Below are 57,450 nucleotides of genomic sequence, written 5' to 3'. Positions count from 1 at the left end.
GCTCAACTCCGACGCCCCGGTCTACGGCGGCAGCGGGGTCGGGAACCTCGGCCGAGTCCACGCCGAGCCGGTGGGGATGCACGGTCGCGAGCACTCCGTGCGGCTGTCGGTCCCGCCGCTCGGAGCAGTGGTGCTGATCCCCGAGCGGCTGCGCGCCGGCTGAGCCCGAGCGCCGGCGGAGCCCAGCCCGCCGGCAGGCGCCTCAGAACAGGAGGTTCGCGAGGCGCTTGCGGGCGGGTGCGACGCGCGGATCCTCGGCGCCGGCGATCTCGAACAGCTCGAGCAGGCGGGTGCGGACCGCATCCTTCGTGTCCTGGTCGGCGCCGCGCAGCAGGTCCAGCAGACGCCCGAAGGCGTCGTCGACATGACCGCCGAGCATGTCCACATCGGCGGCGAGCATCTGGGCGGAGAGATCCCCGGGCTTCTCCGCGGCCTCCCGGCGCACCTCGTCGAGATCGACGCCCTGGGTGCGCCGCATGAGGGTGACGGTGGCGAGTCCGGTCCGCGCCTCGGCGTCGGCGGGGTTCTCGCGCAGATGCTTCTCGAAGGCGGCGACGGCGCCGTCGAGGTCGCCCCGGTCGATCGCCTCGTAGGCCTCCGCGATGAGCGGCGGCAGCGGCTCGGCGGCAGGCTCCTCGGCGCCCTCGGACCCCTCGCCCGCGGGCACCTCGAGGCCCTGCTGGCGCGCGAGGTCGAGGACCTGCTTGAGCAGCGCGTCGATCTCGCCGTCGGGGAGCACCCCGGCGACGATCGGCTGGACCTGGCCGAGCAGGAGCAGCAGCAGGCTCGGCAGCTGCTGGACCTGGAGGGCCTGGGCGACGCGCGGCTGCGTGTCCGCGTCGACCACCGCGAGGCGGACCGCCCCGGCGTGAGCGTCGACACCGCGGCGCAGGGAGGCGAGGAAGCCGGCGCCCTCGGGCACGCGCGAGCTCGTGACCAGGAGCAGGGTCGGGATCTGCTGCGAGTCCCCGACGATCTGCTGCAGACCCTGCTCGGTGACGGTCACCTCGTGCGCGGAGGCCTCCCCCGCGGTGGCGCCGCCGTCGGCGGGCTGCTTGAGGGCGGCGAGATCGATGATGCCGTAGGGATCGGTCACGGAGGAGCTCCTTCGACGGGTTCAGGACCCTGACAGTCTAGGGAACTCTCCCCGGGTGCGTCGTCGCGCCCTCCGTCTCAGGAGCCGGTGGCGGTGAGCGCGGTGAGGGTGGCCCCGACGGACTGGACCTGCCCGCCGGCCTCGGCCGAGGGGATGTACAGCGCGACGTGGGTGCCGAAGGTGCGCACGAACTCCTTCGTGAACTCGCGGGTGCCGACCACCTTGGTGTACGCGTTGTCCTCGGCGTAGCGCATGGTCGCGCCGTCCTTGATGGTGACCTTGCGGGTGGAGGTGAGGGTGCCCATGACGAGCGCCCCGCCGTCGTCCGTGCGCAGGCCCGCGAACTCGTCCTCGCGCACCGCATAGGTCTCGCGGATGGTCGCGCCCTCGTCCCACTCGACCCCGGCGTTGAGCGCCTTGCGCTCCTCCTGGATCTCGCTGTGCCGCGAGGTGATGAAGGGGTCGACGGCCAGCTGGTCCTCGGGATCCTTCGCGTCGCCGTCGGTGAGCACCGCCGCGTAGAGGGCCAGCGCCTCCGCGGGGGTCATCACCAGGTCCGCGGCGTCGATCGCGACGGCCTCGGAGCCGACGGCGGCGTCCGCGACGGTGGGCATGGCCACGTCGACCGCCTGCTGGGCCCAGCCCCAGGTGGTGTACGGCGAGCGGGCGTCGGCCTGCTGCAGGGCGAGGAAGAAGGGCACGCCGTCAGCGGCCGAGTTCTCGACCAGGCCGATCGCGGTGCGCGGGAAGTCGGTGCCGGTCGTGGACATCGGCACCACGAGGGCGGCCCCGGGCACGGTGAGCTGGGCGGTCCACTCCTCGGCCTTGGCGATCAGCGCGTAGGCGGCGGTGCGGAACTCGACCGCGGAGCCGATGACGCGGGGCGCCAGCTGGGCGGGGTCGCGGGCCTCGTCGGCCGCGGTCACCGCGCTGCTGATCTCCGCGACGACGGCGTCGAGCTGCTCGGTGGTCTGCGCCGGGGTGGGCTCAGCGATCTCCGGTCCGGCGGGCGGGGCGGGCGGTGCCTCCGGCTCGGAGGCGCAGGCGGAGAGGACGCCGCCGACGAGGAGCGCGCCGGAGCCCGCGAAAAGGCTGCGGCGGGCGAGCGGGCGAGAAGTCATCGGGAGGTCCTTCCTCAGGGGCGGGTGCGGAGCGGGCCGGGTCATCGGGGCTCCTGCCCCGGAGCGGGCTGCTCGTCGGACTCCGCGGACGGGTCGGACGGAGCGGACGGATCGAGCTCGGTGGACCGGTCAGCATCGGACGACGCGTCGGCATCGGCGGAGCTATCGGAACCGGCGGTCTGCGCGGTCACTGCGGTCTCTGCGGACTCGGCGTCTGCAGGATCCTCGGCCTCCTCGGCTTCCTCCGCCTCCACGGGCGCGAGCACCGCGGTGTCCTCGCCGTCGGCGGAGGCGCGGTCAGCGGGCGCCCCGGCGACGGACCAGGCGTCGGCGTCCTCGGCGTCCGCCCGGTCGTCGGCATCGCCCGGGGCGCCGGCCGCCGCGGACCCGCCGACCACGATCGGAGCGGACGCACCCGGCTCCGCGCTCTCGAGGGCGTCGCTCTCCTCCGTCTCCTCGATCTCGTCCTCGTCGAGCCGCTCGCGGCGGCGTCCTCCGAGGGAGACCACGAGGAGCACCAGGCCGATCACGGCGACGGCCGCACCGCCGGCGTAGGCGAAGGGGACCCACTCGTTCTCGTCGTGCACGGGCCAGGTGATCGAGACCTGGTCCGCTCCGGGGGCGGTGCCGTCGGTGACGATGAGGATCGCGCGGTACACCTGCGCGTTCTCTCCGTGCTCGCCGGCGTGGAAGTCGGCCACGTCGATCGTCGCGGGGCTCGGGGTGGTCTCCACGGAGCGCCACAGGTCCGAGGTGGTCGGATCGGTCAGCTCGGCGGAACCGTCGGGGTTGACCTCCTGCGTGCTCAGGGTGGTCCAGTCGCTCGCCCCGGTGATGCGGGTGTAGCGGGTGCCCTCGAGGTAGGCCTCGAGGTCGGCGTTGGAGGCGGTGATGATCGAGACGTCGCTCGCGCCCTCGATGGTCACGGTGCCCTCCTCGCCGCCGACGTAGAGCACGCCGGGATCGATGAGCACCGCGGGCCCCGGATCGGAGAGGGAGACGGTCGCGGTGGTCTCGGTGTCGGGGGCCCAGGTGGTCTCGCCGAGGCGGCCCAGCACCAGTCCGATCAGTCCGAGCAGGACCAGGAGGACGGCGAGGAGTCGTTGCACGTGGAAGCTCCATATCAGGCGGCCCGGACCGGGCACGAGGTGGTGGACCCGTCCACGATAGGCGGACGAGCCCGCCGGGGATACCTCCACGTGAGGTCCTCCACCTGGGTAAAGGCCCTCTCATGAGCGTCTCATCGGCGTCTCATGGGGCGGCCTGACGTACTCTGTCGGGGTGCGTCTCGTCGTTGCCCGCTGCTCCGTCGACTACACCGGTCGACTCACCGCCCACCTGCCCCTGGCCCCGCGCCTGCTGATCGTCAAGGCCGACGGCAGCGTGCTGGTCCACTCCGACGGGGGCAGTTACAAGCCCCTGAACTGGATGAGCCCGCCCGCGACGTTGCAGACCAGCACCCGCAGCGCCGAGGAGGCCGCGGCGGATCCCGAGGGCGACTGGCTCGAGCAGTGGGACGTGGTGCACGACAAAACCGGCGACCGCCTCCGGGTGCGCCTGCACGAGACCTACGAGGACTCCGCCCATGAGCTCGGCGTCGATCCGGGCCTGCAGAAGGACGGCGTCGAGGCGCACCTCCAGGCGCTGCTCGCGGACAACATCGAGACCCTCGGCAGCGGGTGGTCGCTCGTGCGCCGCGAGTACGGCACTGCGATCGGTCCGGTCGACATCCTCGCGCGCGACCCCGAGGGCCGCGCCGTCGCGATCGAGATCAAGCGCCGCGGGGAGATCGACGGCGTCGAGCAGCTGACCCGCTACCTCGAGCTGCTCAACCGCGATCCGCTGCTCGCCCCGGTGCGGGGGATCTTCGCCGCCCAGGCGATCAAGCCCCAGGCGCGCGTCCTCGCCGGGGACCGCGGCATCGACTGCGTGACCCTCGACTACGACGCCCTGCGCGGTATCGACGACGTCGAGTCCCGCCTGTTCTGACCCCTCCCCCTCTCGCGTCCGGAGACCCATGGGCACGCTCGCCGATCCGTCCACCCCGCTGAGGGTCGACCTTGCCCTCCGCGGCACCGCCGTGCTCCCCCAGGGCCTCGTCCCCGACGCGCTCGTGCTCATCACCGGCGAGCACATCGTCTGGGCGGGCGCCGCACCGGCGGCCCCCGAGCACACGGCTCTCGCCGAGCGGGCGCACGACGGGCTGCTGCTGCCGGGGCTCGTCGACCTCCACTGCCACGGCGGCGGCGGAGCCTCCTTCCCCGATGCGGCCGATGCCGCGGAGATGCTCACCGCGGTGCGCGAGCATCGTCGCCACGGCACCACCTCGCTCGTCGCCTCCCTCGTCACCGCCGACGCCGACACGCTGCGCGCCCGGGTCGCGGACCTCGCCCGCCTCGCCGCCGCCGACGAGATCGCCGGCATCCACCTCGAGGGTCCCTTCCTCTCCGTCGCCCGCTGCGGCGCCCAGAACCCCGAGCACATCGTCGCCGGGGACGCCGACTTCGTGCGGGAGCTCGCCCAGACCGCCGGCGGCGCCCTCGCCACCATGACCGTGGCCCCCGAGGCAGAGCAGGCCGACGCCGTGATCGACGCCCTCGCCGAGGTGGGCGCGATCCCCTCGCTCGGGCACACCGACGGCTCGAGCGCGACGATGACGGAGGCCGTGGCGCGGTCCCGTCGGGAGCTGCGCCGCGAACAGGGTCGCTCCCCCCGCCCCACCGCGACCCACCTGTTCAACGGGATGCGGCCGATCCACCACCGCGATCCGGGGCCGGCCCTCGCCGCGCTCGACGCCGCCTCCCGCGGGGAGCTCGTGGTGGAGGTGATCGCGGACGGCGTCCATCTCGACCACCGCACCGTCGCCCACGTCTTCGCCGTCGCCGCGGAGGGCGCGGTCGTCCTGGTGACCGATGCGATGGCCGCCGCCGGCATGCCCGACGGGCAGTACCGGCTGGGGTCGCTGGACGTCACGGTGGCGGAGGGCGTCGCGACCCTCACCGAGCAGGGGGCGATCGCGGGCGGCACCGCGCACCTCCTCGACGTGGTGCGCTGCGCCGTGCTCGAGGTCGGGGTGGACCTGGTCGACGCGGTCCGCGCGGCCTCCCTCGTGCCCGCGGAGGTGCTCGGGCAGCAGGACCGGATCGGCTCCCTCGCGGCAGGTCGTCGTGCCGACGCGGTCCTCGTCGACCGCGAGCTGCGGCCGCTGGAGGTCCTGCGCGGCGGAGTCCGGGTCGCCGACTGACCCGTCGGCGTCGTCGCCGACCGATCAGTCGGCGTCGCCGAGCACCATCCCGGTGGGGGCGGCCTCGAGCCAGGAAGTCATCGCCGCCCCGGAGACCCGGTCGACGACGGCGCGGAGCCGGCGCTCCCCCAGGAGGGAGAACTCGAGCAGGCAGCGCTCGGGCTCCCCGTCGAGCTGCGGGGGCAGGAGCTCCCGGCGGACGTCGAGGATCTCCTCCCGGCGGATCACCACCTCCGGGCCCAGTCGCAGCGAGAAGGCCCGGAACCAGCGGAGCCGGTCCGGGCCGAAGCGCATCATGCCGTGCTGCCAGCTGGGCCCGCCCACCCAGGCGGACCGCCACAGGGTGCAGTCGAATGCGCCGCGCTGGCGGCTGAGCCCCACGTGCCGCAGCACGATCGCGCCCGCCGCCAGAACGACGAGCATCCCGATCCCCAGCAGGAGGATCGGGATGCTCACATGGTTCATCGGAGTCGGTCGCGGATCAGCGCGCCTGGGCGTCGACCTGCTCGGCGTCGTCCACGCCGATGGTCACGACATCCGAGTCGACCGAGACGAAGCCGCCGTGGACCACGCGCTCGGTGGCGGTGCCGTCCTCGGCCAGGATGCGCACCGCGCCGTCGCCGAGAATGGCGAGGGTCGGCTGCATCTGCGGCAGGATGCCCATCGAGCCGTCGACGGCCGGGACCACGACCTGTGCGGCGCGGCCGCTCCAGACCGTGCGGTCCGCGGTGACGAAGGTGACCTCGAGAGCACTCACGCCCCGAGCTCCTTGTCGATGCGGTGCTGGTTCTCGAGCACCATGTCGATGCCGCCGACGTTGAAGAAGGCCGACTCGGTGATGTGGTCGAACTCGCCGTCGCAGATGCCCTTGAAGCCCTCGATGGTGTCCTTCAGCGGGACGTCCGAGCCGTCCACACCGGTGAACTGCTTCGCGAGGTGGGTGTTCTGCGAGAGGAACTGCTGGATGCGGCGAGCGCGCGAGACGATCACCTTGTCCTCCTCGGAGAGCTCGTCGACGCCGAGCATCGCGATGATGTCCTGGAGCTCCTTGTTGCGCTGAAGGATCTGCTTCACGCGCACCGCGGTGTCGTAGTGGTCCTGGCCCACGTAGCGCGGGTCGAGGATGCGCGAGGTCGACGCCAGCGGGTCGATCGCCGGGTACAGACCGCGCGAGGCGATCTCGCGGGAGAGCTCGGTGGTCGCGTCCAGGTGGGCGAAGGTGGTCGCCGGGGCCGGGTCGGTGTAGTCGTCGGCCGGGACGTAGATCGCCTGCATCGAGGTGATCGAGTGGCCGCGGGTCGAGGTGATCCGCTCCTGGAGCACACCCATCTCGTCGGCCAGGTTGGGCTGATAGCCCACCGCGGAGGGCATGCGGCCCAGCAGGGTCGACACCTCGGAGCCCGCCTGGGTGAAGCGGAAGATGTTGTCGATGAACAGCAGCACGTCCTGGCTCTGCACATCGCGGAAGTACTCCGCCATGGTGAGAGCCGACAGCGCCACGCGCAGGCGGGTGCCCGGCGGCTCGTCCATCTGGCCGAAGACCAGGGCGGTCTTGTCGATGACGCCCGACTCGGTCATCTCCTCGATGAGGTCCCAGCCCTCACGGGTGCGCTCGCCGACGCCGGCGAACACGGAGACGCCGTCGTGGTTGTTCGCCACGCGGTAGATCATCTCCTGGATGAGCACCGTCTTGCCCACGCCCGCGCCGCCGAACAGGCCGATCTTGCCGCCCTGCACGTACGGGGTGAGGAGGTCGATCGACTTGATGCCGGTCTCGAACATGGTGGTCTTCGACTCGAGCTGGTCGAAGTTCGGTGCCTTGCGGTGGATCGGCCAGCGCTCGGAGACCTGCAGCTCGGAGGCCGGCTTGTTCAGCGGGTTGCCGACCACGTCGAAGACGGTGCCGAGGGTCGCGTCGCCCACGGGCACGGAGATCGCGGCGCCGGTGTCGGTCACGGCCTGCCCGCGGACCACGCCGTCGGTCGGCTTCAGCGCGATGGCGCGGACCATGCCGTCACCGAGGTGCTGAGCGGTCTCGAGGGTCAGGGTCGAGTCCTCGAGGCCGGAACCCTCGGCGTGGATCTCGATCTGCAGGGCGTTGTACAGATCGGGGATGTTGCCCGGGGGGAACTCGATGTCGATCACGGCGCCGGTGACGCGTGCGACGCGCCCGGTGGCGGTCTGGGTCGGCGAGGGGGCGGTGGTGGTCATGTGCGATGTCTCCAATGGGTGCGTCGGCGGGGCGGGGCGATACCGCCCGGGTGTCTGCGGGGTCTCAGCGTTCCGCGCGGCCGGAGCCGGCGAGGGCGTCGGCACCGCCGACGATCTCCGTGATCTCCTGGGTGATCTCCGCCTGGCGCGCGGTGTTCGCCAGTCGGGTGAACTTCCTGATCTGGGTCTCGGCGTTGTCCGTGGCCGTCTTCATCGCCCGCTGGGTCGACGCGTGCTCGGACGCCATCGCCTGCAGCAGGATGTTGATGATGCGGGCCTCGACGTAGCGCGGGAGCAGCTCGGCGACGACGGTCTCGGCATCGGGGGCGAAGGCGTACAGCGGGTACACCGGACGCTCCGCGCTCTCCTCCGCGTCCACCAGGCCCATCGGGACCAGGCGGACGGAACGGGTCTCTTGCACGAAGCGGGAGCGGAAACGCGTGCCCACCACGTACAGCTCGTCGAGGTGGACCGAGGGGTCCTCGTCGAGCAGGTCGGCCGTGACCGCCTGGGCGATCTCGCGACCGAGCTCGGGCAGCTCCGCCTCCTTGTAGGGGGTCCAGGCGCGGTGCGGCGGACGGTTGCGGAAGCGGTAGTAGGTGTCGCCCTTGCGGCCGACGACGTACATGACCGGCTCCTTGCCCTGGTCGCGCAGCAGGTTCGCGAGCTGCTCGGCGTCGCGGATCACGTTGTGCGAGTACGGCCCGGTCATACCGCGGTCCGCGGTGATCATCAGGATGCCGACCCGGCCCGAGGAAGTGCGGTCCGCCTGCAGGAAGGGGTGGGCGATCTCGTCGGAGTGCGTGGCCACCGAGCCGATGGCGCGGGTGAGTGCCTCGGCGTAGGGCGTGGTGGCGAGCACGCGCGCGTGCGCCTTGGCGATGCGCGATGCCGCGACCATCTCCTTGGCCTTGAAGATCTTCTTCATGCCCTGAGCGGACCGGATCCGCTGCTTGTAGACCCTCTGCTGGGCTCCCATATCTCTCCTCGTGCGGGGTGGATGCGTCCGGGCGGTGCCGCCGCCCCGTCTCCGGGGCGGCGGCGCTCGCATCAGCCGCGGACGATCTGCTCCTGCTCGATCTGATCGGCGTCGGCGCGGGCGTGCACGTCGCTGCGTGCCGCATCCTCGCCGCGGCCGGCCAGGAAGTCCCGCTTGACCTCGTCGAGGATGCGCGAGAGCTCCTCCTCCGTGGAGGACTCGAACTTGCCGGTGGTGCGGATGGCGTCGAGCACGCCGCCGTTGTGGCGCAGGTGCTCGAGCAGCTGGGCCTCGAACTCGCGGACGTCCTCGACCTCGATCTCGTCGAGCTTGCCGGTGGTGCCTGCCCAGATCGAGACGACCTGCTCCTCGACCGGGAACGGCGAGTTCTGGGACTGCTTCAGCAGCTCCATCAGGCGGGCGCCGCGGCTCAGCTGCTGCTTCGACGCGCCGTCGAGGTCCGAGGCGAACATGGCGAAGGCCTCGAGATCACGGAACTGCGCGAGCGAGATCTTCAGGGTGCCCGAGACCGCCTTCATGGCCTTGGTCTGCGCGGAGCCGCCGACGCGGGAGACCGAGATGCCGACGTCGACCGCCGGGCGCTGGTTCGCGTTGAACAGGTCCGACTGCAGGAAGCACTGGCCGTCGGTGATCGAGATGACGTTGGTCGGGATGTACGCCGAGACGTCGTTGGCCTTGGTCTCGATGATCGGCAGACCGGTCATCGAGCCGCCGCCCATCTCGTCGCTGAGCTTCGCGCAGCGCTCGAGCAGACGGGAGTGCAGGTAGAAGACGTCACCCGGGTAGGCCTCGCGGCCCGGCGGACGGCGCAGCAGCAGGGACACGGCGCGGTAGGCCTCGGCCTGCTTCGAGAGGTCGTCGAAGACGATGAGGACGTGCTTGCCCTCGTACATCCAGTGCTGGCCGATCGCGGAGCCGGTGTAGGGCGCGATGTACTTGAAGCCCGCCGGATCGGAGGCCGGAGCCGCCACGATGGTGGTGTACTCGAGCGCGCCGTTCTCCTCGAGGGTGGCGCGGACCGAGGCGATGGTGGAGCCCTTCTGGCCGACCGCGACGTAGATGCAGCGCACCTGCTTGTCGGGGTCGCCGGACTCCCAGTTCGCCTTCTGGTTGAGGATCGTGTCGATGCCGATCGTGGTCTTGCCGGTCTGGCGGTCACCGATGATCAGCTGACGCTGGCCGCGGCCGATCGGGGTCATCGCGTCGATGGCCTTGAGACCGGTCTGCATCGGCTCCTTGACCGCCTTGCGCTGCATGACGCCGGGGGCCTGGAGCTCGAGGGCGCGGCGGCCCACGGTCTCGATCTCGCCGAGACCGTCGATCGGGGCACCGGTGGGATCGACCACGCGGCCGAGGTAGCCGTCGCCGACGGGCACGGAGAGCACCTGACCGGTGCGGCGGACCTGCTGGCCCTCCTCGATGCCGCTGAACTCGCCGAGGACGACGACGCCGACCTCGCGGAGCTCGAGGTTCAGGGCGAGGCCGAGGGTGCCGTCCTCGAAGCTGACCAGCTCGTTGGCCATGACGTCGGGCAGACCCTCGACGCGCGCGATGCCGTCGGCGGCCTCGCTGACGCGACCGATCTCCTCGCGCACGGTGGCGCTGGCCTGGTAGGTGGACACCGCGGTGTCCAGGGCGTTCCGGATCTCCTCCGGGCTGATCGTGAGCTCAGCCATGTGCTGCTTCGCTTCCTCTCGGTCTCCCCGTCACCGGGGATGGTCTGGAAAATGCTGGGGACGCCGGGGCGTCGGTCGGGCCGTTCAGGCCACCAGCTGCCGGCGCGCCTGGGCGAGCCGGGCCAGTACGGTGGCGTCGTAGAGGTCGTCTCCGACCTGGATCCGCAGACCGCCCACGACATCCGGGTCGACCTGGAAGTTCATCTGCACCTGGCGGCCGTACAGGCCCGCCAGGATGCCGCTCAGGCGGCCCTGCTGGGCCTCGCTCAGCGGCACCGCGCTGGACACCGACGCGAGTGCCCGGCGGCGGCGCTCGGAGGCGAAGCTCGCGAGCTCCGCGACCCGCCGCGCCGGCTTGACGTCGGAACGGCGGCCTGCGGCCCGGGCGGCCAGCGCCGCGGTCAGGCGGTGCGTGCGGCCCGAGAGCAGGGTGGAGAGGATCTGGGCGCGTCGCCCCGGGTTCTCCCGCTCCCCGTCGAGGGCACCGGTGAGCTCACCGCTGCCGTCGATGAGGCGCTTGACCTGGAACAGCTCCACCTCGACCTGCTCGAGCACTCCCTCGCTCTCCGCCTGCGCCAGCAGGGCGGAGACGCCGAGCAGCTCGAGGGCGTCGAGAATGTCCTCCTGCTCGGACCAGCGTCGACGGACGACCTCGAGAAGCAGCTCGAGAGCCTCGGCGCTGATCCTGCCGGCGAACAGCGAGCGGACGGCCTCCTCCTTCACCGCGGCCGGACGACCGGGATCGGAGAGCAGGCGCACGAGCTGGTTGCTGCCGTCGACGGCATCCGCCGTCGAGAACAGCTCCTCGGCGAGGGGCTCGAGCGGACCGGAGCCGGAGACCGTGCGGAACACGGTCTCGGCCTGCCGGAGCGCCTCGTCGAAGGAGGCGGAGGAGGTTCCTCGCATCACAGGTCCTTATCGGGTGGTGGTCTGGGTCGACTCGAGGTCGTCCAGGAACCGGTCGATCACACGGCGGGAGCGCTCGTCGTCGGAGAGGGACTCGCCGACGATCTTGGAGGCCAGGTCGCTCGCGAGCGAGCCCACCTCTCCGCGCAGCTGCGTGGAGGCGGCGATCCGCTCCGCGTGCAGCTGCTGACGGCCGGCGGTGAGCACGCGGTCCGACTCGGCCTCGGCGCGTGCCTTGGCGTCGTCGACGATGGCCTGGCCGTCCTGGCGGGCCTTCTCGCGGATCGCGGCGGCCTCCTGACGGGCGGCGGCCAGCTCCTTCTCCTGCTCGGAGCGGAGGGAGTCGGCCTGCTCCTGGATCTTCTCGGCGTGGCGGATGCCGCCCTCGATCTTCTCGGCACGCTCGTCGAGCACGGCGTTCATGCGGGGGAGCACGAACTTCATGAAGACGATCGCGAAGATCAGCAGGAAGAGCGCCGACCAGAAGATCTCCTCGGGGAGCGGGATCAGCAGGCGCCAGCCGGGGACGGTGTCTGCTCCTTCAGCCAGAATCATGGGCTGGGGCTCAGACGAAGATGAGGCCGGTGACGATCGCCAGCAGCGCGAGGATCTCGGTGAAGGCGACACCGATCAGCATGGTGGTCTGCAGCTGCGAGCGCATCTCGGGCTGACGGGCCTGCGCCTCGGCGGTCTTGCCGACGAGGATGCCGAGGCCGATGCCGGGGCCGATCGCGGCGAGGCCGTAGCCGATGGTGCCGATGTTTCCGGTCAGCTCGGCGAGGATCGTGGGCTCCATGGGGTGTTTCCTTTCATCGTGTCGCTGTGGCGCGACGATCAGGTCTGGGGTCGGGGGTGGTGCGGGATCCGCCGGCGGTGGCCCCTGGGCCTCCCGCCGGAGCGGAGGTCAGTGCTCGTCGCTCGTGGCGAGCTGGATGTAGACGGCGGTCAGCATCGTGAAGATGAAGGCCTGCAGCGCCGCGACGAAGATCTCGAAGCCGTAGATGCCGATCGCCATGGCACCCGCGAAGGGGCTGATCGCCATGAGCCAGTCGCCCGAGAACACGAGCGCATGGGTCATACCGATGAACACGACGATCATCATGTGGCCCGCGACCATGTTGGCGAGCAGTCGGATGGTCAGCGAGGCCCAGCGGATCACGAGCACCTGCAGCAGCTCGATCGGGATCAGCAGGATGTAGATCGGCCACGGGATGCCGGGGGGCATGGTCTCGGACTTGAAGTAGCCGAGGAAGCCGTGCTTGCTGATGCCCGCGCCGACGTAGGTGACGAAGGTCCACAGGGCCATGAGCAGCGGCAGGCCGATCACGGAGGTGCCGGCGAGGTTGAGGCCGGGGATGACGCCCGCGAGGTTCATCGACAGGATGAAGAAGAACATCGTGATGAGCATCGGCGAGAACCGCTTGCCGTCCTTGAGGCCCAGCGTGTTCGCGATGATCGTGTTGTTCACGAAGTCCATCAGCAGCTCGATCACGCTCTGCATCCGGCCGGGGACCAGCTTCGCGCGAGAGGCGATGATGCAGGTGAGCAGCAGCACCGCGACCAGGATGATGAGGCGCACGAGCTGCACGCGGTTGAACTCGAAGGGAGTCCCCGCGAAGAGGATCGCGTCAGGGAAGAACTCCCCGAGCGTCGGGATGTGGAAGAACGATTCGCCCTCCGCGTAGAGGGCGGGGCTGTGGTCTGCGGTGTCCAGCACGATCTCCCAGGCTTTTCAGGCCTGACGCGCGGCGGCGTCGGCACTAGCTGTCACGTCGATCGAGTCCACTGCCGGTTGACGGCCACCGTGTGTGCGGCGATGGTCTGCGCCAGGGCGTACGTGGTGGTCGATCAGCGCTCCCACCTGCCCTGTCGGGTGTCCGCGAGCTGCGGTGTCGGCGCCTTGGGAAGCATAACAGAGAGTCAGGCCCCGGCCCGGTCGCGAGAGTCCTCCGTGGGGCCCTCGTGCGGGTCGACGTCGAGGGGCTGGCGCGAGCGAGCCATGAGCACGCCCTCGATCGTGATCGCCGGAACCGCTCCGACCAGCAGGGCGAGCCCGATCCAGAGCGACGAGACCGCGGCCAGGTCCTTCACCAGGACCAGGACGAGGATCACAATCAGCATCTTCCCCGCCCAGCTCCCGAGCACGGTGGCCGCCATGGTCAACGGGGACATGCGTGCGCCGACGATGGTGATCACCAGGGTCGGCACGATGATGACGAGAGTCAGTCCGGTGCCGATCAGAGCGCCGTTGACCGCGGGCCCCTCTCCTCGGGCCAGGGCGATCGCGAGCACGATCAGGTCGAGCACCAGGCCGACGATCAGGGCGATCACGGCCGCGCGACGCATGGCTCGATCGCCGACGGCACGATGGCGGCGGGAATCGCCCGGACGGGGCGCGACGGCGCGCTCCGCGCCGTGCGGGGTGGTCTCATCAGACGGAGCGGGCATCGGTGGGGTCCTTCCGGTGACGGGCATGTCGCCACCTGAGCGGGTCGAAGGTCAGCAGGAGGGCCAGCAGCACGCCGCCGGTCCAGAAGAGCACCACGCCGCGCGTGTCGAGCACGAGGGGCGCGAGCAGCCCGGCGGAGATCACGACGGTCCAGAGGTACATGATCAGCACGGCCGTGCGCTTGGAGTGGCCCAGGCCCAGCAGGCGGTGATGGAGGTGGAGCTTGTCGGCGTGGAAGGGCGAGCGGCCGGAGCCGATCCTCCGCACCACGGCGAGCGCGAAGTCGAGGAACGGGATCACCATGACGCCGATCGGCAGCAGGATCGGCAGGAACTGCCCGAAGAAGTCCGCGCCGGAGAGGCGGGCGGGATCGACCTGACCCGTGACCGCGATGGTCGAGGCGGCGAGGAGCAGCCCGAGGAGCATCGATCCGGAGTCGCCCATGAAGATGCGCGCCCGGGTGAGGTTGTGCGGCAGGAAGCCTGCGCAGGCGCCGATCATCATCGCGGTGAGGACAGCGGCCAGGGAGGAGTAGTCCGTCGCCGAGGCGCTGCGGGTGAGCAGGTAGGCGTAGGCGAAGAAGGCACTGCCGCCGATCGCCATCACACCGGCGGCGAGCCCGTCGAGGCCGTCGACGAAGTTGACGGCGTTCATGCTCACCACCACCACCAGCACGGTGAGGATCAGCGAGGCACGGGGCGAGAGGAGCGTGACCCCGCCGATGGGCAGGGTCACGAGCTGCACGCCCTGCCAGGCGAGGAGCAGCGCGGCGAGGATCTGCCCCGCCAGCTTGGTCATCCAGTCCAGGTCCCATTTGTCGTCCGCCGCGCCGAGCAGGCACACCAGGGCTGCCGCGGCGAGGATGCCCCAGGCCTGGCGCGAATCGCGGAAGAGCCCCTCGAGGAAGGGCACGTTCGACGCGATCAGCATCGCGGCCACCACCCCGGCCAGCATCGCCACCCCGCCCAGACGCGGGGTCACCGCGTCGTGGACGTCCCGGGAACGCACCGCGGTCATCGCGCCCGCGCGCCGGGCCATCAGCCTCACGGCGGGCGTGGTCAGGAAGGTGACGGCCGCGGAGACGAGCAGGATGAACAGGTAGATCCTCACCCGGCGGGCTTCTCCTCGCCGGCCGCCGGGTCCGTCGCGGGCTCTGCCGGGACTGGCTCGGCGCTCTCCGAGAGCTCGGCGAGCTCGGGCTCCGAGGGGAGGTCGAGGGCCGGAGCCGGAGCGTCGTCGGGGCCCTCCCCCGCGGTCTCCTCCGTGACGTCGGCGGACCCGTCCGCTCCGGGTGCAACGTCTCCCGCGCCGGGCTCGTCCGTTGCGGCGGCGGACCCCTCGCCCGACTCCTCCCCGGACTCCTCGCTGTGCGGCGCCGCGAAGATGTCGCCCACCGCCTCGATGATCTGCTCCCTACTCAGCGACCCCTCGCGGACGATCTCCGCGGGGGTGACGGTCGTGTCGATGATGGTGGAGCTGGTCCCGAGGCGGGCGGTGCCGCCGTCGAGGTACACCTCGACCGCGTCGCCGAGCTGGGTCGCCGCGTCCAGGACGGTGAGCGCCGCGGGCTTGCCGTGGCGGTTCGCGCTCGAGACGGCGAGCGGTCCGGTGCGGCGCAGCAGGTCCAGCGCCACCTCGTCATCGGGCATGCGCAGGGCGACCGTGCCCCGGGTCTCCCCCAGATCCCAGGTGAGGGAGGGCTGCGCCTGCAGGATCAGGGTCAGCGCACCGGGCCAGAAGGCGTCGGCGAGGTCCTCGACATACGGGGGGAGGTCGACCGCGAGGGCGAGCAGCACGGCATGGTCGCCGATGAGCACCGGCGGAGGGGTGTCCCGGCCGCGACCCTTCGCCTCGAGGAGCGCCTCGACGGACTCCGGGGAGAAGGCGTCGGCGCCGATGCCGTAGACGGTGTCCGTCGGCAGGACGATGAGGCGGCCCTCGCGGACGGCCTCGACGGCGGCCGTCAGCGCCGACTCGCGGGATTCGGGGTTCTGGGTGTCATGCACGCTCACCGGGTCAGTCTCTCACTTCCGTCTGCGGGCTCCGCCGATGTCCGACGGGCGATCAGGAAGCGGTCCCGGCCGGTGAGGTCGGCGGCGGTGGAGATCTCGGAGAAGCCGCCGGCCGCGCGAGCGGCCGCGCGGGCGGAGGGGCCCTGCACGTCGGCGTGCTCCATCACCAGCAGCCCGCCGGGACGCAGCAGCCGCCGCGCCCATCCGATCACGGCGCGCGGCACCTCGAGGCCGTCCTCCCCGCCCCCGAAGAGGGCGCGATGCGGATCGTGCGCGAGCACCTCCGCCTCCCGCGGGACCGCCTCCGGCGGGATGTACGGCGGGTTCGAGAGGATCGCGTCGACGGGCCCCGCCGCGGCGAGTCCGGCCGGCTCGCCGAGCAGGTCGCCCTCGAGCACGCTCCCCCGCCGCGGGTCGACCGCCGCGAGGTTCTCGCGGGCGAGCGCGGCGGCGAGCGGATCGACCTCGACGGCGAGGACCTCGAGGCCGGGCAGCTCGTCGAGAGCGGCCGCGGCGAGGGCTCCGCTCCCCGTGCACAGGTCGACCAGGTGCTCGAGCGGCCCCCGGTGGTGCTCACGGAGCAGGTCCAGGGCGAGCTCCGTCTCGGGTCGCGGGATGAACACGCCGGGGCGGACGATCAGGTCCAGGCGGCGGAAGGGGGCGCGGCCGAGGATCAGCTGGAGCGGCTCGCGGGCCTCGCGACGGGCGGTGAGGCGCTCGAGCTCCGCGGCGAAGTCGGCCGGGAGGGCGTCGAGCAGGACCAGCGGACGGTCGGTGCGCACGGCGGCGGCGAGCAGGGCGCGGGCGTCCGTGCTCGGCGAGGGGACGCCGGCGCGGCCGAGGCGCTCGGTGGTCGCGGCGAGCGCGGCGCGCAGCACGTGGCGCGGCTCGGGCGCCGACGCGGGCGGGAGGGTCATCCGGCGTCCTCCGCGACCCCGTCCTGCTGCGCCTCGGCGAGGCGGGCGTCGCGCTCGGCGGCGCGGGAGGAGGCGATGAGGTCCTCGAGATCGCCCGCGAGCACCTGGGAGAGGTTGCCGGCCTTGTACCCGGTGCGGTGGTCGGCCACGCGGGACTCGGGGAAGTTGTAAGTGCGGATCCGCTCCGAGCGGTCGACGGTGCGGACCTGGGAGCGGCGCGCGGCGGAGGAGGCCTGGTCCTGCTCGGCGCGGCGCGCGTCCAGCAGACGAGTGCGGAGGATCCGCAGGGCCTGCTCGCGGTTCTGCAGCTGGCTCTTCTGGTCCTGGCAGGAGACGACGAGCCCCGTCGGCAGATGGGTGATGCGCACCGCCGAGTCGGTGGTGTTCACGCTCTGCCCGCCGGGGCCGGAGGAGCGGAAGACATCGATGCGCAGGTTCGCCGGCGCCATCGCCTCGGCGAGCAGCTCGCTCTCGTCGGTCTCGTCGGCCTCGGGGAGCACCAGCACGCCCACGGCGGAGGTGTGGATGCGTCCGGCCGACTCGGTGACCGGGACGCGCTGGACCCGGTGCACGCCGGCCTCGTGCTTGAGATGGGCGTAGACGCCGTCGGCCGGGGTCGCTGCGGAGCGGGCGGTGATCGCGGCGGTCACATCGCGCAGCCCGCCGAGCTCGGAGTCCGCGCTCGTGAGCACCTCCAGGCGCCACCCCTTCGACTCCGCGTAGGAGCGGTACATGCGCAGCATCTCGGCCGCGAAGAGGGCGGACTCCTCTCCCCCGGCCCCCGCCTTGATCTCCAGGATGACGTCCCGGGCGTCATCGGGGTCACGGGGCGCGAGCAGCTCCTCGAGCGCCGCGCGGTCCTCCTCGAGACGGTCGGCGAGGGCCTCGGCCTCCGCGGCGACCTCCGGATCGTCGTCGCCGATCTCGACGAGCTCCCGGGCGGTGGCGAGATCCGCAGCGGTCGCCTCCAAGTGATCGGCCACCTCGAGCACAGCGCTCAGCTCGGCATAGCGCCGGCCGACGCGCCGGGCCCGGCCCGCCTCCTCGTGCAGAGATGGGTCGGCCATCTCCTGCTGCAGCCGGCCGTGCTCGGCCCGCAGCGGGGCGAGCCGCTCGGTGTCGGATCCCTCGGTCGACCGCAAATCGGCGCCCTCTCGTGCTCGGTGCGCCCCACGGGGCGGCGGGTCTCAGACGACGACGCCGGTGCACGCCCAGGGGCGTGCACCGGCGTCGGAGAAGACTCGGGACGTCAGTTCTTCTTGCCGTAGCGGGCCTGGAAGCGGGCCACGCGGCCGCCGGTGTCCAGGATCTTCTGCTTGCCGGTGTAGAACGGGTGGCACGCGGAGCAGACCTCGGCGCGGATCTCTCCGTCGGCCTTGGTCGAGCGCGTGGTGAACGTGTTGCCGCAGGTGCAAGTGACCTGGGTGACCACGTAGGTCGGGTGGATGTCAGCCTTCATGGGGTCTCCTTCGTCGTGGTCGCTGGGTCGGCGCGCCGGGCGGGCACCGTGAACCAGAACCGACGCACCAGTCTGCCACGCGGGAGCCACCCGCCGCGAGGGGCCGGGGATGCTGTGCGCAACATCGCACCGCCCGCGCTCGCCCGTCGGGTGCCGTCGGACGGCTCAGGCGGTCTCGCGGAGGATCAGGCGATAGGGGACGCTGCGCCGCACCTGCTCCCCCGACAGCGGCAGCCGGCCCTCGAACATGCCGTCCACGAGATCCACGGCGTGCTCCGCGACCCGGTCGATGTCGACGCCGATGCTGGTCAACTCCGGGCTGAGGAGGGCGCCGAGGGCCAGCCCGTCGATGCCCACCACCCGCATCCGCCCGGGCACGTCGATGCCCCGCACCCGCAGGGCCTTGAGGGTCGCGAGCGCATGCGCGTCGTTCCAGCCGATCAGCACCTCGGGGACAGGGTCCAGGGCGAGCGCCACATCGACCTGCTCCGCGGCGCGGGCGGCGACGGTCGGCTCGGGACCGATGGGGAGGATGCTCGCGGCGATGGAGCCGTCGAGCGCCTCGCGCAGGCGGCGGGCCCGCGCCGAGCCCACACCCTCGCGCTCCGAGTCGAGGACGGCGACGGTCCGTACCCCGGTCGCGGCGAGATGCGCGCCGAGCGCCGCGAAACCCTCCTCGGTCGCATACAGCACCCCGGCGGTATCGCTCTCGGCCGGGACGTCGAGCCGGACCAGCGGCATGCGGTCGGGGACCTCGTGCCCGGCGCGGTCCGGCAGGCCGTAGCCCACGAGCGCGTCGACCCGGTGCGCGAGATCCCGGGCGATCTCCGCCGCATCCCCCGTCGCGGTCTCGACCACGAGCACGTTCCAGCCGCGGACGGTCGCCGCGCGCACCACGGCGCGGGCGATCTCGGGGAAGTAGGCGTTGGCGAGGTCGTCGACGAGAAGCCCCAGCGTGGGCGGCCCGGCGGAGACGAGCCCGCGGCCGAAGCGGCTCGGGCGATAGTTCAGCTGCTCGGCCGCGTCCAGGACCCGCTGCCGCGTCGCCCCGGAGATGCCCGGCATGTCGTTGATCGCCCGCGACACCGTCTGCCGGGAGACCCCGGCGAGCGCCGCGACGTCGATGATCGTCGCGCGGCGCCCGCCGCGGGTGGCCTGGTCGGTCATGGTCGGGAGTGTGTCACGCCGACGGGGAGTCGGCGCGCAGATCGAGCCAGGCGGCCTGCTGCTCGGTGAGCTGCACGCCGAGGCCCGTCATCGACGAGCGCATCTCGGTGATCGAGCGCGGGCCGAACAGCGGGAAGGTCGGGAAGGGCTGCGCGAGGACGTACGCGAGCGCGATCGCCGTGGGCGGCACGTCGAACTCCCGGGCGAGCGCGCGCGCTCGCTCGAGGCGCTCGAAGTTGCCGTCGGAGTAGTAGCAGCGCACGAGCTCGGCGTCCGAGCGGTCCTCGGGGTGGGCGCGGCCGGTGAAGAAGCCGCGCGCTTGGGAGGACCAGGGGAACAGCGGGATCTTCCGCTCGGCGAGCCAGGCCTTGGAGTCCGGGTCGGTCGCGTGCACGCAGCCGGCCCACGGGACGTCGAGCGCCTCGGCGAGGCCGAAGTGGTTGCTCAGCAGGCTGAAGCCCTGCTTGCCGTGGGCGGCGGCGTAGGCGTTGGCCTCGTCGACCCGGGCGGGGGTCCAGTTGGAGCCGCCGAAGGCGCGGATGCGACCGGCGCGCACGTGCTCGTCGAGGACGTCGACGAACTCCCCGACGGGGATGTCGAGGTTGTCGCGATGCATCATGTAGAGGTCCGCGTAGTCGGTGCCCTGGCGCTCGAGGGACTCGAGCAGCTGGCGGGTGATCGACTCGGGATCGCAGTGGGGGGTGTGGGCGCCCTTGGTGATCACGACGACGTCCTCGCGGATGCCGCGGTTGCGGACCCACTGCCCCAGGAGGACCTCGTGGTGGCCCCCGCCGTAGATGTAGGCGGAGTCGAAGGTGGTGCCGCCGGCTTCGAAGAAGGCGTCGAAGAGGGCCGAGGCGTGCGCGAGGTCGGGCTGGTTGTCGCAGCCCATGACCAGGCGGGAGATCTTCTTGTCGATGCCGGGCAGCTCGCCGTAGACCATCGGGGCGTCGTCCGCGACGCGCAGCGGCCGGCCGGAGACGGTGGGGATCTGCGCGTCGTCGCGCTCGAAGGGGTAGCGCAGTCCGATCTGGTCGCGCCAGGAGTCGAGCAGGCGGGACTGCGCGAGGCTGAACTCGAGGGGCAGCTCGGGCACCTCGCCGTGGCCGGTGGCGCGCGCGAGAGCATCGGCCTCGAGGGCGTAGGGATGAGCGGCCTCGACCTCGATCCGACGGGGCTCCTCCCCTACGACATCGAGCTCGATGACCTGCTCGGCGCCGAGCGCCCACGGGTCGGCGAGACGGATCACGCCGCGGGTGCCGGTGATCGTGGCGGACTGGGGGTCGGAGAGGCGCACACCGGTGCGCAGCGACGCGGTGGCCCCGCCGGCGAAGGTGAGCTCGGCGGCGGCCCACTCGTCGACCCCGGTGGGACCGAGGGTGCCGCGCCCGACGAGCGCGGTGGGCTCGGCGACGAGGGTGCCCGCCGCCGCACCCGCGACCAGGCGGGCGAGGGAGAGCGGGTAGCAGCCGACGTCGAGGATGCCGCCGCCGGCGATCTCCGGATCGAACAGGCGACCCTCGCGGCGACCGGTGTCGAAGGAGAAGGAGGCGTCGACGTGGACCAGCTCACCGATCGCGCCCTGGGCGACGAGGTCCAGGACCTGCAGGGTCTGCGGGTGGAAGCGGTACATGAAGGCCTCAAGCAGGGTCCCGCCGGTGCGGCGGGCGGCATCGGCCAGGGCCATGGCGGTGCCGTGGTTGGGCGCCAGCGGCTTCTCGCACAGCACGTGCTTGCCTGCCTCGAGCGCGGCGATGACGAGCTCGGCGTGGCCGGTGTGGACGGTGGCGACGTAGACGGCGTCGACCTGGTCCGAGGCGAGGATCTCCTCGTAGGTGCCGATCAGGGCGTCCTTCACGCCGTGCTCGTCGGCGAAGACGCGGGCGCGCTCGGGGTCGCGGCTGCCGGCGCCGACCAGGACGCCGTGCTCGCTGTGCGGGAGCTGGCTCGCGAAACGGCGCGCGATGGAGCCGGGGCCGAGGACGGCCCAGCGGAACGGTGCGGATGCGGTGCTCATGGAGACGTCGTCGTCCTTCTCATCGGGTGACACGGTGCGTGAACGTTCACGTTGAGAGCACGCTACACGTCCGCTGCGGCCGCCGCCACCGCTTGCTGAAAAGCCCTCTGACTCCGGTTCCCACGCGCTCCCCGTCGGATCATGACCCTTGACACACCCGGGTGCCGATGGGCATCCTCCTCCCACCGTGAACGCTCACGGTCCGTGCCGCTCGACGATGAGGACTGCGCATGACCCCGCCCACACGACGAACGATCCTGCAGGCCACAGCGCTCGCGACCCTCGGGTCCGGGGCGCTCGCCGCCTGCGGGTCCTCCCCTTCCATCTCCTCGGATCCCGAGGAACTCGTGCTCTGGTACTGGAACCGCTCGGCCAGTCCGGAGCTCCTCGCCGAAGCCGCCGAGTCCATCCCCGGGACCGACGTCCACGTGCGCGCCGACGTGATCGGCACGAACTTCGACACCAAGCTCCGCACCAGCCTCGCCGGCGGCGCCTACATCCCCGACATCACGTACATCAACTCCAACAACGCCCTCTACTTCCGCAACGAGAGCAAGTTCCTCGACATGAACGAGCTCGGCGCGGCGGAGGTCTCCTCGGAGTTCTTCGAGTGGAAGTGGAACCTGGGCGTGACCCCGGAGCAGCGCTTCTGCTTCTTCCCGCTCGACATCGGACCCACCGGCTTCTACTTCCGCCAGGACGTCTTCGACGAGGCCGGCCTGCCGACGAATCCCGAGGAGGTCGCCTCCGCGGGCAGCACCTGGGAGGACTGGATCGCCCTGGGCACCGAGCTCCGGGCCGCGACCGGCTCCGCGATGGTCAACACCGCCCGCCACGTCTACGAGCAGTACCTCAACGCCAGCCCCGAGCGTTACCTCGACGCCGAGGACTCCCCGCTCTACCTCGCCGACGGCTCGGCCGTGCGCGAGGCGTGGCGCCTGGCGGTCGCGGCGATCGACGCCGACATCACCGCCGGGATCCCCGACTCACGGGGCACCGACCAGAACGCCGCCTGGTCCAGCGGGGCGACCGCCGGCCACATCCAGGCCGCCTGGTGGGCGCAGATCCTCCAGGAGTCGGCACCGGACACCGCCGGGCTGTGGCGCATCGCCGAGCAGCCGGTCCGCGCCGGGAACTCCGGCGGCTCCTTCGCGGCGATCCCCGAGACCTGCAAGGACCCCGAGGGCGCCTTCGCCTTCATCCAGTGGATCAACTCCGCCGAGAACCAGGCCCGCGCCTACAACGACGTGCAGCTGATCCCCTCCACGCCCGCCTCCTACGACGGAGACCTGATGCAGTACCAGGGCGAGTTCTTCGGCGACCAGGACCCGCTGGCCTTCTTCAAGACGGCGGCCGAGTCGGTGCCCAGCTCCTTCATCTCCACCTGGGAGTCGCTGGTCTCGGGCAGCTTCTCCTTCGAGCTCGACAACGTCGAGTTCTCGGGCAAGGACCCCGAGGTCGCGTGGGAGGACGCCGTCGCCTCCGCGGAGACGGTGCTGCGCAAGCGGGGGGTGATGGCATGAGCTCGATGACCGCTCCCCCGCCCGTGAGCGCCGGACGGACCTCCGACGCCGCGGTGCCGCGCACGCGCACGAAGGGCTGGCGCGGCGTGCTCGCGCACTGGCCCCAGTACCTCGCGATCGCCCCGTTCTACGTGCTCTTCCTGATCTTCGGCCTGTTCCCGATCGTCTTCTCGATCGTGCTGTCCTTCACGAACTGGGACGGCATGGGCCAGATCGAGTTCGCCGGCCTCTCCCAGTACGCCTTCCTGATCCAGGACTCGCGGTTCTGGAACGCCGTGGGCAACACCTTCATCATCTGGTTCCTCTCGACGGTGCCGATGCTGTGCCTCGCCCTCGGGATCGCCTTCCTGCTCCACCAGAACATCCGCTTCCGCGGCGTGTACCGGGTGGCGTTCTTTCTGCCCAATGTCACCTCGATGGTCGCGATGGCCATCGTGTTCGGCTCGGTCTTCTCGGACACCTTCGGGCTCGTCAACTCGGCGCTCACCGCGATCGGCGTGGACACCGTCCCGTGGCTGTCGAGTAGCTGGGGCATCAAGATCACCATCGCCGTGATGGTGATCTGGCGCTTCACCGGCTACAACGCGATCATCTACCTCGCCGGACTGCAGTCGATCCCCACCGACCTGTACGACGCGGCGAAGGTCGACGGCGCCTCGACCTGGCAGATCTTCACGAGGATCACGGTGCCGATGCTGCGCCCGGTCATCCTCTTCACCGTCATCACCTCGACCGTCGGCGGCCTGAGCCTCTTCACCGAGCCGCAGGTGCTGCTCGGCGACAGCGGCGGCACCGGCGAGGCCGGCATGACGATCGTGCTCTACCAGTACAACCAGGCGTTCACCCAGTTCGACTTCGGCTACGGCTCCGCCATCGCCTGGGCGCTGTTCCTGCTCGCCTCCGTCTTCGCGATCATCAACTGGCGCCTGCTGAGCGACCGTGACCGTACTCCCCGTCGGCAGAAGCAGGAGGCCCGCCGATGAGCGCCGCCGATCCCACCACCGTGCCCACCACCTCCGCCGCGTCCGCCGCTCCCCCGCCCCATCGGGCGGCGCCCAGCGCGCGGGACCGGCGGGCGATCGCCGCCGGCCGCGTCGAGGCGGTCATCACGCACCTCCTGATCGTGATCGGGGTGCTGCTGTCGGTCTTCCCCTTCTACTGGCTGTTCGTCATGTCCACCTCGACGACCGGGGAGATCTTCGGCTACCCGCCCCGGCTGATCCCGTCGGACTCCTTCGCGACGAACCTGCAGAACCTCTTCGCGAGCGTCGACATCCTCGGGGCGCTGGTGAACACGCTGATCGTCTCGAGCGCCTGCGCGGTGCTGGTGATGTTCTTCGACTCGCTCGCGGCCTTCGCCTTCGCGAAGTTCGACTTCCCGGGCAAGAACGTGCTGTTCGTGCTGATGATCGCGACGTTCCTGATCCCGGGCAGCCTCTCCCTGGTGCCGAGCTTCATGCTCATGTCATCGCTCGGCTGGGTGGGGACGTTGCAGGCGCTCATCGTCCCGGGCGCCGCGAACGCCTTCGGCATCTTCCTGCTGCGGCAGATGGCGTCGGGATCGATCCCCAACGAGCTCATCGAGTCGGCGCGCATCGACGGCGCGGGGTTCTTCACCACCTACTGGCGGATCGGGGTGCCGATGATGCGCGGCGGTCTCGCGTTCCTGGGCATCTTCACCTTCATCACGGCCTGGAACGACTACGTCTGGCCGTTGATCGTGCTGGTGAACCCGCAGCGGCAGACGCTGCAGACCGCCCTGCAGAACCTCAACTCCCTGTACCTCACGGACTACGGGATGGTCATGGCGGGCGCGCTGGTCAGCGTGCTCCCGCTGATCGGGGTGTTCATTATCGGCTCGCGGCACTTCATCGCGAACATCGCCGCCGGAGCGCTCAAGGGCTGAGCGTCCTCGACACCCTTTCCAGCCCTAGACACACGACGGGCCGCCCTCCTGCCGGAGGGCGGCCCGTCGTGCGCGATGCGGGGAAATCAGCCGTCGGTGCGCTGGCCGACGCTCGGCGTGTTCTTCGCGACCGTCATCAGGAACTCGGTGTTGGACTGGGTCTTCTTGACCCGCTCCAGCAGGAGCTCGAGGGCCTGCTGCTGCTCGAGGGCGCCCAGGACGCGACGCAGCTTCCACATGATGGAGAGCTCCTCCTTGCCCATGAGCACCTCCTCGCGGCGGGTGCCGGACGCGTTGACGTCCACGGCGGGGAAGATCCGCTTGTCCGCGAGGTGACGGGACAGGCGCAGCTCCATGTTGCCGGTGCCCTTGAACTCCTCGAAGATCACCTCGTCCATCTTGGAGCCGGTCTCCACCAGCGCCGAGGCGAGGATGGTCAGCGAGCCGCCGTTCTCGATGTTGCGCGCCGCGCCGAAGAACCGCTTCGGCGGGTAGAGCGCCGAGGCGTCCACACCACCGGAGAGGATGCGCCCGGACGCCGGGGCCGCCAGGTTGTAGGCGCGGGAGAGGCGGGTGAGGGAATCGAGCAGCACGACCACGTCGCGGCCCATCTCCACCAGTCGCTTGGCCCGCTCGATCGCGAGCTCGGCGACGATCGTGTGGTCCGTCGCCGGACGGTCGAAGGTCGAGGCGATGACCTCGCCCTTCACCGTGCGCTGCATATCGGTGACCTCCTCGGGGCGCTCGTCGACGAGCACGACCATGAGGTGGACCTCGGGGTTGTTGGTGGTGATCGCGTTGGCGATCTGCTGCATGACGATGGTCTTGCCCGCCTTCGGGGGCGCGACGATCAGACCGCGCTGGCCCTTGCCGATGGGCGAGACCAGGTCGATGATGCGCGGGGCGACCGCGTTCGGGGCGGTCTCCAGGCGGAGGCGCTCGTCCGGGTACAGCGGGGTGAGCTTGCCGAAGTCGACGCGCTGGCGAGCGCGCTCGACGGGCAGGCCGTTGACGGTGTCGACCTGCACCAGCGCCGGGAAGTTCCCCTTGCCCTGGTTGCCCTTGCTGCGGCGGTTGCGGCCGCCGGAGTAGTGCTGCTGCTCGACCTGCGGCTGCTCCTCGCCGTCGCGGGGAGCCTTGACCTGTCCGGTGATCGCATCGCCCTTGCGCAGGCCGTAGCGCTTGACCTGGTTGGTGGTCACGAAGACGTCGCTCGGCCCGGGGAGGTACCCGGTCGTGCGCACATAAGCGTTGTTGTCGCGGATGTCGAGGATGCCGGCGACGGTCATCAGCTCGTCGCCCTCGCGGACCTCGGGATCGTCCTGCGAGCCCTGCTGCTGGCCGCCGCCCTGCTGCTGGCCGCCCTGCTGCGGGGCGCCCTCGCCGCCGCGACCGCGACGCTTGCGGTCGCGCGAGCGGTTGCGGCTGCGGGAGCGTCCGCGACGGTCGTCGTCCTCGCCGCCGGAACGGTCGTCCTCGCGCTCGCCCGAGCGATCGGGCAGCTCGATGTCCTCGAGGCGACGGCGCTGGCCACGGTCCTGCTGCTGGCCGCGGTCCTGCTGCTGGTCGCGGCGGCGATCGCCCTGGCCCGAGCGGTCCTGACCCTCGCGGCTCGGAGCGCCGTCCTGCGCCTCGCGATCCTGCTGCTCACGGCGGCGGTCGCGCTCCGGGCGGGACTCCGCGGAGTCACGGCTGGAGGACTGGTCCTCGCCCTGCTGGTCGCGGTTCTGCTGATCGCGGTTCTGCCGGGAGCGGCCGGTGCGCTCGGTACCGCCCTGCTCCTCGCCGGAACGCGCGGGCAGATCGATCCCGAGATCGGGGGCGGGAGCGCCCTGCGGGGCGGAGGCCCCGCGGGAGCGGCTGCGGGTCGCGCGGCCGGTGGAGCGGGCCTCCTGCGGTGCCTCAGCGGCGGAATCCGCGGCGGCGGTACGCCGCGCGGAGGCGGGGGCCGCCGACGCACTGCCGGCTGCCGGGGCGGAGCTCGGCGCGGTGTCGGAGGACGCGGAGGCGGAGGCGGGCTGTGCGCCCTGGCCGCCGGAGCGGATCGCATCGATCAGCTCGCTCTTGCGCAGACGGCGCGCGCCCCTGATCCCGAGCGAGCCCGCGAGGGCCTGCAGCTCGGGGAGCTTCTTGGCGGCGAGGTCTGCACCGGAGGTGGTGTCGTTCACCCGGTTTCCTTCCTGTCGGACCGGTGATCCGGTCCTCATCTGGGCTGGGGGTGGCCGGTCGCTGCGGGGACCGGAGGTCCGAGGGCGCAGCGGCACGGTCGCGCAGGGCTCGTCCCGCGGTGCAGGGCACCGGTGATCGGCCTGCTGAGGTGCTTCGGGATGCGTCGGCCTCGCAGCACGCACCTGCTGAGCGCGCCATGCGCGGAGCGGAGGGTGAATGCGGGAGCCGTTCAGGGGTGCATCGGGCGCGGATCTCCGCTCACCGATATGAGCGCGAGAGGCTGCACGGATCGATGCCGCCTGGACGCAGGGTCAACCTACCACAGGGCTCGAGGCGGTCTCCCGCAGCGGCACCTCCGCGATCCGCCAGGCGGCGGGATCGCTCACGAAGCGGCGCACGAGCGGCGCGACCTCTTCCCGCGCGGCGGCGAGGACGAGCACCGACGGGCCGGCCCCGGAGATCACCGCGGGGAACCCCTCGCGGCGCAGGACGCGCATCAGCTCGACGCTCTGCGGCATGCCCGGGGCGCGCTGCTCCTGGTGGAGGCGGTCCTCCGTCGCCTCGAGCAGGAGCTCGGGCGATCCGGCGAGGGCGTGCACCAGCAGCGCCGCGCGGGCGGCGTTGACCGCGGCATCGCGATGCGGGACCTCCGCGGGGAGCAGTCCGCGGGCGGCATGCGTCGAGAGGGTCGTGCGGGGCAGCAGCACGAGCGGCCGGAGCACGCCGGGCCCGAGGCGCAGCGGGGCGGCCCGGACCACGTCGCCGACGGTCCAGGAGAGCACCGCGCCGCCCAGCAGGGCCGGGGAGGCGTTGTCCGGATGCCCCTCGAACTCGCAGGCCAGATCGAGCACGGCCTGGTCATCCAGGGCCGCGGGGTCGGCGATCAGGCCGCGGGCGAGCAGCAGTCCCGCGACGGTCGCGGCGGCGCTCGAGCCGAGTCCCCGGCCGTGCGGGATGCGGTTCACGGTGCGCAGTCGCAGGCCGGTCTGCGGGGCGCCCGCGTGGTCGAGGCCCCGTCGAATCGCGCGCACCACCAGGTGCTCCTCCCCCGTCGGCACGGAGCCGGCGCCCTCGCCCTCGGCGAGGACCTCCACGCCGCCCGTGGTCGCCTCGAGCTCGAGGTCGTCGACGAGATCGAGGGCCAGGCCCAGCGCGTCGAAGCCCGGCCCCAGGTTCGCGGAGGTCGCGGGGACCTGCACCCGCACCCGGGTGTGCTCGATCCTCACAGCCCCATGGCCTCCGCGGCCGCGGAGATGTCCACGGGGATGACGGTCGGCGTGAGATCGCGGCCGCTGAGCGCGGTGTCCACGTCCTTGAGCCCGTTGCCGGTCACGGTGATGACGATCCGTGCGCCGACGGGGACCAGGCCCTGCTCGGCCTTCTGCAGCAGCCCCGCGACGCCCGCCGCGGAGGCCGGCTCGACGAAGATCCCGACCTCGGCGGCGAGGAGGGCCTGCGCGGCGAGGATCTGCTCGTCGGTCACGGCGTCGATGCTGCCGCCGGAGTCGTCGCGCGCGGCGACGGCGAGGTCCCACGACGCGGGGGCTCCGATCCGGATCGCGGTCGCGACCGTCTCCGGGTCGAGGATCGGGCGGCCGGCGACGAACGGCGCGGCGCCCGCGGCCTGGAAGCCCCACATGCGCGGCACGGAGTCCGAGATCCCCTTCTCGCGGTACTCCTGGTAGCCCATCCAGTAGGCGGAGATGTTGCCCGCGTTGCCTACCGGGAGCAGGTGGAGGTCGGGGGCACCGCCGAGCGCGTCGACGATCTCGAAGGCGGCCGTCTTCTGCCCCTGCAGGCGGTAGGGGTTCACCGAGTTCACGAGCTCGACGGGGTGCTCGGCGTCGAGCTTGCGCGCGATCTCGAGGCAGTCGTCAAAGTTGCCCTGCACCTGCACGAGCTTCGCCCCGTGGACGACAGCCTGGGCGAGCTTGCCCGCGGCGATCTTGCCCTCGGGCAGCAGCACCACGCAGGTGAGGCCGGCGGCGGCCGCGTAGGCCGCGGCGGAGGCGGAGGTGTTGCCCGTCGACGCGCAGACGACGGTGGTCGCCCCGTCGTTCAGCGCCTTCGACATCGCGGAGACCATGCCGCGGTCCTTGAAGGAGCCCGTCGGGTTCTGGCCCTCGACCTTGATGTGGACCTCGGCCCCGACCTTCGCCGACAGCGCGGGCGCGGCGACGAGCGAGGTCCCGCCCTCGCCGAGGCTCAGCAGCGTGTCCGTGGAGGAGAAGGGCAGGTGATCGGAGTACTCGGCGAGGACGCCGCGCCACTGGTGTGCCATGCGGGTCATTCTCCTTCGATGCGCAGGACGGAGTCGATGGACAGGACGGTGGAGGTGGAGGAGAACTCGTCCAGCGCGGCGGTCATCGCGGACTCGAGCGCGCGGTGCGTGCTGATGCCGATGTGCGCCGTCGCGGGGCCGTCCGCGCTCCGGTCGCGTCCGAGCTCCTGGTGGATGGTCGAGATCGAGATGCCGCGTCCCGAGAGGGTGCCGGCGATCTCCGCGAGCACGCCCGGGCGGTCCTCGACCGTCAGCGACACGTAGAACGCGCTGCGCAGCTCCTCGAGCGGCGCCACCTCGAGGGCGGCGTAGCGCGACTCGCGCGGGCCCATGCCGCCGCGCACCCGCAGCCGCGCCGCGGAGACGACGTCGCCGAGCACGGCCGAGGCGGTCGGGGCGCCGCCCGCCCCCTGTCCGTAGAACATCAGCGAGCCCGCGGCGTCGGCCTCGATGAACACGGCGTTGTACGCCTCGGAGACGGAGGCCAGCGGGTGGCTGTCGGCGATCAGCGCCGGGTAGACGCGGGCGGAGATGCGCTCCCCGGACTCGTCCTCGACGCGCTCGACGATCGAGAGCAGCTTGATCGTGCGGCCCATGCGGGCGGCCGCGGCGATGTCCTGCGCGGAGACCTCGGTGATCCCCTCGCAGTAGACGTCCGCGAGCCGCACCCGGGAGTGGAAGGCCAGGGAGGCGAGGATCGACGCCTTCGCCGCGGCGTCGTGCCCCTGCACGTCGGCCGTCGGATCCGCCTCGGCGTAACCGAGCTCCTGGGCGGAGGCGAGGGCGTCCCCGAAGTCCGCGCCGGAGCGGGTCATGGCGTCGAGGATGTAGTTCGTCGTGCCGTTGACGATGCCGAGCACGCGCTGGATGCGGTCGCCCGCGAGGGACTCGCGCACCGGGCGCACCAGCGGGATCGCCCCGGCGACGGCGGCCTCGAAGTAGAGGTCTACATCGTGGCGGTCGGCGGCCTCGTACAGCTCCGCGCCCTCCTGGGCCAGCAGCGCCTTGTTCGCGGTGACGACGCTCGCGCCGCCCTCCATGGCCCGCAGCAGCAGGGTGCGCGCGGGCTCGATGCCGCCCATCACCTCGATGACGAGGTCGGCGTCGTCGACGAGCGCGCCGGCGTCCTCGGTGAGCAGGCCCGCGGGCACGAACTCGCCGCGGTCGCGGGTCAGGTCGCGGACGGCGACGCCGATCACCTCGAGGCGGGCCCCGATGCGGTGCGCGAGGTCCTCGCCCTGCTCGGCGATCAGCCGCAGCACCTCGGTGCCGACGGTCCCGGCTCCGAGGACGGCGACGCGGAGCACCGGCAGGTCGGTGCCGACAGGGGGGTTCTCAGTCATCTCCGGGGGTTTCCTTCCCTGGACAGGGGGCCGACGGGCGGGCCGTGAGGGCCCTCGCACTGTAGCCGAGGACGCTCGTGGTCGGTGACCGTCGATGAACGTGCGTGGCGGATCCTCAGCCGAGGTCGAGGCCGAGGAGGTCCTCCTCCGTCTCGCGGCGCACGAGGGTGCGGATCTCGCCGTCCCGGACGGCGACCACCGGCGGGCGCGGGACGTGGTTGTAGTTGGAGGCCAGCGAGTAGCAGTAGGCGCCGGTGACCGGCACCGAGACGAGGTCACCGCGCTGGACGTCGGCGGGGAGGTACTCGTCCTTGACCACGATGTCGCCGCTCTCGCAGTGCTTGCCGACCACGCGCACCACCTCGGGCCGCTCCCCCGAGATGCGCGAGGAGAGCAGGCAGGAGTAGTCGGCGTCGTAGAGGGCGGTGCGGATGTTGTCGCTCATGCCGCCGTCGACGGAGACGTACACGCGGTGATGCGGTCCGCCCAAACGCACGTCCTTCACGGTGCCGACCGAGTAGAGGGTCTGCGTGGACGGGCCCGCGATCGCGCGGCCCGGCTCGAAGGAGACGTGCGGGACCTCGAGCTCGAGCTCGTGACACTGCTTCTCGACGATCCCGGCGATGCCCGCGGCGAGCGCCTCGGGGGTCGAGGGCGTGTGCTGCGTGTTGTACATGACGCCGAAGCCACCGCCGAGGTCCAGCTGGGTAATCGTGTGTCCGAGCTCCTCGCGGACCCGGGCGACGAGGTCGAGCACCCGACGGGCGGCGACCTCGAAGCCGCCGGTGTCGAAGATCTGCGAGCCGATGTGGGAGTGCAGGCCGACGAGCTCGAGATGGCCGGCGCCGAGCACCTCCCGCACCCCCTCGAAGGCGGCGCCACCGGTGAGGGAGAGGCCGAACTTCTGGTCCTCGTGGGCGGTGGCGATGAACTCGTGGGTGTGCGCCTCGACGCCGGTGGTCACGCGCAGCATCACCGCGGCCCGCACCCCGGCGGCGGCGGCGAGCTGGTCGACCCGGCCGATCTCGTCGAGGGAGTCGACCACGATCCGGCCCACCCCGGCGTCGAGGGCGCGACGGATCTCGGCGTCGGACTTGTTGTTGCCATGCAGGGCGATGCGCTCCGCGGGGAACCCGGCGCGCAGGGCGACCGCGAGCTCTCCGCCGGTGCAGACGTCCAGTCCCAGGCCGTCCTCCTCCATCCAGCGCGCGACGGCGCCGCACAGGAAGGCCTTCCCGGCGTAGTAGACGTCGGCCCCGGCGTGCGGGCGGAAGGCCTCGGCGAAGGCGTCGCGGAAGGCGCGGGCACGGGCGCGGAAGTCGGCCTCATCGAGCACGAAGGCCGGGGTGCCCACCTCCTCGGCGATGCGGGCGACGCTCACGCCGCCGACCTCGACGGCGCCGTCGGCCCCGCGCACGGTCGTCTCGGACCACAGACCGGGGATGAGGGTGTTGACGTCGGCGGGGAACGGCAGCCAGGTGGGGGCCGCGTCGTTGCCGTGGAGTGCTCCGGCCTCGTGGGCGCGCATTCTGCTCCTCGATCGGGGGTGGAGGGTCGAGTCCCGAGGGTAGGGCGGGACGGGCGGTGCCGGCCGGGTCGTCCGGCCAGCGGTCCGGGACCCGACCCAGAGGCGGGTGCCGCGGAAGCCGGGGACCATTCTGCCCGGTCAGGCCGAGGACGGACGGCGCGGCGTAGATCCGCGGCCGGCACAGGGTGACGGAGCCCACTTGATAGTCTCGGGCCGACCCCCGGACCTCGCAAGGAGCCGCCGCATGCCCACTCCCGCGCCCGTGACCCCGACCGGCCACGAACTCGTCGTCGTCGCGAACCGCCTCCCCGTCGACTCCCGCACCCTGCCCGATGGCGCCACCGAGTGGGTGACGAGCCCCGGTGGGCTCGTGACGGCGATGGAGTCGGTGATGCGCACCGTCGACTCGGGGGCGTGGGTCGGATGGGCCGGATCGCCCGGCGAGGCGCCGGAGCCCTTCGAAGCCGACGGGATGAGCCTCTTCCCCGTGGCCCTCTCCGCCGAGGACGTGGAGAAGTACTACGAGGGCTTCTCCAACGCGACGCTGTGGCCGCTCTACCACGATGTGATCGTGGACCCCGAGTTCCACCGCGGCTGGTGGGACTCGTACGTCGCCGCGAACCGCCGCTTCGCGCGCACCGCCGCCGAGGTGGCGGGTGCCCACGGCACGGTCTGGGTGCACGACTACCAGCTGCAGTTGGCCCCGCGCCTGATCCGCGAGCAGCGCGACGACCTGCGCATCGGCTTCTTCAACCACATCCCGTTCCCCTCGGTCGAGCTGTTCTCGCAGCTGCCCAAGCGGACCCAGATCCTCCGCGGTCTGCTAGGCGCGGACCTCGTGGGCTTCCAGCGGGAGAGCGACACCCAGAACTTCCTCACCAGCGTGCGGAAGCTGCTGGGGCATCACGTCGACGGGCAGACGGTGCACGTGCCCGGGATCGGCTCGGCCCCGGGCCGCCAGGTGCAGGCCCGCACCTTCCCCATCTCGATCGACTCCGCGGCCGTCTCAGAGCTCACCCAGCAGGAGGAGATCATCGAGCGCGCCGCGCAGCTGCGCCGGGACCTCGGCGAGCCGCGGCGGATCGTCCTCGGCGTGGACCGCCTGGACTACACCAAGGGCATCCGTCACCGCCTGAAGGCCTGGGGCGAGCTGCTGGACGAGGGGATCATCGATCCCCAGGACACCGTGATGATCCAGGTCGCGACCCCCTCGCGGGAGCGGGTCGATGCCTACCGGCAGCTGCGCGACGAGGTCGAGCTGACCGTCGGCCGGATCAACGGCGACCACGCCCCGATCGGGCGCCCGGCCGTCTCCTACCAGCATCGCTCCTTCGACCGGCGCGACATGACCGCCCTGTACATGGCGGCGGACGTCGTGCTGGTGACGGCGCTGCGCGACGGCATGAACCTCGTCGCCAAGGAGTACGTGGCCTCCCGCCCGGACCTCCGCGGCGTGCTCGTGCTGAGCGAGTTCGCCGGCGCCGCGGACGAGCTGCGCGCCGCGATCACCGTCAACCCGCACGACATCGACGCGCTCAAGGGTGCGATCCTGCGCGCGCTGGAGATGGCGCCGGAGGATCAGGAGGAGGCGATGACCTCGCTCCGCCACCAGGTGATGGAGCACGACGTGCAGGCCTGGGCGCACAGCTTCCTCGAGCAGCTCGAGCAGACCGGCTCCCCCGAGACCCGTCAGCCCCCGCGGATCCGCCTCAGCGGGGATGCGGTGAGCGAGCCCGCGGCGGTCGACGCGGCGCTCCAGGCCCTCGTGGAGCGGCCCCGCCTCCTCATCGCCTCCGACTTCGACGGGGTGCTCGCCCCCATCGTCGCGGACCGTGACGCGGTCGAGCCCGACCAGCGCTCGCTCGCGGTGCTGCGGGAGCTCGCCACCCTGCCCGGGGTGTCGGTGGCTCTGGTCTCCGGGCGGGCCCTGGCCGACCTCGACCAGCACACCTCGATGCCCAGCTCCGTGGTCCTGGTCGGCTCGCACGGAGCGGAGGTGGGCGCCCTGCCGGCGGAGATGCACGCCGAGGTGCTCGACTCGGCGGCGCTGACCATGACCCCGGAGCGCCGGGAGCTGCTGGACTCGATCACCCTCGCCCTGCAGCGGATCGCGCTGGCTCATCCGGGGGCGGAGGTCGAGACCAAGCCGGCCGCCGCGGTGCTCCACACCCGCAATGCCCGCGGTCGCGGCGGGGCGAACGCGACCGAGGAAGCGCTCGAGCTGGCCATGACCCTCCCGGACGTCACCGTGACTCCGGGCAAGGAGGTCGTGGAGTTCTCCGTGGTGCACACCTCCAAGGGCGCCGCCATGGAGGCCCTCAGCCGCGCGTACGCGGCCGACGCCTGGATCTACCTCGGGGACGACGTCACCGACGAGACCGTCTTCGGCCGTCTCGGCGAGGGGGACGTGGGGATCAAGGTCGGCGGCGGGGACACCGCGGCGTCGCTCCGCATCGCGGGCACCGACGAGGTGCGCGGCGTGCTCGAGGCGCTGCTCGCCGCCCGCCGCGACCGCGCCTGAGGCGGGCGACCCGCCCCGGGACCGCCACCCGTCACCGGGCGGGGCAGGTCAGGTCTCGAGGAGCAGCTCGGCCCGGCGCCAGCCGCGCACGGAGCTGAGCACCGCGATCTCCTCCGCGGTGCGCAGCTCCTCCGGGGTGAGGGGACGCTCCGCGATCAGACGGGCCTCGAGGGCGAGACGCCGGCCCACGCCGGGCAGCAGCCCGTCCTCGAGAGGCGGTGTCCACCAGCGCCCGTCGCGGCGCACGGCGAGCGAGGCGATGCCGGTCTCGGTCACCCGACCGTCCCGCCCGCGCAGCACCACGTCCTGCACCCGCGGATCCCGTGCCCGGGCCCGCTCGAGGGCCGCGACGAGGTCGCCCCTGTCGGTGGTCTTGTGCCGCACCGCCGGGTCGTCGGGGTCCCGGTTGCGATCATCGAGCGCGAGGAGGACCGGTCCATCGGCGGCCTCCGGGAGCGGTCGCTCGGTGATCCGGGCCGTGCCGTCGAGGCCGAGCGCGAGCCGCAGCACGCGGTCGCCGCCCTCGGCGGCGCGGGTGCGCAGCAGCGCGGCGAGCCGGTCGCGCGCGGCGGGGATCGCGAAGTGGTCCGCGGAGGCGAGGATCCGGTCGAGGTGCTGCTCGAGGTGGACGGGGATCCCGCCGCGCACGGCGAGGGTCTCGAGCAGGGCGAAGTCCGCCGGGTCGGGGACGGTGACCCCGGCCCCGGCGGTGGACACGGCGGGCGCTCCCCGCCCGTCTTCGCACAGCGCATCGAGCACGCGGGCCTTGATCCGCAGCTCGGCGGCCTCGGCCCGGGGCTCGGAGGCCCACGTGATCCCGCCGCCCACCCCGTACTCGGCGGTGCCGTCGGCCCCGGGCGAGGTGTCGACGACGACGGTGCGGATCGCGACGGACAGACGCCAGGTGGCGGGGAGCTCCCCGGATGCCGTGGTGCGACGCGGAGTGAGCAGGGCGATCGCGCCGCAGTAGACGCCGCGCGGGGAGTCCTCGAGCTCGCGGATCAGCCCCATCGTCGACGCCTTCGGGGCGCCCGTGATGGAGCCGCAGGGGAAGGTCGCCCGGAGGGCGTCCGCGAGGTCTGTCCCCGTGCGCAGGCGCGCGGTGACCGTGCTGGTCAGCTGCCACAGGGTGGGGTACGGCTCGGCGTCGAGCAGGGCGGGCACCTCCACGCCGCCGATCGTGGCGAGGCGGGCGAGGTCGTTGCGGAGCAGGTCCGCGATCATGACGTTCTCCGCCCGCTCCTTCGGGCTCCGCAGGAGGCGCGCCCGCGCCTCGGCGTCGGCGGCGGGCGTGCCGCCGCGCGCGGCGGTGCCCTTCATGGGCCGGGTGGTGAGGAGGTCCCCCTCGCGGGCGAGGAACAGCTCGGGGCTCGCGCTGAGCACCGTCCGGTCCCCCAGGTCGAGATAGGCGCCGTAGCGAGCATGCTGGGCGTCGAGCAGGTCCAGGTGGCAGGCGAGGAGGTCGCCGGTGATCCGTCCGCGCAGCCGGGTGGTGAGGTTGACCTGGTAGGTGTCCCCCGCGGCGATCGCCTCGCGCACCCGCTGGATCTTGCGGGCGTGCTCGGCCTCGGAGGTCTCCGACCGCCACTCCTCGACCCGGTAGGGGCCGAGAGAGTCCGGCCGGCTGCCCGCGGGCATCTCCCGGACCTCGTCGGCGATCACGAAGCGCACCAGCGGCAGGGCGGGATCCGGGGCGCGGGTGGTGAGGACGGGGTCGAGGGCGGAGGCGGCCTCGTAGGCGATCATGCCCGCGGCGTATCCGCCCGCGTCGACGTGCTCCTGGACGGCGCGGAGGACGGGCAGCACCGCGTCCGGGGCGTGGGCGGCGAGGACCGCCCGCGCGGGACCGAGCTCGAGGGCGCGACCGGTGGAGTGATCGTCGAAGCGCGCGATCGGAGTGCGCGAGCTCGATCGCGGTCTCTCGGACGCCGCGGGCCCTGCGGGCTCTGCGGGCTCTACGGTCAAGGTCTCCTCCTCCCACCCGGCGGAACCGCGAGGGCCCCGGTCGCGCTGTGCGCACGACCGGGGCCCTCGATGGTGCCCGCGACAGGATTCGAACCTACGACCTTCTGCTCCGGAGGCAGACGCTCTATCCACTGAGCTACGCGGGCGGACCTGGTGAGTCTAGCAACTGCTCACCGGCGATGGCGACGCGAGCGGGTCGCGCGACCGAGGAGGGAGACGGAGGTCACCGCGGCAGCGGCAGCTGGGCGCCGTGGAGCACGGCCGAGGGGTCCGCGGCGATGCCGAGGCCGCTGGGCGCGGCGCCGGAGCGGACCAGCAGGTCGCCGACGGCGGCGATCATCGCTCCGTTGTCCGTGCACAGTCGGATCGGCGGGATGCGCAGCGAGATGCCCTCGGCGTCGCAGCGCTCCTGGGCGGCGGCGCGGAGCCGGGCGTTGGCGGCGACCCCGCCGACGATCACGAGGGTGTCCAGGCCGCGGTCCTTCACGGCCCGGACCGCCTTGGTGACGAGCACGTCGACCACGGCCTGCTCGAAGGAGGCCGCGACATCGGCCACGGGGACGGCCTCCCCGGCCCGCTCGAGGGTCTCGACGGTGCGGGCCACGGCGGTCTTCAGCCCGGAGAAGGAGAAGGTGTAGGGCGCATCGCCCGGCCGCAGCATCGCGCGAGGGAAGGAGAAGGCGGTGGGGTCGCCCTCGAGGGCGGCGCGGGAGATCGCGGGACCCCCCGGATAGCCGAGGCCGAGGAGGCGGGAGACCTTGTCGAAGGCCTCGCCGGCGGCGTCGTCGAGGGTGTCGCCGAGGTGCTCGATGGGGTCGCGCACGAGGTCGCCCACGGCGAGGATCGAGGTGTGGCCGCCGGAGACGATCAGGATGATGCTGCGCTCCGGCAGGGGGCCGTGCTCGAGGGTGTCGGCGGCGGCGTGGCCGGCGAGGTGGTGGACCCCGTAGAGGGGGCGGTCCAGCGCCCAGGCGATGGACTTCGCGGCGGCGAGCCCCACGTGCACGGCGGTGGCGAGTCCCGGCCCCGAGGTGACGGCCACATGGGTCACGTCGCCGAGCTGGACACCGGCATCCTCCAGGGCGAGGTGGAGGGTGGGGACGGCGGCCTCGAGGTGGGCGCGGGCGGCGATCTCGGGGACCACTCCCCCGAACTCGGCGTGCTGGCGGGCGCTCGAGGCGAGGCCCTGGCCGAGCAGCACCCCCTCCGAGACGATTCCGAAGCCGGTCTCGTCGCAGGAGGATTCGACGCCCAGCACCACGGGCGCGCCGCGGCGGATCACCGCAGGATCGACATCGGGTTGGAGTAGTTCCCGGACTCGTCCATCTTCGCGAAGTGCAGGTGGCAGCCGGTGGAGCGGCCGGTGGAGCCGACGTAGCCGATGATGTCGCCCTGCTCGACGGTGGCACCCTCGGAGGTGTTGAAGCCCTGGAGGTGGTAGTAGCCGGTGACGATGCCGTTGCCGTGGTCGATCTTGACCCGGTTGCCGGAGGCGCTGTTGTACTCGACGGCGATGACGGTGCCGGCGGCGGAGGCCTGCACGGGGGTGCCGCAGGCGTTGCCGAAGTCGACGCCGTTGTGACCCTTGAAGTAGCCCAGCACGGGGTGGATACGGCCGCCGAAGCCTGAGGTGACGGGGCCGTCGACGGGACGGATGAAGCCGCTCTCCGAGACCGGCCCGGTGGAGGCGACCTCGGGCTCGGGCTCGGGGACCTCGATCTCGATCCCGGTCGCGTCGGTCGCGGTCTCCTCGGTCGCCTCGTCGCTCTCCGCGTCCTCGGCGGGGGCGGTGCGCTCCTCGGAGCGGGTGGAGGCGTCATCGGCCTCGCGGGTCTCCGGCGCGGCGGTCACGGCCTGGGCGACCGGCAGGGCGACGGGGGCGGGGGCGGCGGCCTCGACGGGGGCGACCTCGGCGAGCTGCGCGGCGGTGTCGACGCTGTCGGCACCGGGCTCGTCGATGCCGGCCGCGGCGGCGGCGAGGGGGGCGGCGATGGTGGCGGTGGCGAGGACGCCGAGCACGCCGGCCTTCATCATCCCCGCGGGGAGGGCCGCGTCGCGGTGGGTGCCTCCGGTAGCCCGGAGCTTGCGCACCGTAGCGCGTCCTGCTGCGCGGTGATTCGCCACGTCTCGACCTGCTTCCTCAACGACCGTACTGATTCCGTGTTCTCGCGTCTGTCCCGGGACGCAGGACAGGGGAAGTACGCGTCGCCGAACAACCGCAGTCACGCTACGGGGCATCCCGGGCGAGAGACGAGCACGTCAACCGGCTCATTGCCAAGTTTTTGCCGTCACGCCCCGAAGTGGGGGAAGTCTTGACGAGCCCGGTCGCGAGGAGCACGTCCCGTGACCTTCGCGCCCGGTCGCGGGGGACCCGGCTCACAGTGCGGGGCCGCTCCGCGGGTGGCTCCCGATTCCGAGGCGACGTGGAGGGCCCCGGTCTAGAGTGTCGGCATGTCGACCCCTGAGCAGGCCGCTCCCACCAGCAGCTCCACCGCGTCCGCGCCGGTGCGCGTCGTCGTGATCGAGGACGAGCCGACCATCACCCGGGCCATCGCGGACCGACTCACCGCGGAGGGCTGGGAGGTCTCGACCGCCGGTGACGGCCCCTCGGGCGTGCGCGCGGTCGCGGAGATGCGGCCCGACGTGGTCGTGCTCGACGTGATGCTCCCCGGCTTCGACGGGCTCGAGGTCTGCCGTCGGATCCAGGCCGACGAGCCGGTCCCGGTGCTGATGCTCACCGCGCGCGACGACGAGACGGACATGCTCGTGGGCCTCGGGGTCGGCGCCGACGACTACATGACCAAGCCCTTCTCCATGCGGGAGCTGGTGGCCCGGCTGAAGGCGCTGCTGCGCCGGGTGCGGCGGACCGCCCCGGTCGCCCCGAGTGAGCAGGAGAAACAGGTCGCCCTGCAGATCGGCGATCTGGTGATCGACCGTGCGGGCCGACGGGTGATGCGCGCGGGCCTCCCGGCGCACCTGACCCCCACCGAGTTCGACCTGCTGCTGTGCCTCGCCAACGCTCCCGGCACGGTCCTGACCCGGGAGCAGCTCCTCGCGGACGTCTGGGACTGGGTCGACGCGACGGGCACCCGCACCGTCGACTCGCACGTCAAGGCATTGCGCCGGAAGCTCGGCGCGGATCTGGTGCGCACCGTGCACGGCGTCGGCTATGCGCTCGAGATCCCCGAGGAGGACGATCCCGAGCAGCCCGCCCCCGCCGGGGACGGCGTCTCCTCCCCCGCCGCCGGGGCGGACCCCCGCTCCACCTCATGACGCCCGCCGCATGAGCGGTCTCGCCGCGCCGGGGCCGGAGGCGCAGCCGCCCGGCGCCCCGGTCCGCACAGTCCACGCGGACAGCCCGGTCCGCCCGGAACGAGGGAGTCGGCGTCGCGTCCCGGACCGGCTCGACGTGCGGCCGCTGGACAGCGTCCGCTCCTTCAAGGTGAAGCTCGGGGTGCTCGTCGCCCTCGTGGTCACCCTCGCCGCGCTGCTCACCCAGGTCTCGATCCGGGCCGGCATCGAGCCGCTGCTCGCCCTGCCGCTGGTCGTCCTCATCGCCCTGGTCTTCACCCAGGTCCTGGCCCGCGGCATGACCTCGCCCCTGCGGGAGATGACCCGGGCGGCGCAGGCGATGGCCCGCGGCGACTACACGCAGAGCGTCCGCACCACGAGCCGGGACGAGGTCGGCCAGCTGGCCTCGGCCTTCTCCGCCATGGCCGCGGAGCTCGAGCAGACCGACCGCATGCGCCGGGACCTGGTCGCGAACGTCTCCCACGAGCTGCGCACCCCGGTCGCCGGTCTGCGGGCCCAGCTCGAGAACCTGGTCGACGGGGTCACCGAGCCCGACCTGGCCGCGCTCTCCGTCGCCCTGTCGGAGACCGAGCGGCTCTCCCTGCTCGTGGACCACCTGCTCGACCTCTCCCGGCTCGACGCCGGCGTGATCGACCTCGATCTCGAGGAGATCGAGCTGACCCCCTTCCTCCACGAGGTGGTCGATTCCGCCGCCCTGGCGTCCGGGGGGCGCGATGTGCGCTGGACCGTCGAGGTGGAGCCGCCGGACCTGCGGGTCCTCGCCGATGCCGCCCGCGTGCACCAGGTGATCCACAACCTGCTGGAGAACGCCGCGCGGCACTCGCCCGCCGGGGGTCGGATCCGTGTCGGCGCCGCGCGCACCGCGGCCGACGACGGGGTGCTGATCGACGTGCACGACGAAGGGCCCGGCATCGCGCGGGAGGACCGCGACCGCGTGTTCGAGCGTTTCCAGCGCGGAGGGCGCTCGGATTCCTCCGGCGGGACCGGGCTGGGCCTCGCGATCGCCCGCTGGGCCGTGGGACTGCACGGCGGCACGATCGAGGTCCTCGACGACCCGCGCAGCGAGGCCGCGGAGGACGGCCGCTCCTCCCTAATCCGCGTCGTCCTGCCCGACGACCCGACGTGATCGCGCCCACGTGACGACCCCCACCCCGCAGGCCGTCGGTAGGCCCTCCGTGCGCACCACCTGGTCGCGCCCGCTCCGTTAGGCTGGACGCATCCGTACCGCTCGATTCGAGAAGGCTGGCGATCTCAGAGTGTCACAGCAGACACACGGCTCCGGAACCCCGGAGTTCGGCCCCAATCAATGGCTCGTGGATGCACTGCGCGAGCAATGGGCGGAGGATCCCTCGAGCGTGGACCCCAGTTGGGCGGAGCACTTCGCCGCCACGGGTCCGTCGTCTCCCGTGAGCTCCTCCCCCACGGCATCGGCCCCTGCAGCGTCGCAGGAGCCGACCGGGACCGGCGCCGACGGCGCGGCCCCCACCACCGCGGCGTCCGCCGCTGCGACCTCCGTCCCGGAGGATCACGACGCCGCGGCCCCTGCCGGGACGGCACCGGCCGACCCGCAGCCCGCTGACTCACCTCCCGCCGACGCGACTCCCGCCGATCCGGCCCCGGCGACGCCCGCGCCGGCCACCACCCCCACCGCGAAGGACCCCGCCCCCGTGAACGCTTCCCCCGCGACCCCGGCCGTCTCGACCACCTCGGACCGCCCCGCGAAGGTCCCCACGACCACCGCGCAGATCCCGGCCGTCGAGGTGCGCGAGCCCACTGCCGTGAAGCTGCGCGGCCCCGCGGCCGCCGTGGTGCGGAACATGGACGAGTCGCTCGCCGTGCCGACCGCGACCTCCGTGCGCGACGTGCCGGTCAAGCTGCTCTTCGACAACCGGATCGTCATCAACAACCACCTCAAGCGCAATCGCGCCGGGAAGGTGTCCTTCACCCACCTCATCGGCTGGGCGATGATCGAGTCGATCACCGAGATCACCGACATGAACAACGGCTTCTCGGTCGACGAGAAGGGCAAGCCGCTCCTCCTCCAGCGCGAGGACGTCAACTTCGGCCTGGCCATCGACATGCCCCGGCCGGACGGCTCCCGCGGGCTCGTGGTCCCCAACATCAAGGCCGCCCAGCGCTTCGACTTCCAGGGGTTCTGGAAGGCGTACGAGGAGGTCGTGCGCAAGGCCCGCGCCGGCAAGCTGACCATGGAGGACTTCACCGGGACGACGGTCTCGCTGACCAACCCCGGCGGCATCGGCACCGTCCACTCGATCCCGCGCCTCATGCAGGGCCAGGGCGTCATCGTCGGCGTCGGCGCGATGGACTACCCCGCGCAGTTCCAGGGCGCGAGCCCCGCGACCCTCGCCGAGCTCGCGGTCTCCAAGGTCATGACCCTGACCTCGACCTACGACCACCGCATCATCCAGGGCGCCGCCTCGGGCGAGTTCCTCAAGCGGATGAGCGACAAGCTGCTGGGCAAGGACGGCTTCTACGACCGCGTCTTCGCCTCGCTGCGGCTGCCCTACCAGCCCATCCGCTGGGTGCCGGACAACCCCTTCAAGGACTCGAAGTCCGAGCGCCTCGCCCGCGTCATGGACCTCATCCACTCCTTCCGCGTGCGCGGCCACCTCATGGCCGACACCGACCCGCTGCGCTACAAAGTCCGCAGCCATCCCGATCTCGAGGTCGAGACCTACGGGCTCACCCTCTGGGACCTCGACCGCACCTGGCCCACCCGCGGCCTCGGCGGCAAGGAGGAGATGACCCTCCGCGACATCCTCGGCGTGCTGCGCGACGCCTACTGCCGGTCCATCGGCGTGGAGTACATGCACATCTCCGATACGGAGGAGCGGGCCTGGCTGCAGCGCGAGATGGAGACCCCGCGGCGCGCCTTCGACAAGGCCGAGCACACGCACATCATGGACCGCCTCAACGCCGCGGAGGCGTTCGAGACCTTCCTGCAGACCAAGTTCGTGGGCCAGAAGCGCTTCTCCCTCGAAGGCGGCGAGTCGGTCATCCCTATGCTCGACGCGGTCCTCCACGGCGCCGCACACGAGGGCATCGACGAGGTGTGCATCGGCATGTCGCACCGCGGCCGCCTCAACGTGCTCTCGAACCTCGCCGGGAAGAGCTACGGCCAGATCTTCCAGGAGTTCGAGGGCAACTTCGGCCAGACCCTGGGCTCGGGCGACGTCAAGTACCACCTGGGCACGGAGGGGACCTACACCTCGCACGACGGCGAGACCACCAAGGTCTACCTCGCCGCGAACCCCTCGCACCTCGAGGCCGTCAACCCCGTGCTCGAGGGCATCGTGCGCGCCAAGCAGGACCGCCTCGAACGGCCGGAGGAGTTCCCGGTGCTGCCCGTGCTGGTCCACGGCGATGCGGCCTTCGCGGGCCAGGGCGTGGTCACCGAGACGCTGAACCTCTCGGAGCTGCGCGGCTACCGCACCGGCGGCACGATCCACGTGATCATCAACAACCAGATCGGGTTCACCACCCTGCCCGACTCGTCCCGCTCCTCGTACTACTCGACGGACGTCGCGAAGTCGACACAGCTGCCGATCTTCCACGTCAACGGCGATGACCCCGAGGCCTGCGTGCGCGTCGCCGAGATCGCCTTCCGGTACCGCCAGAAGTTCCACCGCGACGTGGTCATCGACATGGTCTGCTACCGCCGCCGCGGTCATAACGAGGGCGACGACCCCTCGATGACCCAGCCGGAGATGTACCGCCTGATCCAGGAGAAGCCCTCCACGCGCAAGCTGTACATGGAGGCCCTGATCGAGCGCGGCGATCTCACCGAGGAGGAGACCGAGGGCCTGGTGCGCAACTTCCAGCAGCACCTCGACGAGGCCTTCGCCGCGAACCGCTCGAGCTCCGACGCGGATCCGTCCGAGAGCGTGCAGGGCCTGGAGCTGCCGGCCGCCCAGCGGTCCTCGGGCCCGGCGGAGCCGGTCGAGACCGCGGTGGACGCCTCCGTCCTGCAGCGCATCGGACGGGCGCACGGCGAGGTCCCCGAGGGCTTCACGGTCCACCCCAAGCTCGCCACGGTGCTCTCGCGCCGCGAGCAGATGGCCGTCGAGGGCGGCGTTGACTGGGCGTTCGGCGAGCTGCTGGCGTTCGGCTCCCTGCTGATGCAGGGCACCCGCGTGCGCCTGGCCGGCCAGGACTCGCGCCGCGGCACCTTCGTGCAGCGTCACAGCGTGCTCATCGACCACGAGAACGGCGACACCTGGACCCCGCTGTCCTACCTGTCCGAGGATCAGGCGCGCTTCAACGTCTACGACTCCTCCCTCTCGGAGTTCGCAGCGCTCGGCTTCGAGTACGGCTACTCGGTCGAGAACCCCGAGTCGCTCGTCCTGTGGGAGGCGCAGTTCGGCGACTTCGTCAACGGCGCGCAGACCATCATCGACGAGTTCCTCTCCTCCTCCGAGCAGAAGTGGGGCCAGAACTCCTCCGTGGTGCTGCTGCTCCCCCACGGCTACGAGGGCCAGGGCCCGGACCACTCCTCCGCCCGCATCGAGCGCTTCCTGCAGCTGTGCGCCGAGGACAACATGCGCGTGGCCCGTCCCTCGACCCCGGCGAGCTACTTCCACCTGCTGCGCAAGCAGGCGCTCACCGAGCCGAAGAAGCCGCTGATCGTCTTCACCCCGAAGTCGATGCTGCGCCTGAAGGCCGCGGTCAGCCCGATCGAGGACTTCACCACCGGTACCTTCGAGCCGGTCCTGCCGGACACCACCGCGGATCCCGCCGCGGTGCGCCGTGTGCTGCTGGTCTCGGGCAAGCTCTACTGGGACCTGGTCGCGCGCCGCGAGCAGATCGGCGCCGAGGACACCGCCATCGTGCGGGTCGAGCAGCTGTACCCGCTGCCCGCCGAGCAGCTCGCCTCGATCCTCTCCGCCTACCCCGACGCGCAGCTGGTGTGGGTCCAGGACGAGCCGGAGAACCAGGGCGCCTGGGGGTTCATGGCCATGAACTTCGCGGTCTCCGTCGGTCGCACGCTGAAGGTCGTCGCCCGTCCCGCCTCGGCCTCGCCGGGCCACCGGCTCCACCTCGACCCACAAGCGCGAGCAGGAGGAACTGCTCGTGCGGGCCTTCGAGTCCTGAGCTGACGGCGGACTGCGGCAAGGGTTCGCCCCTCGCCGCAGCCCGCCGTTACAGTGGTCGTCCCCATCCCCACCCCTGGAGGTCTCGGTGCAGTCCGTGCCCACGCAGTCCGCTCCGTCCGCGGAGTCCCGGATCCGTCTGATCGCCCTCGGCGACGAGCTGCTCGCCGGCGTCGGGGACGCCCGCGTGCTCGGCTGGCTCGGTCGGGCCGTGGCCAGCGAGCAGGGAGCGGACAACCGGGTGGACGTCTTCACCGCGGCCCTGCCGGGCGAGACGTCCGCCGCGCTCGCGGAGCGGTGGGACGAGGAGGTGCGGCTGCGCACCGACGCCGAGGCACAGGCCGACGGCAGCATCGAGCACAAGGTGGTCCTGGCCCTCGGCCGTGCGGACGTCGCCTCCGGCCTGTCCCTGGCCCGCTCCCGACTGAACCTCGCCAAGGTCCTCGACGGCCTCGAGCGGCTGCGCGTCCCGGTGTTCGTGGTCGGCCCGCCGCCGAGCCGCGATGCGGGCACCACCGCGGGGGTCCGCGAGCTGTCCGCCGCCTTCGAGGACGTCTGCTCGCGCCGGCGGGTGCCCTACATCGACACGGTCGGCGGGCTCTCCGGCCACGACCAGTGGGAGTCGGACATCGCGCGCTCCGGCGGCGACCATCCCGGGCAGACGGGATACGGGCTGATGGCCTGGCTCGTGCTGCACGGCGGCTTCGGGAGCTGGCTGGGCACCTCCGCGTGAGGTGCGCCCCATCGCGGGGCCGGTGAGAGAAGGACCCTCGGTGCTCCGACGGCACTGTGGCACAATCGTCGGGTTACCCGGGTGAGGAAGGAGATCGTGATGAGCAAGCGAGGCCGCAAGCGCAAGTCCCGTCGCAAGAGCGGCGCGAATCACGGCAAGCGCCCCAACGCCTGACCGTGATCGCGCCCTGCGCGAGAAGACCGGAGGCTCCTCCCCATTCGGGGAGGAGCCTCCGGTCTTCTGTTGCGGGGCAGCTCGGCTCAGGGACCCGTGATCTCCCGGCGCGTGGTGGTGATGCGCACGGAGGCGGCGGTGCCGTCCGCGCGGCTGGTCACCGACACGGTGCGGCACTGGACGGCGATCCGCTCCCGCAGGGTGCTCGGGGCGCGGTCGACGCAGCTGCGGCGCACCAGCTCCTTGAGTCGGCGCAGGCGCTCGATCTCGTCATGGCACTCGACGCAGCCCGCGGCGTGGTCGAGCATGCGATCGACTGTCTCGCGCGGCAGCTCGCCGTCGAGGGCCTCGGCCAGACGGTAGCGCGCCTCCCGCGCGGTCTCGGCGTCAGGCGTCACCCCGGTGCGGTCCTCGCTCATCGTTCCTCCTCCCGATCGGCGCGGCCGGTCGTTGTCTCGTTCTCGCGCGCAGGGCGCAGGTAACCGCTGGTCACCGCATAGTCCGTCAGCTTCTCGCGCAACTGGCCGCGGCCGCGGTGGAGGCGGGACATGACAGTGCCGATGGGCGTGTCCATGATCTCCGCGATCTCCTTGTAGGCGAAGCCCTCGACATCGGCGAGGTAGACCGCCATCCGGTAGTCGTCCCGCAGCTCGCCGAGCGCCTCCTTCACGGCGGAGTCGGGCAGGTGGTCCAGCGCCTCGTTCTCCGCCGAGCGCAGGCCCCGCGAGCTGTGCGACTCGACCTCGGCCAGCTGCCAGTCCTCGACCGTGTCGGTCCACGCCTCCTTGGGGCGGCGCTGCTGCTTGCGATAAGTCGAGATGTAGTTGTTGGTCATAATCCGGTACAGCCAGGCACGCATGTTGGTACCGGGAGTGAAGCGGTCCGCGGCGCGGAAGGCCTTCATGAAGGTCTCCTGGACGAGGTCCTCGGCGTCATGAGGATTGCGGGTCATCCTCAGCGCGCCGCCGTAGAGGGAGTCGACGTGGGAGAGCGCCTCGGCCTCGAAGTCGAAGGGCTCCGCGGTCTCGGAGTCCGCCGTGGGCTCGGGCACCTCGGTGTGCGGGCAGCCCTGAGGTCCCTGAGGGTCGGGAGTGCCCTGAGGTCCGAGTAGATCGGAGGGAGCGGGGTCGGTCGCGTTCATCGCGTCCCAACCTACGTCAGGCAGGCCTGCTGCGCGGGCGGTCGATGGCGCGTCGCGACACGGGGAGGGCTGCGGGAGCACCGCTGCGGTCATTCCTCGTCCTCTCTCGTCCTGTCTCGTCCTGTCTCGTCCTCACACTCAACGTCCGGGGTCCCGGGTGTGTTCCCGCTGTCCTGCGGATCACGCGTGCGCGGTAGTGTGGACCCGGCGACCGCCGACGCCGTCCGTCGGCCCTGCGGCCGCCTCCGCCCGAGAACGCCCAGAACGTGAGGACACCATGGCCCTGGTCCGCCGCATCGCCCGTCCCCTGCTCGCTGCACCCTTCATCCTCGAGGGTGTGCGCACCGCCCTGCGCCCGGAGCGGGAGATCGAGGTCTACCCGCCGGCGTTCGACGCGGCGGACGCGAGCCTCGCCAAGACCTCCCTGCCCTCCTTCGTCGACGCGCGCACCATCATCCGCGTCTCGGGAGTGGTCGCCGCCGGCGCCGGCGTGCTCTACGCGACCAACCGCAACCCGCGCCTCGCCGCCCTCGCGCTGCTCGCGACCACCTCGGTGGGCTGGGCCGGTCGCCGCAACGTGCTGCAGCTGCGCGGGGAGGAGCGGGTGACCGAGATCCAGTCGATCCTCACCGACGCGGGTCTGCTCGGCGGCCTGCTCCTCGCCGCCGTGGACCACGACGGACGTCCGTCCCTCGGCTACCAGGTGAACAAGTTCGTCGAGCGCAGCCAGAAGAAGGCCGCCGCCACGCAGAAGGGCCTCGAGAAGAAGGCCGGCAAGCTGGAGGCGCAGGCTCGTGACGCGGTGCAGACCGCGCAGAAGCAGCTCGCCGACCAGAAGCGCTGACCGTGGCCTCCGAGGTGCTCTGGCGGGCTCCCGTCGCCGACGGGCCCGTCGACGCCCTGGTGCGCGTTCCGGGCTCGAAGTCGCTCACCGCCCGGTGGATGGTGCTGGCCGCCGCCGCGGAGGGTCCCTCCGAGCTGCGCGGAGCGCTGGTCTCCCGCGACACCCGCCTGATGCGCGACGCCCTCGAGCGGCTCGGCGCGACCCTCGAGGTGGCCGGCGACTCGCTCCGGATCACGCCGATCCCCCCTGCCACGGTCGAGCCCGCGGAGCCGATCGAGATCCATGCCGGCCTCGCCGGAACGGTGATGCGTTTCGTGCCGCTGCTCGCCGCGCTCCACCACGGCGACGTGCGCTTCACCGGGGACGAGGCGGCGCTGGTCCGACCGATGCACGCGGTGATCGACGCGCTGCGCCAGCAGGGGGTCGAGGTCACCGAGCACGGCGTGCCCGGGCACCTGCCGATCACCGTCCACGGCACCGGTCGGCTCGCGGGCGGTCGGATCCTGCTCGACGCCTCCGCCTCGAGCCAGTTCGTCTCCAACGCCCTGCTCGTCGGGGCGAGGGGCGAGGGGGATCTCGAGCTGGTGCACACCGGCGAGACGCTGCCCTCGCTGCCGCACATCGAGATGACCCTGGAGACCCTCCAGGCAGTCGGTATCGAGGCCGCGGCGCACCGCGACGAGCTGGGACGCCCGGTGTGGACCGTCAGCCGCGGCGACGTGCACGCCCTGGACATCACCGTCGAGCCCGACCTCTCCAATGCGGGTCCCTTCCTCGCCGCGGCCCTCGTGACCGGCGGGACCATCTCGATCGACGAATGGCCCCGCTCGACCACCCAGCCCGGCGATGCCTACCGCGACCTGCTCACCCGCATGGGCGGTGAGGTGTTCCGCGAGGGCCGGGCGATGACGCTGCGCGGCAGCGGGGCGATCCACGGGCTCGAGGCGGACATGTCGGCCGTCGGCGAGCTCGTGCCCACCATCGCGGCCCTCGCGGCCCTCGCCGACTCGCCCTCCCGGATCACCGGGGTCGCGCATCTGCGCGGTCACGAGACCGACCGGCTGCGGGCTCTCGCCACCGAGCTGACCAAGATCGGGGCGCACACCGTCGAGCTCGAGGACGGGCTGGAGATCACCCCGGGCCCGCTGCGCGGCGACGTCTTCGAGTCCTACGAGGACCACCGCATGGCGACCGCGGGAGCGATCATCGGGCTGCGCGTCCCGGACGTGCAGGTGGTCGACATCGCCACGACCCGCAAGACCCTCCCCGACTTCGAGGGCATGTGGCTGTCGATGCTGCACACCGAGATGCCGGCGAACGGGAACGCGTGAGCAGGTCGCGACGCGACTGGGACGAGTCCGACGTCCGCGTACGGCCGAGCCGGCGCGGCTCCCGCCCGCGGACGAAGGACCGTCCCGCCCACGCCGACGCGATCACCGCGCGCGTCGTCTCCGTGGACCGGGGCCGCTGGCGCACCGTCGTCGAGGACGGCCCCGACTCGCCCCGCGAGGTCACGGCCATGCGGGCCCGGGAGCTCGGCCGCTCCCCCGTCGTCCCCGGCGATCTGGTGGGGCTCGTCGGCGACACCTCCGGCCGGGACGGCAGCCTCGCCCGGATCGTGCGGATCCAGGAGCGCTCCTCCTTCCTGCGCCGCTCCGCGGACGACGACGACCCCACCGAGCGGCCCCTGGTCGCGAACGTGGACCTGATGGTGATGGTGACCGCGCTGGCCGACCCCGAGCCGCGCGGCGGCATGATCGACCGCTGCCTCGTCGCCGCGTACGTCGCCGGGATCGATGCCCTGCTGGTGCTCACCAAGGCGGACCTGCGCTCGCCCGACGACTTCCTCACCACCTACGCCCCGCTCGGCCTCGAGCACGTGGTGACCGAGCGCACCGCCGCGGGCGGGATCGACGGGCTCGACGCGCTGCGCGAGCGGCTCGCGGGGCGGGTCAGCGTGCTCATCGGCCATTCCGGGGTCGGCAAGTCGACGCTGCTGAACGCGCTCGTGCCCGGCACCGACCGGGCCACCGGCCACGTGAACGACGTGACCGGTCGTGGCCGGCACACCTCCTCCTCGGCGCTCGCCATGCCCCTGCCCGAGGGCGCCGGCGGCTGGGTGATCGACACCCCCGGGGTGCGCTCCTTCGGACTCGGCCACGTCGACCCCGACGAGCTGCTCGACGCCTTCGCGGACCTCGCGGACCTCGCGGAGTCCTGCCCTCGCGGCTGCACCCATCTCGAGGACGCCCCGGACTGCGCGCTCGACGAGCAGGTCGAGGCGGGCGCCGCGGGCAGCGCCGGCCCCGCCCGGCTGACCTCCTTCCGCCGGCTCGCCGTCGCGCTGCGGAAGAACGACCCCTGGGCGCTCTGAACCGTCCGCCGTCGGCCGCTCGGAGCTCTCCCCCTCCCGCCCGGAGGACGCCTCGGCGCCGCCGCCCCCGCGTCGCTCCCGGTCACCGCGGGGTCCTCCCCCTAGGCTGAGCCCCATGTCCAGCCGTTACGCCGATGACCTGCGCCTGGCCCACGTGCTCGCCGATGCCGTGGACCAGCTGACGATGTCCCGCTTCAAGGCGCAGGACCTCGAGGTCTCCACCAAGCCGGACCTCACCGAGGTCACCGATGCCGATCGCGCCGCCGAGCAGCTGGTGCGCGCCCAGCTCTCCCGTTCCCGCTCCCGCGACCAGGTGATCGGGGAGGAGTTCGGCTCGACCGGGTCCTCGCCCCGGCAGTGGGTGATCGACCCCATCGACGGGACCGCGAACTTCGTGCGCGGCGTGCCCGTCTGGGCGACGCTCATCGGGCTCATCGAGGAGGGCCGCCCCGTCGTGGGTCTGGTCTCCGCGCCGTCCCTCGGGCGCCGCTGGTGGGGCGGGACGGACGCCGGGGCCTGGACCGGCTCCCGGCTGAGCAGCGCGACGCGGCTGCAGGTCTCGGGCGTGGACCGCATCGAGGAGGCCTCGCTGTCCTACTCGTCGCTGCACGGCTGGGCCGAGCGCGAGCGGCTGCGGGAGATGCTGAACCTCATGCAGCGCTTCTGGCGCACCCGCGCCTACGGCGACTTCTGGTCCTACATGCTCGTCGCCGAGGGAGCCGTGGACGTCGCCTGCGAGCCCGAGCTGGCCCTGCACGACATGGCCGCGCTGGTGCCGATCGTGACCGAGGCGGGCGGCCGCTTCACCTCCCTCGAGGGCGAGCCGGGCTGCTTCGGCGGCAGCGCGGTCGCGAGCAACGGTCTGCTCCACGAGGACGTCCTCGCCGCGCTCACCGGCGAGGACTGAGCGCCCCGAGTCGCCCCGGGTCTGCTCCCGGACGCGCCCACTGAACGATCCGCCCCCGAACGCACAGCGTCCCGGCCCCCACGACGGGGACCGGGACGCTGCGTCGTTCCGCGGGAACTGCTCCCGCGGGCGGGATCAGCGGCGCAGACGGGCGCGGAGGGCGAGCGCGCCGCCGCCCAGCGCGGTCAGGCCGAGCGCCCCGGCGACCAGCGCCACGACGCCCTGGGCGCCGGTGCGGGCGAGAGCACCCGGACGGGAGCCATCGGCCGACTGCTCGGATCCGGTGCCTCCATTGCTGGAGCCGCCGGTGCCGCCAGCTGCATTGTCGTCGGAGCCGCCGTCGCTCGCCGCCGGGGTGGTGGGCTCCTCGGCGGGAGCGGCCGGCTCCTGCGTCGGCTCGGTCGGCTGCTCGGTGGGCTCCGCCGGCTCCGTGGGCTGCTCGTCATCGTCGTCCGCGGGTGCCTCGGCCTGCACACCCTCCGGGCCGACGAAGCCGGCGCGGGCGAAGAGGGTCTCGCCGTTCGCGTCGTCGAGCGCGTCGTTGTCGGTGACGATGTAGACCTCGCCCGACGCGGTGACCGCGAGGCTCTCGACCTTCTCCTGGGTCCAGCCGTTCGTGGACTCGAGCAGCGGCAGCAGGTCGTAGCGCTCGCCGACGGTCTCTGCGAGGGGCAGCGCCTCACCGGCGGCCGCCCCCTCACCCGGCAGGGTGACGGTGACGACGGACTTCAGCGCGGCGTCGGGCCCGTTCAGGGAGTCCCGCTCGACCAGGGCGAAGCGGCCGTCGCCGAGGTCCGCGATGGCGGAGAGCCCGATCCTGTCACCGTCCACCGCGGTGGTCTGGAGCTCGTAGCCCCAGTAGCTCCAGGTGCCGGCCTCGAGGTCGTAGCGGGCGATGCGCGCGCTGTTCTCCGGGTCGCCGTCGACGACGCCCTGGATCACGGCGTACAGGGCCGCGCCGTCCTCGGCGATGGTGACGCCCTCGAAGCCGCGGCTCGCGAGGCCGTCCGCTACGTCCTCGGGCAGCAGCACGGTCTCGAGGACCTGGCCGTCGGCGTCGACGTGCATCAGCGAGTTCTGGATCTCCCAGGTGCCGTCGTCCTCGCGGGCGCCCTCGGAGGCGACCCAGAAGGTGCCGTCGACGAGGGCGGTGACGCCCTCCAGATCGGACTCGAGCGGGGAGCCGTCCTCGCCGGTCAGCTCGATCCGCTCGCGGATCACGGCCGGGGTCGCGGAGGCGTCGATGCGGAAGATCGCGGAGGTGGTGTAGCCCGAGTCGCTGACGGAGACGAACTCGCCCTCGGCGCCGGGCACTGCGGACATGTCGCTGAGCGCGCCCCAGGTGATCGGCAGGCCGTCGGCGTCGGGGCCGGAGACGATCGTGCGGTCCTCGTCGGTCGCGGCGCCGAGCTCGTAGACCTGGACGGTGGCGCGCACGCCGGCCTCCGCGTCGTCCTCCTCGGAGGAGACGACCAGCAGGTTCCGCTCCGGGATGGGCAGCAGGCCCTCGGGGCCGGGGGTCGAGGACAGCGCCTGCTGGTACACGGGAGCCGACGGGTCGGTCACGTCGTAGACCGCGACGAAGTTGCCGCGCTCGGAGCCGACGAAGGCGAGGGTGCGGTCGCCGTAGCGGGCGACGGCGATGCCCTCGGGCTCGGTGCCCTTGGCGTCGGAGCGCTTCTCCGGGTACTGGCCGATCTCGACCGCGAGGTGGTCCATCTGCGAGCCCGAGTTCCAGGTGACCTCGCCGGTGGTGACGTCGAAGATGGTCCAGGTGCGCGAGCCGCCGAGCCAGTCGCCCTCGTCGGCGGTCGCGACATGGGTGTCGTCGATCCAGGCGATCGCGTCGGGCTCGCGCTCCTCGGTGATCGTCTCGGTCAGGGTGATGTCGCCGTCCTCCTCGATGTCCACGTTCTCGACGGTCGCGGAGCCGGCGGAGAAGGACATGAGGACCTCGCCGGAGGCGACGTCGATGACGGCCAGGGCGTTGTTCTCCTGGAGGGTCACGACCACGCGGGAGTCGTCGGGGCTGACCTTCACGTACTCGGGCTCGGCGTCCTCCGCGGCGGTGAGGCCGGGCAGCCCTGCGAGCTCGATCCGCTCCACGTCCCAGCCCTCGACGTCACCGGAGAGGTCGAGGTGAGCGAGCCAGCCGGTGGGCTGCTGCGGGATGTCGCCCTCCTCGAGGCCCTCGGGGGTGAATTCCTCGTCGCGCTGGTTCTCGATCGCGATGTACGCGTCGGAGCCGTCGGAGGTGATGTCGATCGAGTCGGGCTGCCCGCCGAGCTCGATGGTGCGGATCACCTCGTGGGTGTCGGCGTCGAGCACGGAGACGTGGCCCGAGGGGTCGGTGAACTCGCCGTCGGTGGTGTCCACGACGATGAGCACGTAGTCCTCGAGGGCGTAGACCGAGGTGGGCTCCCCCTCGACGTCCACGCCGCCGAGGGGGCGGGGGTTCGACGGGTCGGAGATGTCGGTGATGCCCACGCGGCCGCCGCCGGCGTCGGTCGAGTACACGGTCATCCTGTCGGGGCTGACCGACGAGATCTCGGCGACCGCCGACGCGGAGACGTCGGAGTTCGCGTACGCCGGCAGGGTCGCGACGCGGGTGAAGTACGGGGCCTCGCCGTGGGACTCGCCCGGGGCGGCGAGGGCGGGGAGCATGAGCGCGCCGGTCAGACCGATCGCGCCGCACGCGGCGAGGGCGCCGAGGCGGGCGATCAGGGGACGGGGTGCACGGGAGGTGCGGGACATGGGCAGGCCTTTCTGCAGGGTCCACCGGCCCTCGCGCGAGCGCACTGGGGGCGGGAGGGGCGCGAGCGCGCACCGTCGGATGGCGAGGAGGAACGTCGAGAAGTCCATCACCTCACTGTGACGAGAAGGTGAACGGCGTCCGTCGGGACCGGCGCGGCGACGTGTCCGGCGCGGCCTCGCTACGATGAGCGGACCCAGCGTCGCGAGGAGGTCGGGAGAAACCCCTGCCCTCTCGCGCGCCCGTTCCCGGACTCTCGGAGGATTCGCCTCATGACCGTCAAGCGCGTCGCACTGCTCACCGCCGGGGGCTACGCCCCGTGCCTGTCCTCCGCCGTCGGCGGCCTCATCGAGCGGTACAACGAGCTGGTACCGGACGTCGAGATCATCGCCTACAAGCACGGCTACTGGGGCCTGCTCTCCGACGAGAAGATCGTCGTCGACGAGACGGTCCGCGCGAAGGCCGGCCTGCTGCACGACTTCGGCGGCTCCCCCATCGGCAACTCGCGCGTGAAGCTCACCAACACCGCGGACCTCGTCAAGCGCGGCCTGATCGCCGAGGGTGAGAACGCCCTCGAGGTCGCCGCGAAGAAGCTCCAGGCCGACGGGGTGGACGTGCTGCACACCATCGGCGGCGACGACACCAACACCACCGCCGCGGATCTCGCGAAGTACCTCGCGGACAACGACTACCCGCTCCAGGTCGTGGGCCTGCCCAAGACCATCGACAACGACATCGTGCCGATCCGTCAGTCCCTCGGTGCGATGTCCGCCGCGGAGCAGACCAGCATCTTCGCGCAGAACATCATCGCCGAGCACGGCTCGAACCCGCGCATGCTGATCGTCCACGAGATCATGGGCCGCGCCTGCGGTTATCTCACCGCCCAGGCCGCCGCCTACTACCAGGACTGGCACGCGAAGCAGGAGTGGCTGCCCGAGATCGGCCTCGCCCCGGAGAAGTGGGACGTGCACGCCGTGTTCCTGCCCGAGCTGGCGCTCGACATCGAGGCCGAGGCGGCGCGCCTCCGCACCGTCATGGACGAGGTGGGCAACGTGAACATCTTCCTGTCCGAGGGCGCGGGCATCCCCGAGATCGTCGCCGAGATGCAGGCCCGCGGCGAGGAGCCGGAGAAGGACCCCTTCGGCCACGTCAAGATCGACACCATCAACCCCGGCCAGTGGTTCGCGAAGCAGTTCGCCGAGAAGCTCGGCGCCGAGAAGGTCATGGTCCAGAAGTCCGGCTACTTCTCGCGGTCGGCGAAGGCCAACCCCGAGGACCTGCGCCTGATCAAGTCGATGACCGACCTGGCCGTGCAGGTCGCCCTCGAGGGCGGCTCGGGCCTCATCGGCCACGACGAGGAGCGCGGCAACGTGCTGCGCGCCGTCGAGTTCGAGCGGGTCGCCGGTCACAAGGCCTTCGACATCGAGCAGCCCTGGTTCGCGGATGTCATGGAGCGCACCGGCCAGACGATCACCCCCACGGCCGCCCACTGACCCGACCCGCGGGACGGGAGGAGGAGCCGATGAGCACCGAAGGATCACCCCTCCCCCGTCCCCGCGTGCGGACCTGGCGCCGCAGCCTGCGCGCGCTCGCCCACACCGGGCGGGCGCGCGCTCTCGCGTTCCAGGAGCGGGAGGAGCGGAGCACGGGGTTGGCGGATCCGCCGCCCGGCCCGCGCGCCGTCGGATGGCGCTGGGACAGTGGCCCGCTGGACTCCCCTCGGCCCCTCCGCCCCCAGCAGGGGCAGCTCGGCGACTGCTGGGTGATCGCCTCGATGCTCGCGATCCACGAGACCGCACCCGAGCGCCTCACGGACCTGCTCACGGTGCAGGAGGACGGCCGGGTCGCGGTGCGCCTGCCCGCCGTGGCCGAGCCGATCGTGGTGGATCGACGGATGCCGGTCGGCGCCGATGGCACCTTTCTCTACGCACGCCGCGAAGGCGCGAACCCGGGCTGGGCCGGAGTGCTCGAGAAGGCCGTGGCGGTACACGTCGCAGGCGGGTACGGGATGCTGCAGCGCGGTTTCGCCCGCTTCGGCCTCGAGCTGCTGCTCGGGGAGCGGGTGCGCACGCAGCTGCGGCTCCCCTCGGCCGAGCAGATCCTCGCGTGGCGAGAGAAGGGCCGGGCGATCGCCGCGTCGACCCATCCGCTGAGTGCGCGGGTCGGGACCACTCAGGGTCCGCTGCCGCCCAGCCACGTCTTCGCCGTGGTCGGCGCCGACGCCACGACCGGCCACGTGCTGCTGCGCAATCCGGTGCGGCCCGGTCGGGTGCTGCGCATCGACGCGCGCACCTTCCGCCGGGGTTTCCTCTCCGTGGACGTCACCGGCCCGCTGCGCTGAGCAGCGGGCGGGTGAGCGTCAGCGCGAGCGGGCGAGGGTGTGGTCGACGGTGCGGAACACGTCCAGCCACGCATCCGCGAGCAGGCGGTGGCCCGCTATCGTCGGGTGAACGCCGTCCTCGGCGATGCTCGCCGGGGTGTGGCCCACGCGCCACGCCTCCTCGAGCACCCCCTCGAGATCCACGATCGCGGCCCCGAACTCCTTGCCGAGGGCGCGGATGATCGCGACCTTCTTGTCGAGTTCCCCGTGATACCCGGCCTTCTCCTCGTCGACATCGGCGACGAAGGGCACCACGAGCAGCACCGGGACGCCCGGGCGGGTCGCCGAGAGCTGGTCGAGCAGGAAGCGGTAGTCCCGCTCGAAGTCCGCGTGGCTGACGCCGTCGCCGCTGGTGAAGCCGTGCCACACGTCGTTGACGCCCACGTAGATCGTCACGACGTCCGGGTTCAGGTCGAGGCAGTCCGCGTCGAACCGGGCGCGGAGGTCCCGGGCCTTGTTTCCGCTGATGCCGCGATTGATCACGGTGGCCGTCGGCTCATGGGCCGCGAAGTGCTCGGCGAGGAGGCGGACGTAGCCGAAGCCGAGACCCGCCGGATCCTCGGCGCGAGCGCAGTCGGTGATGGAGTCCCCGATGAACAGGAGGGTGCGAGGCGTGGGCGCGGACGTCGTGGTCATGCGCACATCCTGCCATCGGGGGGACGCGACGGTGAGCGACCCGCCGACCCCCACCTGGCCCTGGGCCCCGCCGTCTGGATGTTCCCCGTTTGACCCCGGGGTCCCGTCGCGCTGTAGCGGCGCCTCAGGGAGCATCCTGCACCGAACATGCTCCCTCAGACGCCGTGGAGCGGCTCTGGGGGCACAGCAAAAGACCCCTCCTCAGCATTTCTGCTGAGAAGGGGCCTTACTCGTAGCGGGGGCAGGATTTGAACCTACGACCTCCGGGTTATGAGCCCGGCGAGCTACCGAACTGCTCCACCCCGCGGCGACATCGATAACTCTAGGACGACCCGGCCGCCGAGTCCAGGCGAGACCCCTCGGACGTGTGCCATCGCACGTTCACGGGGAGTTCACCGGGCACCGGCATCACTGCGGACCGCTCCAGACCACCGCGGAACGGCCCGGACAGGACGGTTCCGACCCGGAGAGGTCCGGTCCGCTCCGGGCGGGGCTGTTCCGCCCCGGACACGACGGCGCCCGCCGACTCGACCCTCGGTTGGTTCGGGGGGGAACTGGGGGGGGGGGGTTCCCGG

General features: G+C 72.1%; 49 protein-coding genes, 2 tRNA genes and 1 pseudogene (1 of these 52 only partly in view). 18 read left to right on the top strand and 34 right to left on the bottom strand.

The window, feature by feature from the left end:
• A protein-coding gene (gene glgB / locus V1258_RS01535; protein WP_329748038.1) for a 1,4-alpha-glucan branching protein GlgB crosses the window boundary here: on the top strand, positions 1-163 show its final stretch. Its footprint begins 2,057 nt before the window's first position; only the last 163 of its 2,220 coding nucleotides appear in the window; its start codon lies beyond the left edge, outside the window; it ends in the stop codon at positions 161-163.
• Between the two features lie 39 nt (positions 164-202).
• Here glgB and V1258_RS01530 read toward each other — a convergent pair whose 3' ends face one another.
• The 3 genes from V1258_RS01530 to V1258_RS01520 form a co-directional block, all read right to left on the bottom strand.
• A complete protein-coding gene (locus V1258_RS01530) occupies positions 203-1,096 on the bottom strand; it encodes a co-chaperone YbbN (RefSeq protein WP_329748037.1) in 894 nt (297 codons plus the stop codon).
• A gap of 77 nt (positions 1,097-1,173) precedes the next feature.
• Positions 1,174-2,217 (bottom strand): hypothetical protein, encoded by a 1,044-nt coding sequence (locus V1258_RS01525; protein ID WP_329748036.1) that lies wholly within the window; start codon positions 2,215-2,217, stop codon positions 1,174-1,176.
• Between the two features lie 41 nt (positions 2,218-2,258).
• Positions 2,259-3,326: a hypothetical protein gene (locus V1258_RS01520; RefSeq protein ID WP_329748035.1), complete on the bottom strand. Its 1,068-nt coding sequence runs from the start codon at positions 3,324-3,326 to the stop codon at positions 2,259-2,261.
• 172 nt (positions 3,327-3,498) lie between these two features.
• Between V1258_RS01520 and nucS the strand changes: the two genes are divergently transcribed.
• Positions 3,499-4,206, top strand: a complete 708-nt coding sequence (gene nucS / locus V1258_RS01515) for an endonuclease NucS (RefSeq protein WP_329745299.1) — start codon at positions 3,499-3,501, stop codon at positions 4,204-4,206.
• A 28-nt stretch (positions 4,207-4,234) separates the two neighbouring features.
• Positions 4,235-5,461, top strand: a complete 1,227-nt coding sequence (locus V1258_RS01510; protein ID WP_329748034.1) for an N-acetylglucosamine-6-phosphate deacetylase — start codon at positions 4,235-4,237, stop codon at positions 5,459-5,461.
• Positions 5,462-5,485: 24 nt separating this feature from the next.
• On the opposite strand, the gene V1258_RS01505 is transcribed toward V1258_RS01510, so the two are convergent.
• The 17 genes from V1258_RS01505 to V1258_RS01425 all read right to left on the bottom strand — a co-directional run bounded on the left by V1258_RS01505 (position 5,486) and on the right by V1258_RS01425 (position 21,275).
• Entirely contained in the window at positions 5,486-5,926 is a 441-nt protein-coding gene (locus tag V1258_RS01505) for a DUF2550 family protein (RefSeq protein WP_329748033.1), read from the bottom strand.
• Between the two features lie 16 nt (positions 5,927-5,942).
• Entirely contained in the window at positions 5,943-6,218 is a 276-nt protein-coding gene (locus tag V1258_RS01500; protein WP_329745296.1) for a F0F1 ATP synthase subunit epsilon, read from the bottom strand.
• Positions 6,215-7,672, bottom strand: coding sequence for a F0F1 ATP synthase subunit beta (atpD, locus tag V1258_RS01495; RefSeq protein ID WP_329748032.1), 1,458 nt, complete (start codon positions 7,670-7,672; stop codon positions 6,215-6,217). Before atpD ends, V1258_RS01500 begins: the two co-directional genes overlap by 4 nt.
• 64 nt (positions 7,673-7,736) lie before the next feature.
• On the bottom strand, positions 7,737-8,651 hold the full coding sequence (locus V1258_RS01490) for a F0F1 ATP synthase subunit gamma (protein WP_329748031.1): 915 nt from the start codon (positions 8,649-8,651) through the stop codon (positions 7,737-7,739).
• 71 nt (positions 8,652-8,722) lie between these two features.
• Entirely contained in the window at positions 8,723-10,348 is a 1,626-nt protein-coding gene (atpA, locus tag V1258_RS01485) for a F0F1 ATP synthase subunit alpha (protein ID WP_329748030.1), read from the bottom strand.
• A gap of 84 nt (positions 10,349-10,432) precedes the next feature.
• Complete coding sequence (locus V1258_RS01480; protein WP_329745292.1) at positions 10,433-11,254, bottom strand: F0F1 ATP synthase subunit delta; 822 nt, start codon at positions 11,252-11,254, stop codon at positions 10,433-10,435.
• 9 nt (positions 11,255-11,263) lie between these two features.
• On the bottom strand, positions 11,264-11,809 hold the full coding sequence (locus V1258_RS01475; RefSeq protein ID WP_329745291.1) for a F0F1 ATP synthase subunit B: 546 nt from the start codon (positions 11,807-11,809) through the stop codon (positions 11,264-11,266).
• A gap of 10 nt (positions 11,810-11,819) precedes the next feature.
• Positions 11,820-12,050 (bottom strand): ATP synthase F0 subunit C, encoded by a 231-nt coding sequence (atpE, locus tag V1258_RS01470; protein ID WP_329745290.1) that lies wholly within the window; start codon positions 12,048-12,050, stop codon positions 11,820-11,822.
• Positions 12,051-12,158: 108 nt separating this feature from the next.
• Positions 12,159-12,971: a F0F1 ATP synthase subunit A gene (gene atpB / locus V1258_RS01465; RefSeq protein ID WP_329745289.1), complete on the bottom strand. Its 813-nt coding sequence runs from the start codon at positions 12,969-12,971 to the stop codon at positions 12,159-12,161.
• A gap of 203 nt (positions 12,972-13,174) precedes the next feature.
• Positions 13,175-13,702, bottom strand: coding sequence for a hypothetical protein (locus V1258_RS01460; protein ID WP_329748029.1), 528 nt, complete (start codon positions 13,700-13,702; stop codon positions 13,175-13,177).
• Positions 13,686-14,813 carry an MraY family glycosyltransferase gene (locus V1258_RS01455; protein WP_329748028.1) on the bottom strand — a complete coding sequence of 376 codons (1,128 nt, stop codon included), beginning with the start codon at positions 14,811-14,813 and terminating at the stop codon, positions 13,686-13,688. The genes V1258_RS01460 and V1258_RS01455 overlap by 17 nt, the downstream gene beginning before the upstream one ends.
• Complete coding sequence (locus V1258_RS01450) at positions 14,810-15,715, bottom strand: L-threonylcarbamoyladenylate synthase (RefSeq protein ID WP_329748027.1); 906 nt, start codon at positions 15,713-15,715, stop codon at positions 14,810-14,812. Before V1258_RS01450 ends, V1258_RS01455 begins: the two co-directional genes overlap by 4 nt.
• Positions 15,712-16,632, bottom strand: a complete 921-nt coding sequence (locus V1258_RS01445) for a N5-glutamine methyltransferase family protein (protein WP_329748026.1) — start codon at positions 16,630-16,632, stop codon at positions 15,712-15,714. Before V1258_RS01445 ends, V1258_RS01450 begins: the two co-directional genes overlap by 4 nt.
• The gene (gene prfA, locus V1258_RS01440) at positions 16,629-17,774 is read right to left on the bottom strand and encodes a peptide chain release factor 1 (RefSeq protein ID WP_329748025.1); all 1,146 of its coding nucleotides are present in this window, start codon (positions 17,772-17,774) and stop codon (positions 16,629-16,631) included. Before prfA ends, V1258_RS01445 begins: the two co-directional genes overlap by 4 nt.
• A gap of 107 nt (positions 17,775-17,881) precedes the next feature.
• Positions 17,882-18,091: a 50S ribosomal protein L31 gene (gene rpmE, locus V1258_RS01435; RefSeq protein ID WP_329748024.1), complete on the bottom strand. Its 210-nt coding sequence runs from the start codon at positions 18,089-18,091 to the stop codon at positions 17,882-17,884.
• Positions 18,092-18,256: 165 nt separating this feature from the next.
• On the bottom strand, positions 18,257-19,258 hold the full coding sequence (locus tag V1258_RS01430) for a LacI family DNA-binding transcriptional regulator (RefSeq protein ID WP_329748023.1): 1,002 nt from the start codon (positions 19,256-19,258) through the stop codon (positions 18,257-18,259).
• Positions 19,259-19,271: 13 nt separating this feature from the next.
• Positions 19,272-21,275 carry an aldo/keto reductase gene (locus V1258_RS01425; protein WP_329748022.1) on the bottom strand — a complete coding sequence of 668 codons (2,004 nt, stop codon included), beginning with the start codon at positions 21,273-21,275 and terminating at the stop codon, positions 19,272-19,274.
• A gap of 230 nt (positions 21,276-21,505) precedes the next feature.
• Between V1258_RS01425 and V1258_RS01420 the strand changes: the two genes are divergently transcribed.
• From V1258_RS01420 to V1258_RS01410, 3 genes are read left to right on the top strand one after another with little or no spacing between them, the layout of a single operon-like run.
• Positions 21,506-22,798 (top strand): ABC transporter substrate-binding protein, encoded by a 1,293-nt coding sequence (locus V1258_RS01420; protein ID WP_329748021.1) that lies wholly within the window; start codon positions 21,506-21,508, stop codon positions 22,796-22,798.
• 5 nt (positions 22,799-22,803) lie between these two features.
• Positions 22,804-23,781, top strand: coding sequence for a carbohydrate ABC transporter permease (locus tag V1258_RS01415; RefSeq protein WP_329748020.1), 978 nt, complete (start codon positions 22,804-22,806; stop codon positions 23,779-23,781).
• Positions 23,778-24,704: a carbohydrate ABC transporter permease gene (locus V1258_RS01410; RefSeq protein WP_329745278.1), complete on the top strand. Its 927-nt coding sequence runs from the start codon at positions 23,778-23,780 to the stop codon at positions 24,702-24,704. Before V1258_RS01415 ends, V1258_RS01410 begins: the two co-directional genes overlap by 4 nt.
• 86 nt (positions 24,705-24,790) lie before the next feature.
• Here V1258_RS01410 and rho read toward each other — a convergent pair whose 3' ends face one another.
• The 5 genes from rho to lysA all read right to left on the bottom strand — a co-directional run bounded on the left by rho (position 24,791) and on the right by lysA (position 32,025).
• Positions 24,791-26,872: a transcription termination factor Rho gene (rho, locus tag V1258_RS01405; protein WP_329748019.1), complete on the bottom strand. Its 2,082-nt coding sequence runs from the start codon at positions 26,870-26,872 to the stop codon at positions 24,791-24,793.
• Between the two features lie 312 nt (positions 26,873-27,184).
• The gene (gene thrB / locus V1258_RS01400; protein ID WP_329748018.1) at positions 27,185-28,099 is read right to left on the bottom strand and encodes a homoserine kinase; all 915 of its coding nucleotides are present in this window, start codon (positions 28,097-28,099) and stop codon (positions 27,185-27,187) included.
• Positions 28,096-29,154 (bottom strand): threonine synthase, encoded by a 1,059-nt coding sequence (thrC, locus tag V1258_RS01395; RefSeq protein WP_329748017.1) that lies wholly within the window; start codon positions 29,152-29,154, stop codon positions 28,096-28,098. The genes thrB and thrC overlap by 4 nt, the downstream gene beginning before the upstream one ends.
• A gap of 5 nt (positions 29,155-29,159) precedes the next feature.
• On the bottom strand, positions 29,160-30,497 hold the full coding sequence (locus tag V1258_RS01390) for a homoserine dehydrogenase (RefSeq protein ID WP_329748016.1): 1,338 nt from the start codon (positions 30,495-30,497) through the stop codon (positions 29,160-29,162).
• Positions 30,498-30,612: 115 nt separating this feature from the next.
• Positions 30,613-32,025, bottom strand: a complete 1,413-nt coding sequence (lysA, locus tag V1258_RS01385; RefSeq protein WP_329748015.1) for a diaminopimelate decarboxylase — start codon at positions 32,023-32,025, stop codon at positions 30,613-30,615.
• A 244-nt stretch (positions 32,026-32,269) separates the two neighbouring features.
• Between lysA and V1258_RS01380 the strand changes: the two genes are divergently transcribed.
• Positions 32,270-34,546 (top strand): bifunctional alpha,alpha-trehalose-phosphate synthase (UDP-forming)/trehalose-phosphatase, encoded by a 2,277-nt coding sequence (locus V1258_RS01380; protein WP_329748014.1) that lies wholly within the window; start codon positions 32,270-32,272, stop codon positions 34,544-34,546.
• A 48-nt stretch (positions 34,547-34,594) separates the two neighbouring features.
• Here V1258_RS01380 and V1258_RS01375 read toward each other — a convergent pair whose 3' ends face one another.
• The 4 genes from V1258_RS01375 to V1258_RS01360 form a co-directional block, all read right to left on the bottom strand.
• A complete protein-coding gene (locus V1258_RS01375; RefSeq protein ID WP_329748013.1) occupies positions 34,595-36,511 on the bottom strand; it encodes a bifunctional chorismate-binding protein/class IV aminotransferase in 1,917 nt (638 codons plus the stop codon).
• A 70-nt stretch (positions 36,512-36,581) separates the two neighbouring features.
• Positions 36,582-36,657: transfer RNA gene (locus V1258_RS01370), tRNA-Arg, on the bottom strand.
• A gap of 77 nt (positions 36,658-36,734) precedes the next feature.
• On the bottom strand, positions 36,735-37,793 hold the full coding sequence (gene tsaD / locus V1258_RS01365) for a tRNA (adenosine(37)-N6)-threonylcarbamoyltransferase complex transferase subunit TsaD (protein ID WP_329748012.1): 1,059 nt from the start codon (positions 37,791-37,793) through the stop codon (positions 36,735-36,737).
• Positions 37,790-38,602, bottom strand: a complete 813-nt coding sequence (locus tag V1258_RS01360; RefSeq protein WP_329748011.1) for a M23 family metallopeptidase — start codon at positions 38,600-38,602, stop codon at positions 37,790-37,792. Before V1258_RS01360 ends, tsaD begins: the two co-directional genes overlap by 4 nt.
• Before the next feature lie 360 nt (positions 38,603-38,962).
• Between V1258_RS01360 and V1258_RS01355 the strand changes: the two genes are divergently transcribed.
• The 5 genes and pseudogenes from V1258_RS01355 (at position 38,963) to V1258_RS15220 (ending at position 45,841) form a co-directional block, all read left to right on the top strand.
• Positions 38,963-39,784: a response regulator transcription factor gene (locus tag V1258_RS01355; RefSeq protein WP_329748010.1), complete on the top strand. Its 822-nt coding sequence runs from the start codon at positions 38,963-38,965 to the stop codon at positions 39,782-39,784.
• 10 nt (positions 39,785-39,794) lie between these two features.
• Positions 39,795-40,949 (top strand): sensor histidine kinase, encoded by a 1,155-nt coding sequence (locus V1258_RS01350; RefSeq protein WP_329748009.1) that lies wholly within the window; start codon positions 39,795-39,797, stop codon positions 40,947-40,949.
• Positions 40,950-41,079: 130 nt separating this feature from the next.
• A pseudogene (locus V1258_RS01345) lies at positions 41,080-44,935 on the top strand (multifunctional oxoglutarate decarboxylase/oxoglutarate dehydrogenase thiamine pyrophosphate-binding subunit/dihydrolipoyllysine-residue succinyltransferase subunit).
• A gap of 87 nt (positions 44,936-45,022) precedes the next feature.
• Positions 45,023-45,667, top strand: a complete 645-nt coding sequence (locus tag V1258_RS01340) for a GDSL-type esterase/lipase family protein (RefSeq protein ID WP_329745265.1) — start codon at positions 45,023-45,025, stop codon at positions 45,665-45,667.
• 99 nt (positions 45,668-45,766) lie between these two features.
• The gene (locus V1258_RS15220) at positions 45,767-45,841 is read left to right on the top strand and encodes a 50S ribosomal protein bL37 (protein WP_370297284.1); all 75 of its coding nucleotides are present in this window, start codon (positions 45,767-45,769) and stop codon (positions 45,839-45,841) included.
• An 86-nt stretch (positions 45,842-45,927) separates the two neighbouring features.
• Here the strand turns inward: V1258_RS15220 and V1258_RS01335 are convergent, their stop codons facing one another.
• Positions 45,928-46,260 carry a zf-HC2 domain-containing protein gene (locus V1258_RS01335; protein ID WP_329748008.1) on the bottom strand — a complete coding sequence of 111 codons (333 nt, stop codon included), beginning with the start codon at positions 46,258-46,260 and terminating at the stop codon, positions 45,928-45,930.
• A complete protein-coding gene (locus tag V1258_RS01330) occupies positions 46,257-46,982 on the bottom strand; it encodes a sigma-70 family RNA polymerase sigma factor (protein WP_329748007.1) in 726 nt (241 codons plus the stop codon). The genes V1258_RS01335 and V1258_RS01330 overlap by 4 nt, the downstream gene beginning before the upstream one ends.
• Before the next feature lie 277 nt (positions 46,983-47,259).
• Here V1258_RS01330 and V1258_RS01325 point away from each other — a divergent pair, with 277 nt between their 5' ends.
• The 4 genes from V1258_RS01325 (at position 47,260) to V1258_RS01310 (ending at position 51,107) form a co-directional block, all read left to right on the top strand.
• Positions 47,260-47,826, top strand: a complete 567-nt coding sequence (locus V1258_RS01325; protein ID WP_329745262.1) for a hypothetical protein — start codon at positions 47,260-47,262, stop codon at positions 47,824-47,826.
• 2 nt (positions 47,827-47,828) lie between these two features.
• Entirely contained in the window at positions 47,829-49,157 is a 1,329-nt protein-coding gene (gene aroA / locus V1258_RS01320) for a 3-phosphoshikimate 1-carboxyvinyltransferase (protein ID WP_329748006.1), read from the top strand.
• The gene (rsgA, locus tag V1258_RS01315; protein WP_329748005.1) at positions 49,154-50,200 is read left to right on the top strand and encodes a ribosome small subunit-dependent GTPase A; all 1,047 of its coding nucleotides are present in this window, start codon (positions 49,154-49,156) and stop codon (positions 50,198-50,200) included. Before aroA ends, rsgA begins: the two co-directional genes overlap by 4 nt.
• Positions 50,201-50,315: 115 nt before the next feature.
• Positions 50,316-51,107 (top strand): inositol monophosphatase family protein, encoded by a 792-nt coding sequence (locus tag V1258_RS01310; protein WP_329745259.1) that lies wholly within the window; start codon positions 50,316-50,318, stop codon positions 51,105-51,107.
• A gap of 135 nt (positions 51,108-51,242) precedes the next feature.
• On the opposite strand, the gene V1258_RS01305 is transcribed toward V1258_RS01310, so the two are convergent.
• Complete coding sequence (locus V1258_RS01305; RefSeq protein WP_329748004.1) at positions 51,243-53,861, bottom strand: esterase-like activity of phytase family protein; 2,619 nt, start codon at positions 53,859-53,861, stop codon at positions 51,243-51,245.
• Positions 53,862-54,131: 270 nt separating this feature from the next.
• On the opposite strand from V1258_RS01305, the gene V1258_RS01300 reads away from it, so the two are divergent.
• Together V1258_RS01300 and V1258_RS01295 are read left to right on the top strand one after the other, a co-directional pair.
• A complete protein-coding gene (locus V1258_RS01300) occupies positions 54,132-55,352 on the top strand; it encodes a pyrophosphate--fructose-6-phosphate 1-phosphotransferase (protein ID WP_329748003.1) in 1,221 nt (406 codons plus the stop codon).
• 29 nt (positions 55,353-55,381) lie between these two features.
• Positions 55,382-56,200, top strand: coding sequence for a C2 family cysteine protease (locus tag V1258_RS01295; RefSeq protein ID WP_329748002.1), 819 nt, complete (start codon positions 55,382-55,384; stop codon positions 56,198-56,200).
• Between the two features lie 18 nt (positions 56,201-56,218).
• Here the strand turns inward: V1258_RS01295 and V1258_RS01290 are convergent, their stop codons facing one another.
• Together V1258_RS01290 and V1258_RS01285 are read right to left on the bottom strand one after the other, a co-directional pair.
• On the bottom strand, positions 56,219-56,875 hold the full coding sequence (locus tag V1258_RS01290) for an SGNH/GDSL hydrolase family protein (RefSeq protein WP_329748001.1): 657 nt from the start codon (positions 56,873-56,875) through the stop codon (positions 56,219-56,221).
• Between the two features lie 233 nt (positions 56,876-57,108).
• Positions 57,109-57,182, bottom strand: a tRNA-Met gene (locus V1258_RS01285).
• Positions 57,183-57,450 lie beyond the last annotated feature (268 nt).

It is taken from the genome of Brachybacterium sp. J153 (assembly GCF_036311905.1).
GTDB lineage: Bacteria > Actinomycetota > Actinomycetes > Actinomycetales > Dermabacteraceae > Brachybacterium.
The sequence above is the reverse complement of the archived record's forward strand: the minus strand, read 5'-3'. Positions and strand labels throughout refer to the sequence as shown.

Bases quoted from the DNA above. Each gene is read 5' to 3' on its own strand.
- V1258_RS01525 (WP_329748036.1), bottom strand. From the start codon at position 2,217: ATGACTTCTCGCCCGCTCGCCCGCCGCAGCCTTTTCGCGGGCTCCGGC.
- V1258_RS01510 (WP_329748034.1), top strand. From the start codon at position 4,235: ATGGGCACGCTCGCCGATCCGTCCACCCCGCTGAGGGTCGACCTTGCC.
- V1258_RS01505 (WP_329748033.1), bottom strand. From the start codon at position 5,926: ATGAACCATGTGAGCATCCCGATCCTCCTGCTGGGGATCGGGATGCTC.
- atpD (WP_329748032.1), bottom strand. From the start codon at position 7,672: ATGACCACCACCGCCCCCTCGCCGACCCAGACCGCCACCGGGCGCGTC.
- V1258_RS01490 (WP_329748031.1), bottom strand. From the start codon at position 8,651: ATGGGAGCCCAGCAGAGGGTCTACAAGCAGCGGATCCGGTCCGCTCAG.
- atpA (WP_329748030.1), bottom strand. From the start codon at position 10,348: ATGGCTGAGCTCACGATCAGCCCGGAGGAGATCCGGAACGCCCTGGAC.
- V1258_RS01480 (WP_329745292.1), bottom strand. From the start codon at position 11,254: ATGCGAGGAACCTCCTCCGCCTCCTTCGACGAGGCGCTCCGGCAGGCC.
- V1258_RS01475 (WP_329745291.1), bottom strand. From the start codon at position 11,809: ATGATTCTGGCTGAAGGAGCAGACACCGTCCCCGGCTGGCGCCTGCTG.
- atpE (WP_329745290.1), bottom strand. From the start codon at position 12,050: ATGGAGCCCACGATCCTCGCCGAGCTGACCGGAAACATCGGCACCATC.
- V1258_RS01460 (WP_329748029.1), bottom strand. From the start codon at position 13,702: ATGCCCGCTCCGTCTGATGAGACCACCCCGCACGGCGCGGAGCGCGCC.
- V1258_RS01445 (WP_329748026.1), bottom strand. From the start codon at position 16,632: ATGACCCTCCCGCCCGCGTCGGCGCCCGAGCCGCGCCACGTGCTGCGC.
- rpmE (WP_329748024.1), bottom strand. From the start codon at position 18,091: ATGAAGGCTGACATCCACCCGACCTACGTGGTCACCCAGGTCACTTGC.
- V1258_RS01430 (WP_329748023.1), bottom strand. From the start codon at position 19,258: ATGACCGACCAGGCCACCCGCGGCGGGCGCCGCGCGACGATCATCGAC.
- V1258_RS01425 (WP_329748022.1), bottom strand. From the start codon at position 21,275: ATGAGCACCGCATCCGCACCGTTCCGCTGGGCCGTCCTCGGCCCCGGC.
- V1258_RS01420 (WP_329748021.1), top strand. From the start codon at position 21,506: ATGACCCCGCCCACACGACGAACGATCCTGCAGGCCACAGCGCTCGCG.
- V1258_RS01415 (WP_329748020.1), top strand. From the start codon at position 22,804: ATGACCGCTCCCCCGCCCGTGAGCGCCGGACGGACCTCCGACGCCGCG.
- V1258_RS01410 (WP_329745278.1), top strand. From the start codon at position 23,778: ATGAGCGCCGCCGATCCCACCACCGTGCCCACCACCTCCGCCGCGTCC.
- thrC (WP_329748017.1), bottom strand. From the start codon at position 29,154: ATGGCACACCAGTGGCGCGGCGTCCTCGCCGAGTACTCCGATCACCTG.
- V1258_RS01390 (WP_329748016.1), bottom strand. From the start codon at position 30,497: ATGACTGAGAACCCCCCTGTCGGCACCGACCTGCCGGTGCTCCGCGTC.
- lysA (WP_329748015.1), bottom strand. From the start codon at position 32,025: ATGCGCGCCCACGAGGCCGGAGCACTCCACGGCAACGACGCGGCCCCC.
- V1258_RS01380 (WP_329748014.1), top strand. From the start codon at position 32,270: ATGCCCACTCCCGCGCCCGTGACCCCGACCGGCCACGAACTCGTCGTC.
- V1258_RS01355 (WP_329748010.1), top strand. From the start codon at position 38,963: ATGTCGACCCCTGAGCAGGCCGCTCCCACCAGCAGCTCCACCGCGTCC.
- V1258_RS01350 (WP_329748009.1), top strand. From the start codon at position 39,795: ATGAGCGGTCTCGCCGCGCCGGGGCCGGAGGCGCAGCCGCCCGGCGCC.
- V1258_RS01335 (WP_329748008.1), bottom strand. From the start codon at position 46,260: ATGAGCGAGGACCGCACCGGGGTGACGCCTGACGCCGAGACCGCGCGG.
- V1258_RS01330 (WP_329748007.1), bottom strand. From the start codon at position 46,982: ATGAACGCGACCGACCCCGCTCCCTCCGATCTACTCGGACCTCAGGGC.
- V1258_RS01325 (WP_329745262.1), top strand. From the start codon at position 47,260: ATGGCCCTGGTCCGCCGCATCGCCCGTCCCCTGCTCGCTGCACCCTTC.
- V1258_RS01310 (WP_329745259.1), top strand. From the start codon at position 50,316: ATGTCCAGCCGTTACGCCGATGACCTGCGCCTGGCCCACGTGCTCGCC.
- V1258_RS01305 (WP_329748004.1), bottom strand. From the start codon at position 53,861: ATGTCCCGCACCTCCCGTGCACCCCGTCCCCTGATCGCCCGCCTCGGC.
- V1258_RS01300 (WP_329748003.1), top strand. From the start codon at position 54,132: ATGACCGTCAAGCGCGTCGCACTGCTCACCGCCGGGGGCTACGCCCCG.
- V1258_RS01295 (WP_329748002.1), top strand. From the start codon at position 55,382: ATGAGCACCGAAGGATCACCCCTCCCCCGTCCCCGCGTGCGGACCTGG.
- V1258_RS01290 (WP_329748001.1), bottom strand. From the start codon at position 56,875: ATGACCACGACGTCCGCGCCCACGCCTCGCACCCTCCTGTTCATCGGG.